Raw genomic sequence first — 57,671 nt, 5'->3', positions numbered from 1 at the left:
TTCAAATTTAGAGTTAAACAGTTCTGTTAAGAAAAACTTTGCCTTTCATTTTGACTACACACAAACGCCTATCAACCAGTATTTAAACCAAACTCCAAAAGAGAATAAACCAGTTCTTATTAATCACCCACAATTATTATCAACTGAGTTAAATTTGAACAAAAATGATTTATTTGCCTTAGTTTCTAATGCTGATGAAAACAAGGATACCATTTTATATAGCCCGCAAAATTTTTATGCGTGATTAAGATACTCCACTTATGTTTCACGTCGCAATTTAACTTCAGTGCGTCGTATTAAAATGATTGATGAAACAGGTCAAGAAATCAAATACGAGGTCATCATGGGTAAAGAAATTTTATCAAACACATTATGAATGATCAATGATGATCATCAACAGGTGATGATTGATAAAGACTTGGATCAATTTGTTAATTGAGATACGATTGCTAACGAAACACTTTTTAGCTTCAAGTTTCAACTTGATATGAAAAAGATGAAACTAGATGATATCTATAACGCCGATTTCAAGCAGTATAATAAAAGTTATTTAAGTGCCACATTTAGCTATGCTGATTTGGTCAAACTTGATGTGAATCAATCACTTGTACCTAGTTTAGATTTTGATGTTAAAACCGATAGTTTAACTCGCAATGAACAACGTTTACAAGCCATCTTAGAGGCATATAGTTTTAAGATACAAAAACTAGCTAACCATCGTGTTCGTCTAATTATCCAAGCTAAACATCCCGATGTTTATTTAACAGATAACCCAACGGTGCATTATTTTGCTAACCAGAAAACCGGTTTATTAAATGATGCACGGATTATTTTGCAATATCCCCACCGGATTAATCAAGATATTAACATTGAATTTCAATCACGTCCATTGAAAGATAATATTTTATCAATTAGTACAAAGGAAACGATTTTAGATTCGCAAAATAAGGAATTCCATCACCCGGACTTAACCAGTCTGTTTGAGTATCAAATGGCTGGTACAAAAAACTTACCACTACGTCGGGTATTTGCGGATGATGCTAGTGCGGGTGGCTTGGCCACAGTCCGCGAAAGAGCTTTTTCCTTAGATGCTGATTTAAGTTCATCTAATTCAATTTTAGGACGGGTAAACCCACAAAATGAACATGATTATCGTTTCTACTTTATTACGAACACACACGTCACTAACTTATTTCCCCAAACTGATAATGCGTCTTTAGACCATGATGTAACGAGAAAAATTAAAGTTAATTTCCGGATTCCAATCACCTATTTTAAACCAATCAACTATGAAGAAGCGGGAGCGATTGAACCGTTAACCAAAAATTTATACTGACCGAATGGTTTTGATGCTGAATTAGAGATTGTCTCTAATTATCGCGATAAAAACCAGTTCTGAAACTTTCATGGGTTTAGAGATAATTATAGCAATGTTTTAGAAGATACAAATAATAAACGCCGTATTGATATGACCATTTGTATTATTGATTTAAGCGACTTTTTTGCCCAATATGATCATCAAAGTCCAGCTTATCAAGCCTTAGATGCTAATTCTAAAAAAATTGCTGATTATGTTTTACATTGAAAAGAATTACCAATGATGCAAGTATCGCGGGAAGCTTATCACGTAAACGATTATGTGAATTTAAACTGATTCCAAGGTAGTTTCCCTGTTAATGGGGACGGACACACGAAAGACAATTACCATTTGCAAAGATATCGAGAATATATTTTTGCTCATTCAACCCCAATTATGCGAATTGCGCACGGACAAGGAAATGTAGCTAACAATGCCATTGGTTTCCCTACATCAATCATTGATGCCACTGGAGGAATGTCAGGTAGTGGAGTTTTTGATAGTCAAGGAAATATCGCTGGCTTATTCACAGCTGCTGCTGATAGTTTAGGATATGCCTATTTAATTAACGGTAACGAGTATGATTTTTATGGTGATGGTACGAAACCATTTAACCAAGCCAGCTTTTATGAAAAAGCTCGTCTATTAGGTTATTTATATCCACAACGATATGATGATCAGACCTTTAATGAAAAGGGTTTCTGATTTATTTAAAAACATGAGAAAACAAAAAAACAGGCCCACCTGTTTTTTATTTGTATGATTGTAAAAAAGTAAATAATGTTTGAGCTACTTTCTTGCTTAATATTTGTTCTAAACTTGATAAACTAGCTTGTTTTAAATGATCAATATCACGGTAGTATTGCATAATTTTAGCTTTGGTTTTCGGACCAATCCCCGGAATTTCGTCAAGAAAAGAATGCGTCATCTTTTTGGTTTGTTTTTTACGTAAAAAAGAAATAGCTCAGTTATGAACCTCATCCTGCATTTTCGCACAATATTTATAAAAGCTTGAACGACGATCAAAGTCATATTCTTGTTTATCTGTGAAAACGATTGCATGAGTTTGGTGATTATCATCTTTTTTAAAACCGATGATCGGTATTGACCGTTGGATTTCTTGTAAGGCTTTTTGCGCGGCATTAACTTGTGAAATACCTCCATCAACGATAATTAAATCAGGAGTGTTTTCTAAATGGGTGTAGCGACGTTTAATTACTTCATACATGAAATGATAATCAGATTGTAATTCTTTAGTTTGTAAGTTGTACTTACGTTTAAGTCGATGATTGATTTCACCGTTAACATAAACAATCATGCCAGAAATCGGTAGATCTAAAAAGATGTTGGAATTATCAAAAATTTCGACGGTTTGTAAATTGGGAATGTTAACAAGAGTACTTAATTGCGTTCAATTATTCTGAACATTGTTTTTGTTTTGAATTAACGAGTGCAAATGTGAATCATAATAGGCGCGTGCGTTGTATACTGCCATTTCTAAGATTGATTGTTCTTTTTTGTTTTGTGGAATTTCAAAAACTTGGTTTAATGAAGATTTTAGAAATTTTAATTGATCATCGGGTAAATAAATTAAACAACGTGATTGTTTATGTAAGCTGTAATATTGGATTAAATAACTGACCAGCATTTCGTTTAAGTCATCAACAATAATGCTGTCATAAAAAATGTGCTTACTTAATAAGTTCCCTTCTTGATAACGGAAAATATTAATTACTAAATAGCCATTTTCTAAATAATAGCCAATGACATCAAAGTTATTTTCGATATCTAATTGGACTAATGAAGCCACTTGTAAGTTCAATAAACTTTGTTGTTGATTAAAGTATTTTTTTGCGCTTTCAAAATCTCATTTACTAGCGGCGAATTGTTCTTTTTCTTTTAAAGTGGTAATTAAACCGGCTACATCGCCTTTAAACAAGGAGGCAATTTCTTTTTTGAACTGTTCATATTTAGCAAAAGTTTCGTTACTCACGTGATGGGCGATGCATTGCTGTAAATGATAGAACATGCACGGTTTATCTTCGGGTTGCTTGCATTTTTTAAATGGATAGAGATTATTTAAGAGTATTAATAAATCATATTTATGACTTGTTTTATCAGCAATCGGTCCATAAAAAGTACCAATTTTTGGATTATAAATTCGTTGGTAAATTAAACGCGGGTGTTTTTCATTAGTGACACAAATATAAGGGTAGAAATTCCCTTCTTTTAACAAAATATTAAAACGGGGTTTGTGTTTTTTAATTAAATTGTTTTCAAGAATTAAGGCTTCGTTGGCGTTGTGTACTACGATATAGTCAAAACCAGCAATTTGTTTGACTAATTGCTGGGTTTTAAAATTATTGTGTTCATAAAAATAGGAATGCATTCGATCAAAAAGATTTTTAGCTTTCCCTACATAAATGATCTCGTTATGGCTATTTTTTCACAAATAACAACCAGGCTGTTTGGGGATATTAGTTAGTTGCTGTAAGATAGAAACGGATTGCATATGTTTTTTATTGATGGAAAATTAATTCCATATAATCCATAATCACAGCATCATCGTAAACTACTTGGTATAAATAATCAAGTAGCGGGCATGCTGTATTCAAGTGGTGTTTTTGTAATAAATGATAGACCCCACATAAACTATCTAAACCTTCAGTAGTAGTTTTATTGTGTGCTAGTAAAACACTAGCCTTTTGCTTGCTTAGTTGTAAACCAAATTGAAAGTTGCGTGATTTTTGATCTGTACATGTCAGAATTAAGTCACCTAAACCATAATAATCAATGAAATCATCAGTTGGTGTTTGATAAACTTTATGAGCTAATAATAAGACTTCTTGCACCCCTTTAGTTAAATAAGCACACAAAGCATTTTTTGACTCGTAAAGCCCTTGCACTAATCCACATCCAATAGCGAGTACATTTTTCATACTAGCAAAAAAGTTAGCACTTTTAACATTTGTACTGAAAGCTAAACTAAATCAAGGAGTACTAAAATCCTTAATAATCGCTTGACCTAACTGTTCATTATTACCTAATAAATTAATTTTAGTAGGTTTTTGGACAAATACCTCAACAGCAAAACTAGGACCTGACAAACAAAAAACACCTGCACAATTAATTTCTTGTTCTAACACGTCATTTCATAATTGTAATTTAGTTAAATCCATACCCTTGGAAGCATTAATTAAAACACTTTGTTGACAATTGAATAACTTTAATTGGTCAATAACGCTTCTTAAGGCGTTTGATGGTACACACAAAATAATTCTTTCATAAACATTCATTGTTAAAGCTTGCGTTAAATCATTATAAACTTGATTAATTTGACCAAGAAATTTTTGCTGACCAAAATAAGCTTGGTTTGTTTGTTGATTCTTAATTTCATTTAGTTCATTAGTATTGATGGAATAAAAATCCACTTGGTGTTGATTAGCTAACAATGGTTGACTTAACGCTGAACCAAAGGCTCCAGATCCAATGATCAAATACTTACTCATTTTCTAATCCTCGGATTTTTTTGTTCTTATCTTGTCAGTATAAAGTGATTGGTACGCTATCAAAACCAAAACGTGCACGGATTTCATTTTCAATATATCGCGCATAACTAAAGTGTAAATATTTAGGGTTATTACATTTAATTACGAAAGTGGGAATTTGTGATTCAACTTGCACAGCATAGCTAATTTGAATCCGCCCCCCTTTGTGTAAAGCCGGATCAACAGCAACGTTAGCACGAATTAATGTGTCGGTTAGAACACTTGTAGAGATATGACGGTCTTTTTGTTCACGAATCATTTCAATCGTTTCAAAAATGGTATGGATACGTTTATTTTCTTTAGCACTAATGAAAACAATGGGAGCTCAAGATAAGTATTTAAAGTGTGAACGCACCTTCTTAATAAATTGTTGCATGGTCTTATCATCTTTTTGTACAGCATCTCATTTATTCACCACAATAATCGTAGGAATATTAGCTTGATAAGCTAGTCCTCCTACTACCTCGTCTTGTTCACTAATAGGTTGTGAACCATCAATCATAAAAAGGATTAATGAAGCACGTTGAATGGCTTTTTGAGTTCTTAAAACAGCATATTTTTCTACATCTTCGCTAATTTTACCTTTACGACGGACACCCGCTGTATCGATAATGGTATAGCCTTTTTTATTGTATTTAAACATGGCATCAATACTATCACGCGTTGATCCTGCTTGGTCGTGCACAATCGAACGGTCTTCATTAAGAATGGCGTTTAGCAATGAAGATTTTCCTACATTAGGTACTCCGATAACACAGAATTCAAAATTGTCATCATCTTTATCAATCGGATTGGGTGGTAAATCAATCACTAGCGCATCCAATAAATCACCAACCCCAACAGAGTGTTCTGCTGAAACGTAGATTGGTTTGCCAAAACCAAGTGCATATAGTTGATTCTCATTTTCTTTATTAATGTTATTTTCTGACTTATTAACAACTAACAAAATCTTTTTAATAGCTGCTGTTTTTTTTAACATTTTCGCAATCATCATATCATTAGCATCAATTCCATCTTTATGAGAGACTAAAAAAATGATGACATTTGCTTCATCAATAGCAAAGTTTACTTGACGAATTATATCTGGTTGATAAACATCGTCGGTTTTAGCTAATAGCCCACCGGTATCAATGAGCATAAATTCTCTTAATAATCAGTTACCAAGCCCATAAATACGGTCACGCGTAATTCCTGCCTGATCATTAACAATAGATTGTTTACGTCGAATAATTTTATTAAATAAGGAAGATTTACCTACATTTGGTTTTCCTACAATGGCGATTGTTTGCATATATTTTCTCCTTGTTGAATGAATTAATTAAAGTAAAAAAGAGCAAGTAGACGTTAAATGAAATATGCATAATATTTATTTAAACAAAACACATCAGTATCACTATTTTTTATACTGAGCAATTTTATTAATAAGTGTGATTAGTAGTGTGGCTACAAAAACATACTACGCTTTATTATTAAACGCGTTTGTGTTAGCTTTTTTTATTTATTATAGGTTTAATTATAAACTAATTATCCTTTATGTTTTGAGCGGAATCATAATTGGCTTGTACACACATTATTTAAGTAGTGCTTTTACATATCAAAGATTGTGCCATTTGATGAACGAATACAATTCGCAAAGTTTAAAAAACAAAATTATTGTATTAGTAAGTAGAAATATTACTGATCAGCAGACTCTAATTTTCTGCAAACTGCTGATTTTTAACGTTAAAACACCAGGACAGTTTCTAGAGTCTTTATATAATTTAAACATCGCCCACTTATTTATTGTTTCAGGTTTGCATTTATCATTAACGCGCAAATTGATTAAAAAAATTCGACACAAACAAATTTGTCGTCTTTTTGATACCTTATATTTTTGCTTAGTCCTTTTTTATGCTTATTTATTAGATTTTAATCCGGGTATATGACGGATTATTATTAATTATTTCATAAATTTTTTGAGCAAATTTTTGGATAAAGAAAAACAATTGACCCCATTAAACAAATTGGGTTTAAACGCTTGCATTAATATATTTTTATGCCATGCACATGCTTATAGCTACGCATTTTATTTTAGTTATGGGATTTTATTTATTTGACACACTTGCCAATTGTATTTAAATCCTCAGGAAAAAATTTTTAATTTTCTTTGTTTAAATTTTTGCATCTTTATTGGTTCATCATTGATCGCTGCGACAATGGTCTTACATATTAACCCCTTAGGTTTAATTTATGCTCAGCTTTTTGCTTGACCAATATTATGTTTACATCAAATATTATGCTGATTAATTTTTATTCCCCATGCCTGAATAATTTTTTATGAGGTTATTAAAGTGATTTATTCATCGATTGCCTACATTAATCAAATCGACGCATTGATTGTTTTTACTAACCACCTGCAAGTTTGCTTTAAAATTTTAACTATCACTTTTTTTAGTTTTTTCGTTATAATAACTAAAAAATATAAAAAAGTCGTCTTTTTTGCTTAATAAAGCATAAAATATAATTAGCCAAGTTCTATGTTTTTATAACGTATTTGATTAGTTAGATCAAGATTGTTAAAAAACTTAGATCAACTTACATTTTGTAAAGTTTAGCTTGGCCTTGGAGGATGATTTAATCACCTTAGGTTGTTTATGTCTTTCAAGAAACAATTAAATTAAAATATCATGGGATTATGGTCAATAATTGGCGAAGAAAAGAAGTGTTATGATTTACAATGATCATATTAGTGTCTTATTAAAACCTAGTATTGATGTTCTAAACATTAAACCAAATGGTGTTTATGTTGATTGCACTTTTGGCCGTGGAGGTCATTCACGACTGATTTATGAACAATTAAATCAGGATGGTTTATTAATCTGCATTGATCAAGATGAACAAGCAATCGCTTATGCTCAGAAGATTTTTGCTGACAAACCAAATGTTAAAATTTGTAAAACCAATTTTAAAAATTTAAAATCAACCTTAGAAAACTTAGGGATTCAGGCGGTTGATGGATTTATTTTCGATCTTGGTGTATCAAGCCCGCAATTGGATGATAAATCGCGTGGTTTCAGTTATACACATGATGCGTATTTAGATATGCGCATGGATCAAAAACAATTATTAACAGCATATGAAATTGTTAACACATCTAACCCAATCGTGTTAAATAAAATTTTTAAAACTTATGGCGAAATTGCACAACCCGAAAAAGTTGTTCAAGCAATCATAAAATACCGTACAACTAAACCAATTGAAACGACCTTAGAATTAGTAGCAATTATTAGGGATTCTGTTCCTAAAAAAATGCTTTATGCTAAAAAACACTTTGCTCGTTTGTATTTCCAAGCTTTGCGAATTGCTGTCAATGATGAATTTCAGGTTTTAGAAATCGCATTGCACGACGCGATTAGTTTGCTTGCGATACAAGGAACAATTAGTTGTATTAGTTTTCATTCGTTAGAAGATAAAATTGTTAAAAAGATATTTAAACAATATCTTGACCAAAAAGTACCTAATGAAATTCCGTTAAAGGAAACATTAGCCAAGTACAGTTTAAAAATTAATAAACAAAAACCAGATATAGAAGAAATAAACGAAAACTATCGCTCGCGTTCTTCAACGTTAAGAGCGTTAGTTAGAAATTTTTAATTGTAATAATAAAATCATGATCTTTTAAATATGACTGCAATTACTTTTTTGCTGAATTTTGATTTACTTATAAAAAAATATTTTGTTGCTTTTAAACACAAAATAAAAATATATATGTCGATCATGTGTATGCAAATTTGTGAAAAAAGGATTATTTATAAGTTATAAAGTTGCTAATAATAAATTTTAATGCCACTGTAAAAATTATTATTAGTAATGGGTGATTAAATACTACAATACTTATATAATTGGCTTTAATTATTAAGGATTGAACCGCGATATTATTAAAATCATTTTAATATGACTATCATTTATCAAACGAAACTTAAATATTGCAAAATTAATCCTATCAACATAGGATGATAAACTTGTTTCTGTTGTTTATTATCCTAAAATTAAACAGGCAATATTTGTCTGTTTTTTTATTTACCTAAAAGTTATAGAAAGTTAGAATCTTATGAACAATAACCAAGCTTTACAAAATAAATTATTTAATCTCTTATCTACAGATAGTCGAGATCAATGTATTAGAACGAAAATTGATAAAAGTCATGCTGATCTTTTAACATTTTTTCAACTAGAAGATATTAAGGCCTTCATTAACAATGAAATAAGCGAGTTAGAATATAAGATTTTTATTGATACTCAGGTGTTAAAAAAAGAGTTATCAGAAACTTTTAATGTAACAGAATTTAATAATGTTTTAAAAAAATACCAACTGCTATTAGCAGATGTGGCAACCAAGGCAAAGATTAATGCTTTATACGATGATTTCGATGAACAGCAAGCTAGTATGATCGAATACATAATTAAAAAAGTCGATGGCATAATTAGCAAGTTAGATGCAATTAACCATCAAGCTCAAATTATTTATAAGCAAACCGGCATATGACCATTATATATTGCTTATGACTATATTATTGGTAATACAATTAAACCGAACGCTATTAATGCCCCAATTAATTTGTTGCCCGTTAATTTAGTTAAACGCGCTAACAAACTTTTCTTAGAACATAAGAAAGATATGTACACTGTCAATCAAAAGCTATTGTTATTTTTAAAAAAAGATTACAACAACTCTTTTGTTGACTTTAAAGAACAAGCTAATATGCTGGATGATGTAAAGAAATTAACGAACCAAAATTACATCACCTCATATAATTCTCAAAATCGTTTCCTGAATTTATCAAGTACAGAAATTAAGGAAAAGTTTGAACAATATTTCATCTACAATGCTTATGTGATCGGGGTTTTTCAACCGCACGGAAACGCAATTAAAAAAGATTTGGAAAAATTAATCAATGACCAAGTAGATGTGTTCGCTGAAAACTATGACGATTGTCAGGAAGTAATTGCTGATGATTATCATTTAATTCGTGCCCAAGACCCTAAACCACTAGCTCAATTAAAAAAACCATTAAATCTGTACCAATCATATGCGATTTATTCAGCGTTAGTTAAAAATACATTAATTTATGGTCCACCTGGTACAGGGAAATCACAAGTTATTTCCAACATTATTGCGAATGTTGTTTTACAACAAAATAATGTTTTAGTTGTTTCTGAGAAAAAAGCGGCCCTGGATGTTTTAATTGATCGACTTTATAAGCTAAACAACTTTACTTTATATATTGATACTGATGAAAACAAATTATTCTTTTATCGTAAGATTAATGATTTATTATCTAGTTTTGGGCGTTTTTGATTGATTAATGACGCTAGTACAAATAAAAACAATACACCCCAAATTTATTCATCAATGGAAGCTCGTAAAATTATCAAAACAAATTTATTGATGCAAAATTTGAACCGCTTAGTAAAAAACTTATATACAAATGGTTTTGATAGATTTAAAACAAAATGATTGAATCTAAACACCATTGAGCAAGAATTAATCAAAAACGAACAGGTTTATGCTGTTTTAAAACAATATGTAGAAAGTAAAATAGCATTTGAAAGTTATTTTGATTCATACATTATTTTAAATGAATGAAAACAACGTCGTCAACTTGAGTCAGGTTGATGTAGTTTATCTGAATTGATTAATAAACAAAAACGTTGAATAACACTAACAAAACAACATCCAGAATGATTAAAACGAGCACAACAACAAGATGCAAGTTATCAATATGAACGCATGCAATCGTTCATTAATGATGAAACAAACCAAGCGTATTTTCAAAATATGACAAACTACACATTATTCGAAGAATATTTGCGCGTGTTTAAACAATTAATAGATTTATTGCAACCTGCCGACATCGCTGCACTATTAAAACAGTTAGCATTTTATCAAGAACACTTTGTGGCCCTTAAACCACATATAGAAAAACAAAAAAATAAACAAAATCAGCTAAAAATTTTAGATTATTTTTTAGTGAATAAATCGATAGGTCCAAAAAACTTTTTGTTCTATCGTACAACTAATCACCCTGATGTTTTACAAACTACATGAGAGACTTTTAATTTAATTAATGAAAATCAATGATTAATCACTCACGATGAAGCGATCTTAACTATTTTCTATGAATTATCACTAGCTGATAATATAACTAGTTATGATCTATGATTATGACAAGTGTATCTGGATATCCAAACACCGATTTTAGATGAATTAAATCATGTACCCCTAGAAAATTTACAAGAGCCTGTTTTTGACTTCTTAAAACAAATTAATTTTGATGCTCAAAAATGTACTCAGCTTTATGAACTACAGCAATTTTATTTCGAACAATTGAACGATTATGCAGGTTTATTAACATTGCGAATCAATGATTGATTTGGCCAATATAAAAAAGATTTAAATGAATTCTGTGCGCACTTAGACCAACAAATTCATGGAGCTTATTGAGATTATTTAAATAACTGAATTAAACAGCTGCCCAACGAAAGTAAAGAACAACTGAAAAATATGTTGAGTGTAGCTAAATTATCGCGACAACCAGATATCGCTACATTTATTAAAGAATATTATCCCTTTTTAATTAAATTGTTCCCTGTTTGAATCGCCAAGCCAAATGATGTTTGTGATATTTTCCCTTTACAAAAAGATTTGTTTGATTATGGTATCTTTGACGAAGCCAGTCAAATGTTTTTAGAAAATGCATATCCGGTATTACACCGAACAAAAATCAAAATTGTAGCAGGGGATGATAAACAATTAAAACCAACTAATTTCTTCTCTTCGCGGAATGAAGATAATGCGGACTATGCAATTGATGATGTCGATGTGGCCGAAAGTTTGTTAGATAGAACTAAAAGTGCTTTATGAACAACTTATTGGTTAAAAAACCACTACCGTTCACAATGTGCTGACTTAATTGCTTTTAGTGCTCATCACTTATATGAGGATGAATTAGTGTTTGCTTCATACAACCATGAATTGTATGCAGGGGTAGAAGTTATCAATACCTTAGATGGTGTTTATCGTGAAAATACAAACGTAATTGAAGCACAAAAAATTATTGAACTTTTAATTGCACATCACGAACAATACCTAAGTATTTTAGTTATTACTTTTAATTTAAAGCAAAGTGAACTAATTGAAAATTTGATTGCTACTAATTACTTTAGTCATGATATTTATCAAAAATTATTAGATGATGAAATTCAAGTGGTTAATTTAGAAAATGTTCAAGGGAACGAAGCTGATTTAGTGATTTTAGGCGTAACTTATGCCAAAGATGAAGGTGGTGCTCTTCGTAATCAGTTTGGACCAATTATTAAAGCTAATGGTATGAATCGATTAAATGTAGCTATTACAAGAGCTAGAGTGAAGATGTTAGTTGTTAAATCATTTATGGCTAGTGAATTAACTCTTAATAAAAGCAATGAAAACTTTATGGTCTTTTATCATTTCTTGCATTTCTGTGATGAACAAAATGAACGAGCGAATAGTTGAACTGAGATTCAAGTTCAACCAGAATATACTTTTGATAATCTCTTTGATCAACAGATGTTTACTTTCTTAAAAACTTTAATCAGTGAAGATCAGATTATTATGTACCAATATGAAATTTTAGGATCACATATAAGTTTTGCCATTTATAACCAAACAACAAGACAATTTGATTTAATGGTTGATTATGCTATGACTAATACGCTAATTGAAAAAGAGAATTTTGAAACTCTTTATGATAAATACCAATTCTTAGTGGATAGAAAATATAACATTCTAGCATTTAGTATTTTTGAATTAATAGCAGATTTAGAGGGTGTTTACGTACAAATTAAGCAAAAATACGACTCTCTAACAACTGATATTTAAGTTAATAAAAGATGGAAAAATACAAAAATAGTGTCTAAGAACACTATTTTTTTGTTCCAATTATTATGAAAAAAATAAAAAAACGGAACAATCAGGGGGATTTTTGTGCGGAGTAGGATTGAAAATACGAAAATAAAAAGATAATTAATCAAAGAAAAGCATAAAGGAAGATAATGAGTTTTATTTTTAAAAAACAAACCAAAAAAATAAGCAAAAAACAATATACGTTTCAATTAGCCTTATTAAGACATATAAATTTAATGAGTAAACGCAAGATTGCCGCTCTAATTATTTGCTATTTAGTTTTATCGTTAGCTGTTTTTTGAATTTTTATTTGAAATCTTACTTATGCCACAACAATTGACTTTGCCTCACACGGAACGCCAACGTCGATTAATATGAGTTTTCATGAAATTATGCACAAAGTGTTTAGTTTAGAATTCCTAGTTCGTGACAAATTTAATTCTAATGGGAATTTGCAAAATACGGTGTGGTCTTCTTTAGCGATTATTTTAGTTGGCTTTGGTTTATCTGTAGCTGGATCTATTACCCAATCATTAACTAAAAATCCCTTGGCTGACCCATCAACCTTAGGAATAGTACAGGCAACTGTTTTCATGGTGGTACTCGCCATTTCGTTTAATTTTCGTTTATATTCTTTCCGTTTTGGTTTCGCTTTTATCGGTGGAGCTATTGCTGCCATGATGCTGATAATTTTAACCTTTTTCTCTAAACAAAGAAAATCATATATCCAGATGACTTTAGCTGGTTTAGCAGTTGGAGTGTTCTTTAATACAATTACTTACTTTCTACGTTCGAGTGATGAAAGTGCGGCTAGTGCAAATATTTTCTATGTTTTAGGTGGACCCGAAAACATTTTAAAAGCCACAGGTTTTGCTGATTGAAAAACTTTATGAATATCAGCTATTCTCATCGGGATTGGATTAATTATGAGTATGTTAATTGCTCACAAATTAAGTCTGTTAGAACTAGGAGATGAAAAAGCTAAGAATTTAGGTTCGGCCATTATTTACATTAAGCTATTAGCTATTCTAGCTGCCATCTTATTAATTACTCCCTCGATTTTATTAGCAGGGAATGTGGCGTTTGTGGGTTTATTTACCCCACATATTATTCGTAAAGTTTTTGGTGTCCGCGATTTCCGAGTCCTAATCCCGTTATCGGCTGTTTTAGGTGCTACATTAACTTCTCTAGGGTTAATTCTAGCACGTGAAGTTCCATCAATTAATTCATCTATTTGAATGCAATTTATTGGTGCACCAACACTGGCTTGAGTTGGATGAATGCATAGAAAGAATTTATAGTTATGAAGAAAAAAATAATAAAAAAAGTCTTTGGAATAATTAGTTTATGTGCTTTAGGGGTTAGTTTAAGTGCTTGTGCTTTTGCTTGTAAACCCAAAGTTGGTACAGTCTATAGAATATTTCCCACATATGTATCCCAAGCAGATAATTTATTAGCCTTAGGTATTGTTCCAGATTACTATCCAACACAAGTTTTTTGAGATAAACACGAACCATATCCATATATTAACGCCTTAAAACCACACACCTTTCAATCATTCATTTATCAGGACGAGCCATTTAAAAATGGTTTAACAAATAAATTGGCTAGTTTAGAAAAACGAATTAAGGTTTTTGCCCCTTCTTGATTCTCATTAAGTGGTAATAATGATAATGAAAACCGGAACGAAGAATTTTGGTTTTTTAATAAAGGTAATTTTATTTTATATGATCAATATTTATTAGAAGATACGAATAATGTTATTGGTGGTGCTGTTTTAGATATTAAGGGTGGACCGATTAAAAATGATTCGTTTGTAACCGGTGTTGATTATAAAACATCACGAGATTTATTCTTAAGTTTACCCTTTGAGTTAATTGCTGCTTTACATGACGCTGATAAGGCTGCTGATCCTTTAATTAAAAAATTAAAACAAGGTTTAACCTACGAGGATCCAAGTATTAATAAACTATATCAATTACACAATTTTAGCCGGTATGCTAATGATATTAACCAATATTATTTCCATAATAAGCAAAATTTAACTATTACAAACAACAACCAACAAACACCATTTAATTTTTGAACATCGAACTTTGCCAAATTTGTTTTAGGTGTGGAATATGATACGCAAACACAAAAATTAATTAATCATCAAAACGAAATCCCCTTATTTTATCCCGAATATAATTGGCGTGAATCATCAAGTTTAAATTCTAAAATTTACCATTTTTTTAACGAGATTTTATTAACTGAAAAAGATAAAAAAGCGGGCATCAATAATATTAATTACCATCCACAGATGTGTGATTATGATAATTTCACTAAAGACTTGCCACTTTGTACTTTTGATGATCAACCTTCAAATACTTCTTCAGTATTACACCATCACCCGGTTTATGAGCAAAATTTAAAACTCAACGATAGTTCACAAATTTATTTAGGATCAATGCGCGAGAGTATGTTGTATTTATATAAAATTGCATACGCTGCAACAAGTTTTATACAGACAAAACAAGGTCAAGCTTTGTTTAAAGACAATCCTGAACAAAAAAGTGCGTTAGAAAACGCCTTAAGCAACGCTAATTTAATAGCGGGTAATTTGTACGAGCGATTACGTTCGATGCGTTTATTGTTTCAAAAATTAGGTTTAGTAGATCCTAATTATGATCCTCAAAAATATAATTTCGATAACCGCCGATCAAAGGTGTTAGGGCTGCTGACCACTTTTGAACGTAATGGGACAAATACTTTACAATCGATTTCTAAGTATGGTTTCTTATATTACGATTTAGGTTTTAGAGGTCCTAAACCCCGTTTAATTGGCTATGACTACCGCGCTTTATTAGATCCTGTGGACAATAAGGTACCCGAAGGTTGTCATAAGCATGATGATGGTACAACACACTGTGTGAATGAAGACAACGAAGAGTATGAACTAAAACGGATTAAACCTAAACTAACTAATTCAATATTAAATATGGATGCCCATGGATGATGATGGAATTTAGGGGATGGAGGTTTAACAGAAACCAACTTTGCTAAATTTAAAGGAAATTTTGATTACATTTTTAATTTAACAAAAAATAAAGCCCAAGTGTTTAGTAATCCCAGCGAAAATGTTCAAGTCAACCTACTTTTAAAATCACATATCCAGAAAAAAACGGTAATTGACCCAGAAGTTTTATCAAATCACGTATTTTTACAAGATTATACGCTTTGAACCGAAGGAATTCGTTCCCCGATTGGTTATAATCAAATTCTGGACGCTGTTCTAGATATGTTATGAAATACTGATGAAGTGCAAGGACAAATTAAAACCATGTCACAAGCACAACAAACTCAATTACACAACCAATATAAGCAAGCGATGCATTGAGGTAGTTATTGAGATCAATACATTATGCCAACAACCAATACTAGAAAGGGTTAAGATATGAAAATAAAAACTAAAAAATGATTAACATATAGCATGATCGGTTTATCACTTACTGCAGTTGGCATGGTTAGCATGCTAACTAGCTGTACTAAAAAGGCGCCCAAAAAACCAGGAAAAACTACAAATAAAACTGGTGGATTTGTAGAAGAAAAACCAAATGCTAAGCAAGCAGAAGATTTTGCTCACGGTATTATTTATGATGCCAAACAACCATTACCAGTCCCTAAGGAATTTGCTAATTCCAACCAAACACAAAAGATTGTGGGAAACCAACAATTAAATGGTAAAATATTGAAATTAGATGATGATAACGAATTAATGTTTTTCGGTTATTATCTAGCGGTAGGCGATGCGAATGGCAACGTACATGTTCATCCGCATATTATTCAACCAATCGAACTTGTATTATGAGAAAACCAATGGTATGACGAAGATTGAGATGAAAAAAATCCTTACATTCAAGTTCCTAATAACCCTGTTGTTAAGATTAGTGAAGGTGGCATTTTAAAAGGTGTTCGAATTTATTATGCTAATCACAATAATTTAGGAAATTTAATTTTTGATGATTTTATTGTTCGTGTCGATGGTATTGGATCATCATCAGCCTTCATCAAGAAACCTACAAATTTCGATGATGACTGACGCTATGTGCAAGTCGACATCCCTTTTGATGTGGACTATTTACAATCAAAACTAGCAGAAGCTAAACAAAATCAATTAGACTCTAGTGCCATTCGCATTACTGGCTTATCATTTGTTCACACCCATGGAAACAACATCATTGGTGCAGAATTAACAATTCAATTTAGAACCCCGATTTATATTAAGGTAGTAGATTAAAAAATATGCATAATGAAGATATTCAACAAAACAACAAAAACAAAAAACCGTTAAAACAGCGCTTTTTTGCTTTAGTGAAAAAAATTGATCACAAACAGACAGCTTTAATCAAAATGATTAGCTTAGCTGTTATTTTGGGGGTCATTATTTTTCTAGTTTTATTTTTGTATCACGACAATCACCAAACGAACTTCTTTATTAACGCACACCTTTATGAAATCCGTTCTAAAAAAGCTATTATGGCAGTTTTCTCGGGCGGAGCACTAGCAGTAGCGGGCTTGTTATTGCAAAAAGCCACCCGCAACAATTTAGCGGACATTTCCTTATTAGGAATTGGAAGTTTAAATATTATTATTATGTCCTTTTATTTGCTTTCAGTAAAATCGAAAATCCAATCTAATGGATGAGAAATGCAAATCCTCCCACTAATTGCTTTTTTAGCATCAATTGTAGGGAGTACGATTATTTATGTCTTATCTCGTTTTGGTGGGTTAAGTTCAGAAAAATTCATCATCGTGGGTATTGCTCTTTCCTTTTTATTCGAAGCTATTTCTGTCGTTCTTGCTAACCCGAATGCTAACGGTAGCAATGTCAATAGTTTATCAAACATGTTCAAAGAAGCTGGAACTTTAGATACAACAATTAAAGTTATTCAAAAATATACCTATGGAATTATTCCTAACTCCAATTATATTCAATGAAATATTATTATTCCATCAGCTGTAATGATTTTAATTACCCTAATTCCTATTTGATTCTTACGTCGAAAAATTGACTTATATGAAACAAGTGAAGACTTAGCGCGGACTGCTGGGGTGAATGTCGAACGTTTACGTTTAATCATTTATCTATTAGTAGCAATTTTAGCTGGGACGGAAGCGGTGATGGTCGGCTTTGTGGCTTTATTAGGAGTCTTAGGTTCTAACGTTGCTAAACAAATGTTTGGTAACAAAACAACATATACAATGTTTGGAGCCTTCTTAATTGGTTCGATTCTAGTGACTTCGGCGTTATTTATTTCTTCTAATTTAAATACCAATGTGCCGGTTGGTTTCTTATCAACAACCATTGTTGTTCCCTACTTTATTTATTTAATCATTCGAGGTAAATAGTTATGTTTAAGTCTAAAAAACATTTTGATCGCGACGCTATTGTTGCTTTAAATCCTGAAAACGTCATCGAAGTACGCGATTACTTTTTTAAATATTCACGGCGTGGTGAATTCATTTTAAAAGACATTAATATGAATATTAAAAACCACTGTTTTACAACTATTTTAGGTCCTAATGGTTCAGGTAAATCAACAATGGCTAAGGCGATGGTACGAATCAATAATTCCAAAATCGGTCAAATCCATTTATATAATAAGGAACATACAAAATACACCACAAAACAAGCTAGTCAATTAATTGCTTATATCCCTCAATCATTAGATATTCCTGTGGGAACAAGGGTGATTGATTACATTACTTTCGGACGTAATCCATATTTAAATATCACTGGAATTTTAAGTCAAAAAGATAAAGATATTATTCAATCGGTTATGCATGCTATGCAAATCGAACATTTAAAAGATAAGTTTATGCAAGACTTATCAGGTGGTCAACGTCAAAAAATTGTCTTGGCTTTAGCTTTAGTACAAGATACACCAATTATTTTATTGGATGAACCAACCACTTACTTAGATATTAAAAATCAATACGAATTATTAGAAACGCTGAAACAATTACAAATCAAACACAAGAAAACTATCATTGCCATTTTACATGATATTAACCAAGCTATGCAATTTTCAGATTACATCTATGTTTTAAAAGACGGAGAAGTTTTATTTGATGGTACACCAAGTGCAATTATTAATCAAGAATCCTTAAAAGCCGCTTATAATATTGACGCCTCAATTATGCAAACACCTAATAATGAACGAGTGGTTTGCAACATTAAAGTAAATAGTTATATTGAATAATGGTTTATGTTTTTCAAAAAGAAAAAAATTAGTTTAATCAATACAGCAAAACCCTTTGTTTTTGATTCGCGGACATTAAGGTATCAAAAACTAATCTCTCCCAAAAAAATTGCGATGATTATTTTTGCATACATTATTTTACTCTTTGTTTTATTTGGTGTTTTTATTTGAAATCTCTCTTATGCCTCAAAAATTGATTTATACACAAACGGTTCACCAGTTAGTGTGCAAATGCATTTGAGAGATATTTTAAAATTAGTTTTCAGCTTACGTTTCTTAGTTATCGATGATTTTAATACATATGCTAACTTGCAAAATACAGTTTGATCATCGATTGCCATTATGCTTGTGGGTGTAGCTTTAAGTACAGCTGGTTGTATTACGCAAACACTAACACGAAACCCCTTAGCGGACCCATCAACACTAGGCATAGTTAGTGCCACTGTCTTTATGGTTGTCTTAGCAATTTCTTTTGATTTCCGTATGTATCAGCAAAAGATTGGTTTTGCCTTCATTGGTGGGGGTGTAGCCGCATTAATGCTTTTAGGTATGGTCTTTATGTCAAAACAAAAGAAATCTTTCTTAAAGATGACTTTAGCTGGTTTAGCGACGGGTGTATTCTTTAATACGGTTTCTTACTTTATTCGTTCAAGTGAAGAGTCGGCTTCTTCAGCAAACATGCTATATATTTTAGGTGGGCCAGAAAATATTTTGAAAGCTAATGGTTTTGCTGATTTTAAATTATTATGAATCTGTGCTGTAACTATTGTTATTGGCTTTGTCGTTAGTATGTTAATCTCTCACAAATTAAGTTTGTTAGATTTAGGTGACGAGAAAGCAAAAAACCTAGGTTCATCAGTTGTTTATATTAAAATGATTGCCATTTTAGCGACAATTTTATTAATTGCACCATCTATTTTATTAGCGGGGAATGTGGCCTTTGTCGGTCTATTTACCCCACATATAGTCCGAAAAGTTTTCGGTGTCCGTGATTATCGGATTGTTATTCCATTATCCGCTTCCGTTGGTGCTTTAATTACTGCTCTAGGATTAATTTTAACCCGTGAAATTCCAAGTATTAACTCATCAATCTGAATGCACTTTATTGGTGCACCTACATTAGCATATGTGGGCTGAGTTAACTGAAAAAACGCTTAAAATCACGTCAGATAGGGCGTGTTTTTTTATTCGTGTGCTACTTAATTGATAAAAAATAATTTTTTTAATATAATAATGGAATTAAAAAGTATATAAGTTTTATAAACAAGAAAAAGGTAAAGTTTATGAAAAAGAAAAATCAATTGAAATGATGTCTTTTATCTTTAGGAACCGTAGTACTGGCTACTACAGCTATTAGTTTAACAGCTTGTGGTAATAAGTCAGCTATGGACCAAGAATTTGCTAATTTAGAGTCGAAATTAAATCAATGATATAAGAATACTACTGCGACACAAAAAATAACTTATGCAGATAATCTGCGCCAAGAATTTATTAGTATTCAAGTAGATTTTAAAAAAAGTAAAGATGAATCAGAAAAAGAAAAATACTTAGATAAAGCTAAAGCAATTATCACTCAAATTGAAGCTATTGCCAAAGATCCTGACCACTATACACCAAACCAACCAAAAGAAGGGGAAGAGGTTAACGAAGTTAATGACGGGCGTTTTAATAATTTAGAAACTAATCAACAATGAGAAGAACAAAAAACGCTTGAACCGAATCAACACCTCAAAGGTAAGAGTTTAAAAGAGAATGAAAAATACCAAGGTTTAATGATCTTTAACTGAATTGCACACAAAGATCATAATAGCGCTTTAGTACATACACACAACCACAAATATGTGCGTGAAGAGTTAAGACGCCAAACTAATTTACAAAAAGATGGCTACAAGATTATTGATGGGCACGATTTACACGTGAGTGCTGAAACCGGTCGATTAAATGGTGTTGATGTATATTACACTCTTTTAGAAAATATTAAAAACACAGGTTTTAATAATATCCAATTACGTTTTGATGGTATTGGGGCAAGTAGTGATAGTTTACCTGCTAGCTTATCTGGTAGTCAAGAAGGAAGTCACAACCCTCACTACACTTTAAACTTTCAATTGCCAGTAGAATACTTAGCAAATAAAAAGACGGTAGCCATTACTGGTATTTCATTCCAACACATGCATGGTGAATACATTGGTGACCAATGAACTGTACAATTTAAAACACCAATTATAATTCCTATTCGTTAATAAATAAGACAAAACACCAGATTGAATCTGGTGTTTTTTTAATTGCTTAGTGTTGCTAAGCTAAAATCCCTTCTATCTTATATAACAGACTTTGCCTGCATTCATCTACTAAAAGGTATTATTTAATGATTATGATTTTATTAATACCAATGTCTATTAGGGAGTTAAACAGGAAGATTAAGGGATGAAAAAAATAAGCTTTTTAAGCTTATTTTTGTTTTTCATAAATATTAGGCTTTTTTATTTGAAATAGGTTGATCAAATAATACTTGAAGAACGTATGGTTTGTTTTCTTTTGTTTTAAGTTCTTGACCGTTTATAAATAAAGTAACTTCCATTCCAATGATTTCGATAGTATCACTTGCTTTAGTGTTTTCAAGAGCGAATGTATAGCTTTGCAAGTGATCATTACTGAATTTTAATGGATCGGGTTTACTCATTGTTCCCCCTCGAATGATGGTAGATGAAGTTAATTGTTCTCCACCATTTTTTGTATAAATAAGTTTAATTGATTGTAAAGCTGTGATTTTAGTTGGTGTACTTGGTTTTAAAATAGTTTTTCTATCTTTAAGAATTTGTTGTTCAATGATTTTAGTGAAATTAGCATTTGTAGCATTATCCTTTTTCATGTAGAAAGCAAAGTTTTTAACTTCTAAGCTTTCTTTTTGACCAGCTTCAATTGTGATAGTATCTGCTGAACTAACACCTAAATGCTCTAATGAATATTTTGTTACAACTGGGGTTTCTTCTTCTTTTTTGAAGTTAGATTCCGCTGGGATATCCTTAGTTACTTGTTTTTCTTCATTTTCACTACTTAATTTATAAGTTACAGTAATTTTTGAATTATCAGCAGCTTTTTCAGCTTTAATAAATGTAGCTGTGATATCAGAAGGTGTGCCAGTAAATTCAAAATTATTTTTATCAGCTAGTTGCGCATCAGTCACATCTTTTAAAAACATTGAACTAGAATTTTTGAAAGTCACCTTAACCTTTTGATTAATTTCATTGAAGTTAATTGGATCAATAGGGACTGGGACTGGTTTAAAACTATCAGTTGAAATTTCGGCAGTAAATTCTTTAGATTGTTCTTTTTGGCTTAATTTATAATTTACAACAATCTTCGAATTATCAGCTGCTTTTTTAGCATTGACAAATGTAGCTGTAATATCAGCGGGTACATCTGAGAATACAAAATTATTCTTATCAGCTAGTTGTGCATCAGTCACATTTTTTAAAAGCATTGAACTAGAATCTTTGAATGCTACTTTAACTTTTTTATTGGCTTCATCTAAATTAATCGGGTTAGCAGGATTAACTTTTTGTTTAAATTTACTTGATAAAATGTTGTAAGTAAAATCTTTTGATTGTTCTTTTTTGCTTAATTTATAAGTGACAGTAATTTTCGAATTATCAGCAGCTTTTTCAGCTTTGATAAAAGCAAAGCTAACATCTGTTGGTAATGCAGTGCATTCGAAATTGTTTTTATTAGCTAATTGGTCTGCAGTTATATCTTCTAGGTAATATTCACTAGCATTTTTGAATGACACTTTAATCAGTTCATTAACTTTTTCTAATTCACCAGAATTTTCTGTTTTGAAATCTTTAGCTAAAATTTCTTTATTAAATGATTGTTTGTCCTTGTTTTTGACAACATCGTAGCTCACAATAATTTTGTCATCAGTTTTTACAGCCTTAACAAAAATAACTTGATATCCTGTAGTACTGATTTTTAAATCGAAATCAATAGCCTTTAAATCTGTTGGCACTGATTTAAATAAAATTTCACTTTGATTTTTAAAGTTGATAGACACTGTTTTATTAGCATCATCAAAACATTTTTTAATAATATCAGTTACGTCTTTTTCTAATTTCGTAGTAACGTTTTTGATTAATGTGCTGGCATTTTTGCTGTTTTCTTCTTTTAACTTAGCAACTTCTTTTTCAGCATTTTTAATAACGTCTGAAATTTCTTTACCAAAATCTGCCTGGTATTTTTGTTCTAAGGTTTTCTTAACGTTGTTGAATTGTACAACAGCATCAGCTACATCATTCTTATCTGTTTTAGAACATGCTGTTACTGCGGTTACTGCGGTTACCACCATCGCAGAAGTAGCTGCGAAAGCTAATGATGAGAATAATATTGTTTTAGTCTTTTTCTTCATAATAATTATCATTCTTCTTGATCGTGCAAGAAGAAGCTCCTTTTAAATAACATACATAAATAAATAATTATGTAATAAATGGATTATTTTAATTATATAAGAAAAAGCAAAAATGAGATGTAACCAGGTACCTGCCTAAAAAATAGATTTTTTTATTTTATTTTCTGCTAAAATGAAAATTTAGAGAAAAAAACCTCTCAGTTGAGAGGTTTTTTTGAATTTTAATGGGGTGATTAACGGGACTCGAACCCGCGAAGTACCTGAGTCACAGTCAGGCGTGTTAACCAGCTTCACCATAACCACCATGTAAATACACCATTAAATTATAATATTAAGTTTTAAAAAAAGCAAGTTTTTTTAATGGTGTATCTTAAATTATTAATTAAATTATTAAATAATTTTTACTTCATCATTTTGTGAATCATAAGTTAATTCATATTTTTGATTTTTAACAATGGCATTAGTCATAATTAAACGTGCAATTTGGTTTTCCATGTGATGAACTATTCAACGTTTAAATGGACGTGCACCATAGTTAGGGTTGTATGCTGAATCTAATATTGCATCGTAATTAATATTATTAAATGAAATTTGATAATCGTTATCGATTAAACGTTCTTGTAAATCGTTCAACATTTTATGAATAATATCAACCAGGATTTTGTGTTTTAATGGGTTAAAGACAATGATGTCATTAATTCGGTTTAAAATCTCAGGTTTTAATGTTTTTTGTAAACTTAATAATGCTTTATTAGGTTCGTTATTGATGATTTCTTGACTACCGATATTACTTGTCATAATAATGATTGTATTTTTGAAATTAATATCATTATTATGACCATCCTTAATACTACCTTCTTCAAGAATTTGTAATAAAGTATTAAGAACATCGGGGTGCGCTTTTTCAATTTCGTCAAATAAAACAACACTATAAGGGTGACGTTTCACGGTTTTTGTTAATAAACCAGCGTCTTCATAACCAACATATCCAGCAGGAGCACCAATTAATTTAGCGACTGTGTGTTTTTCCATATATTCTGACATATTGAATTGAATCAACGCCTTATCAGTATCAAATAAGTGTTTTGATAAAGCCTTAGCTAATTCAGTTTTCCCAACACCTGTTGGTCCTAAAAATAAGAAAGAACCTAATGGTTGTAATGGGTTTGCAATTCCAGCACGTGCTCGCATAACAGCATCAGCTACCGCTTGCACAGCCTCGTCTTGTCCCATCACTTCCTTTTTTAATTCATCGGCAAGATGTAAGATTTTTTGCTTGTCATCATTCAACAGATTTTGTACTGGAATCTTGGTAGCAATAGCAATGACATCGGCAATTTCCTTATCAGTTAAAGCATCAACAATTAATTTATTAGTTTCGTTATTATCGATTAATTGTTCTTGTTTTTCTAACTGCTTTTTCAGTGCTGGTAAATCATAATATAGTAATTTACTAGCTTTTTCGTATTTACCATCAAATTGCAAACGTTCTATTTCATGGTTGGTTTCATCAATTTTTTGTTTAAGATTTTTTAAATCATTAATTTGTCGTTTTTCTTGTTCGTATTGTTGAGCTAAATGGTCTCGTGCTTCTTGTTTTTCTTGTATTTCTTGGTTAATAGTTGCTAAACGAGCACTTGATTTGGCATCCTTTTCATTTTCTAAAGCAGCCTTTTCGGTTTGTAAATATTGTAATTCACGGGTTAATTGATCTAATTCAACAGGTGATGAATTAATTTGTGTTTTAATTTTGGCTGCAGCTTCATCGATTAAGTCAATTGCTTTATCAGGTAAAAATCGATCTGTGATATAGCGTTGTGATAAATTAACAGCAGCAACAAGTGCGCTATCGTGAATTTTGATTCCATGGAAGGCTTCTCAGCGCGCTTTTAAACCACGCATAATAGTTAAAGCTTCGATGGTTGTTGGTTCATTAATATTAATGGGTGTTAGCCGGCGTTCTAAAGCGGCATCTTTTTGAATGTATTGGCGATATTCATCATAGGTTGTAGCACCGATCACTTTAATTTCACCCCGAGCCATCATTGGTTTAAGGATGTTAGCTGCGTCCATAGCGCCTTGTGTTTTACCTAAGCCGACCAATTGGTGTATTTCATCGATAAATAAGATAATATTTCCATTAGCCTTTTTAACTTCATTAATGATAGCTTGTAAACGTTCTTCAAAGGCCCCTTGATAACTAGCTCCTGCGATTAGTGATGTTAAATTTAATTCTAAAATGGTCTTGTCATAAAGATTCGTAGGGACATCTTTATGAACAATTCTATATGCTAAACCCTCGACAACGGCTGTTTTACCAACACCCGGTTCACCGATTAAAACGGGGTTTGATTTGGTCTTTCGACTTAAAACTTCAATAGTTCGGCGAATTTCGTCATCTCGCCCAATAATGGGATCAATTTTATTGTTCTTAATTTCCTCATTTATATTTCGTGTGTATTGCGTGATATCATTTTTTTGTTTCATTTCCATAAAAAATAACCTCCAATAAGAATATATAAATTTTAGCACTTATTAAGGTAGAGTGCTAACTATTTATTTTTTTATTTTTTAATTTTAAAGAAAAAAAGCCAAGCAGAATTGGCTTTTTAGATATTTATTAATCGAAAAAAATACGAATTTTAGAAAAAATGATAAAAATTCAGACAACAACTTGGATGTATGCTCTATACAATATGTTGCTTAGATGTAACATAAAACCACGGTGTTGATTATCGGGATTAAGGGCACACGTCAATTTAACGTGGCCGATATTAACAATTAAGCCAAAAACAATTCCGATACAAAAAGCAATAGCTATCAATAAATCGATGATATGTGGTCCTTTGGTGCTTGCGTATTGCCGGAAGCCAATAAAATAAGCTATGAAGCTAATGCCTAATAAGACTAAACCTGCAATAATAGCGGCTGTAGAAATACGATATAGAAGGATTGAACCTTTTCTTGATATGATGAAACCAACCACCATCATGATAATATAAATTAATATACTTGAACCCAAAAGCACTAAAAACGTATAGTAATATAGATAACCAATCATTAAGGATAAAAGAAAGCCAAAACCCAAGGTTAAAAAAATTGAATAAAAGACATTATAAACAATGCTATATTGAAATTTACGTGTAAACATGTTAATTAAATACATGATAAATAAACTAATTAAATTAGCTCCAGCAATCGCAGAATATGTGATTACTAGAATATTATAATCAAAATTAAAAAGGCCATACTGGAACAAAAAAACCAGACCGGTTAGTAAACCAGTAAAGATCAATGTTTGGATTAATGAAATTCCTAAAACCCGCATAAGTAACTTTGATTCTTTTTGATTTAATGGCTCTTTTTGTACTTTTCAAAAATTCATAAAGACCTCCATTTTTAATGGATATGTATATTTTAACCGATAAATGTTATAAAATATAAAGATATAGATTTAGACTAGTGGTTATATGAACAAAAAAAATATTCGGAATTTTAGCATTATTGCACATATTGATCATGGTAAATCAACACTTTCTGATCGGATTATCGAAATTACGAACACGTTAGACAAACGTGAAATGAAAGACCAAATTCTGGATTCAATGAGTATTGAGAAAGAACGGGGCATTACAATTAAATTGAATGCTGTGCAAATCAAATATCAAGCCAAGGATCAACAAGAATACATTCTGCATTTAATCGATACACCAGGTCACGTTGACTTTACATATGAAGTATCTCGCTCTTTAGCTGCGTGCGAAGGAGCGATTTTAGTCGTGGACGCCTCGCAAGGAATTCAAGCACAAACATTAAGTAATGTATATTTAGCATTGGAAAATAATTTGGAAATCATTCCAACTATTAACAAAATCGACTTGCCATCAGCTGATGTTGATCGAGTTAAAAAAGAAATTGAAGATGTGATTGGTTTAGATACGACGGACATTCCTTTAATTTCAGCCAAAACCGGCTTGAATATCGATGATGTTTTAGAGGCTATTATTAAACATGTACCAGCACCTTTAGATAGTCGTGATGAAAACCCACTACAGGCGTTAATTTTTGACTCTTATTATGATGCTTATAAAGGGGTTGTTTGTTTAGTACGAATTAAGCAAGGTGTTTTAAAAGTACACGATAAAATTCGCATGATGGCAAATAATAAAGAATATGTCGTAACCGAAGTTGGTGTGCGAACACCTAAAATTGTTAATAAAGATCAATTAGTAGCTGGGGAAGTTGGCTGAGTTGCCGCTTCTATTAAAACAGTGAAGGATATCCATGTCGGGGATACGATTACAGCGGTTGATAAACCAGCTAGTGAACCTTTACAAGGTTATAAGAAAATTTCGCCGATGGTTTTCTGTGGTTTATACCCAGTGGACACGGCTCAGTATGATGATTTTAAAGAAGCAATGGAAAAAATCAGTTTGTCTGATGCGGCTTTAATTTATGAGTACGAAACATCAAAAGCCTTAGGTTTTGGAATTCGTTGTGGTTTCTTAGGTTTATTACACATGGATGTTATCCGTGAACGAATTGCTCAGGAATTTAACATTGAATTAATCCTTACAGCACCATCGGTGATTTATAAAATTACCTTAACAAATGACGAAGAAATTTACATTGATTCGCCGTCAAAAATGCCCGAAGTAACTAACATCAAGATGATCCAAGAACCATTTGTTCGCTTAAATATTATTAGTCCAAACGAATACGTTGGTTCGATTATGCAATTATGTCAAGCTAATAGAGGGATTTATTTAGATTTACAAGTAATTGACAATACGCGTCGAAAATGTGTTTATGAAATGCCTTTAGCTGAAATTATGTATTCATTCTTTGACCAATTAAAATCTGTAACGCGTGGATATGCGAGCATGGATTACGAATTAATTGGCTATACAACAAGCAAACTAGTTAAAGTTGATATCATGTTAAATGGCCTTAAAGTAGATGCCTTAAGTATTATTAGTCATAAAGATTTCGCATATGAAAAAGGGAAAGTAATTTGTGAACGTCTAAAAGACGTTATTCCTCGCCATCAATTTGAAATCCCTGTGCAAGCTTCAATTGGTTCAAAAATTATAGCGCGTGAAACAATTAAAGCGATGCGTAAAAATGTCTTAGCAAAATGTTATGGCGGGGACATTAGTCGTAAGAAAAAATTATTAGAACAACAAAAGGAAGGGAAGAAACGTCTAAAAGCAATTGGAAATGTTTCAGTACCTCAAGATGCTTTTGTGAAGATATTGAGTGAGAAGTAATGTTTTTTGGTGATCAGCAAAATATTATAAGTTTTAGTGTTAATATTAGTGTTTTAGTTGTCGTCTTAGTTGCCACGATTGTTTTTATTTGCCGGGTTAAACGCAAAATTAACAACAATTCGTTTATTATTGCCTTTATTTATTATCTTGTCTTATGAACACCAATTATGTTGGTACGAAGTCAAAATGCACGTTTGCAAGTCCATTTAGAAGAATATCATTTAATGTGGATTGTCATGTGTGCATATGGTTTTGTGGGTATTTTTATCCGCATCTTTGCTGATTATTTATATTATTTAGTTCGTTATCGTAAAGCCTTTTTAATGTTCGCTTTAATTGCTGTCATTGCAAGTTTTGTCCCGATTTTAATTAAAGTTGACACAATTGGTAATATTATCCAGAGTGTGGGTGTTGGGATCGCTGCAAGTTGTATTGGAACATACCAGCTATTATTTAAGGAACAATATGTTAAGGATCGAACATTTTTATCAGTTTCATTATTATCAATCCCCCCATTATTAGCTAGTTTTATTACAACACCTATTCGATCTTTGATTTCTGTTTGATCAAATGATCGGATTCACCATGTGATTAATTTTGATGCTGTACGTGTCTATTGAATTATTGCCACAATCTTTTTTGTGATTGCCTTTGTTTTATGATTCTTTATTAAAGAAGTGCGTGGTGTGGGTTTAATTCGTCAACACAATATGCGTTATAAGTCAAAGAAATTAAATTTCTTAGGCTTTATATTAATCGCCTTAAGCGGATTGTTGATTTTGATGATTAAATTCTCAAACAGTGGTTCAATTGCCACAATTCACATTATGATTTTAGACAAACACCGTCCTGAGAACGCCTTATTTTACAAATCATATTTATCTTTAATTCATAACTTTTTCCAACTAGTGGCCAGCATGTTTTTACTTCATTATTTAGTGAAAAAAATTGCTATTCATAAAATCATTTTTATGGGTCTATTCTTATTTGCTATTTACCATTCAGTGATCATCTTTATTACTTCGCCGATCGCTTTTATGAGTGTCCACTTTATTAATGGGTTAGCTTACGGGATTGTTTATAATGGTCTGATTTCCATTGTTTTAAAGATTCATTTAGATAATAAAAAAATAACGACAATGGGAATTTATCAATCGATTTTATCAATCGGAATTACTTTAGCAGGATTTATTTCTAACTATGTTAAATTTGGTTTTAACAATCACCAGAAGACTTATAATGATTTTTTCGATCATAATTTAAATTATAATTTAGTTATGATTGCATCTTTAGTCTTAAGCGGCATCTTTTTATTAGGGGGCTATTATTTAACTAAAAAGAACGCCTTTGAATTTAAACGTCCGCGTTTCCAATATGCATATACAAAGGGGTTATAAAGATGAACAAGACAAGAAAAAGTTGATTGAAAAAAATTACTGGTGTAGTTATTGGTTGTGCTGCAGGATTGGTGGGTGTAGGTTGTGTAGGTTTTTTAACAGCCTGCAGTCCGTATAAAAAATATCAATTTGATACCAAAAATGTTAGCATTCAAAAAATTAATGAACGTTATGTTTTAGTTGTTAACAACGCTTTATTAAATCCAGATAATAATAAATTAAGTGAAGCTATGATCATGAAAACCACTTGAAAAGTGGCTTTAGAAAAAGCTGGCGAACAAACTTATGAAGTGCGTAGTCAGCCAACTAATGTATCTGTTCAACAAGTTAACGGCCATTATTTTTTATCATGCCAAGTTGATTTAGGAGCTGCTGCTCAAATCAATCACCATCTACAATTATTAAAACAAGCTAGTCCTGATAAAGAACAATTTATGTTGATCGTGCCTGACCAACATTTTATCAGCATGCAAATCGCTTTTAATTATTATGAATAACTCTAAACAAAATGTTTTTTCGCGAAAAAACATTATTTTTTTTACTTGTAGTTTTTTATTTGCTTGCGTGATGGTTGGTGTGAGTATTAGTTTTGTTTTAAAAATTGATTTTAAAACATTACACCAAACTTTAGAGTTGTGGGCTAATCAACAGGATTATTTTGGTTGATACATTTGTTTGTTATTGATGTTTTGCTTTTTTCGAGCGATTATTTTTGTATTGGTCGTTCGTTGACATGCACAAAAAGTCAAGGTTAAATTACCGTTTTATCATTATTTGGGTTTAGGGTTTATTATTATTTTTTTATCAAATATTACCCCCTTTTCCATTGGTTCTGAACCATACGTGATTTATTTTATTAACAAATATATTTTCAAAAACTTAAAACAAGCTAGTGCTTTTTGATTAGTCAATAATACGTTTGTGCAAGTAGCTCAAGTACTGATCACATGACCGTCATTCTTCTACATTACTCACCAGTATTTACAAAATAAACATACAGATAGTAACTTTAATTTTCCCTATCATTATTGATTAAGTTTAGCGGGATTATTATTGGATGTAGTGGTCACAGGTTTATATTTTGTTTTAGCATTTAGTAAAAAAATCCATATTGCTTTTCACCGTATAGTTTTATTTATTAAACGCCTTTTAAAAATTCAAAAACAAAAGCCCTTGAACTTAAATACTAATTTTTATTGATATGTTCATTATTATTACAAAGAAGCCTGATTAATATTTATGGGTTTATTGGTAGGGTTTGTCTATAACTTTTGTCTTTATGCTTTGATTTTCATTGTCTTTTTATGCAGTTCAAAAACAGCCCCGAGCGCCTATCATTTTTTCAATTGGTATAACATTACTAATGTTGCGGTCACAGCTACTAATTTCGTCCCCATTCCCGGTTCAGAAGGGGGAATTCAATTTATTTTAAAGACATTATTACAGGCATATGAAAACCGGAGTAATTTAGAACAAAAAAACATAGATATTATTGTGTTTTTATGACGTTTCTTTAGTGCTTACACTGGTACTTTAATTGGATTAGGAGTCTTTTTGATTTACTTTCCATTGCATATGGTGCAATATTACCGCCAAGCTAAACGTCATCAACGAAAACTTTTCCGTTTTAATTTTTAGTAAAAATCTTTTTTATCTCGTTTAGTATGATGAGGTGAAAAGAATGAATTATATAATATTGAAAATTACCCAATCATATAGTAGTTTTTTATTAGGAGAAAACGGATTCGTTGGGTATTTAATTAAAACGCCCAAGGATTATAATTTAGAAATCAATAAGTATGCACGTATTTACATTTATCAGCATTTAATTCAAGTCAATAATAAAAATATTTGACGGCAAGAGTTATATGGTTTTAAAAATCTATATGAACGTAATTTGTTTGTTGATTTATTAAATGTAAATGGCATTGGGGTGAAAAGTGCTCTAATGATTTTACGGCAAGATTGCGAAATGGTGATGAATGCTTTGGCTACCCGTGATTTAGACACACTTATTTCGATTAAAGGATTTAATCAAAAAGTAGCTAGCTTGGCTATCAATTTGTTAGCTGAAAAATATTTAGCACGACTAGATTCACAAACATCGGCGAATAAAAAAACATCGGTGGCTAAAGAGTTAATCAGTGGACTTAAGAGTCTGGGATATGATAAGCAAGCCATAGATTATGCTTTAAGCAAACTTGATATCCAAAAAGCTAACACAGAAGAATTAATGACTCAGGCCATTCGCGAAATTAGTTTACTAAATGAACACTAAAATTGATTTAAGACCACAGAAGTTAGCTGATTTTATTGGGAAAGATGTTTTGATGAATGATTTAAAAACAGCTATTTATGCTGCCATACAGCAAAACAAACCTCTAGATCATATTTTGTTTTATGGTTATCCTGGGGTTGGTAAAACCAGCTTAGCACATGCTATTGCTAACGAGTTGGGAGTGCAAATTCACCTTACACAAGGGAATTTATTAACTAAAACAACTGATATACTTAATTTATTATCGTTAATTAACGAAAAAGACATTGTTTTCATAGATGAAATACATTCATGTCCAAGCATCGTTTTAGAAACGCTATATTCTATTATGGAAGACTTTGCTATTGATGTCCATTTAGGCAAGGATTTAAATATGAAAACAACTCGTTTAAAAGTTCCGACTTTTACTTTAATTGCTGCGACCACAGCCTTTGGAAAAATTCCACAACCACTAGAAGAACGGTTTGGCCATCTCTATTATTTAAGTGAATATAATAAAGATGAAATGAGTGCGATTCTTTATCGAAATGCTCAGAAATTAAAAACATCATTAACAGTTGAAGATTGCTGATTAATGGCTAATTATGTAAAGGGTGTGCCGCGATTGGCTAATCGGTTATTAAAAAGAGTTATTGATTATCAAATAGTATATCCCAAAACACCAGTCGAAGAAATATTAAAACACATGCAAATGTTTGATGATGGTTTGAGTTTAGAGGATGTACATTATTTACAGGTTTTATTTGCCCATGAAGAAGAAATGGGTCTTAAAACACTGAGTCAAATGTTAATGACCGATCCACAAACTATCGAAACCAAAATTGAACCCTTTTTGTTAAAAAACCAGTATATTATTAAAAATTTAAAAGGACGTAAAATTAGTGCGAAGGGTTGCGCCTTTATCATTAATAATCAATTGCAAAAATAAAACACGCAGGTATATCAGCGTGTTTTTTGTTATTTATTTTTCATCATTTGGGTTTAATTCTAATTCGAAAACAGTTGGTGAGTGGTCAGAGACCATACTACGAATTAATTCATAATTTTCAAATGACCCTCAGCTAATGTATGGATATGTTTGATAAGCTAAGTTCACTCAATCTTGTTGTAGGATTTGATCGTTAAAAATATTTCAAATTGGATAAATGTATGGGTTGGTAGTCTTTAAATTTGTTTTAACAAAAATCTTATCGTACGGGTTGGCGTAAGTCATGTTTTTGTTTGACAATGTAGATTTATGTAATTCATCATCAGCAAATAAATTATTGAAACCAGAATCAATGAAATCCTTAAATGCTCATCATTCTTGATTAAATTTAATATTCGTATCACCCATAAAAATGAAATCATCGTCTAAGTTATTATCAATAGTTTGAACTTCTTTAATGACATCAAGCATGTCACGCGCATTGTCTGCTTCACGTGATCCTGTACCTCAACGATCAGGAATAAATTTAGTTGTATCATACCCCTTAGCTTCTAATAATTCCTTAGTAACTACGACTTCGTTTTGGCTTTGTTTAGCACCCGGTGAATCAAAGTGAGCAACTACTAACGTAAAGTCATTGACAATTTCGCCGATAGTACTAAATTTAACGCTATAAGGAGGTCGTGAAAAGTCAATAGATTGGTTTTCACTAAAGAAACCAGGATGCATTGGGTTTGAATAAATATGACCGATTTGGTTATTTGCAAAGGCTTTAGGTTGTACTTTATTTGTTTTATAAATTACAGCAATACGTTCTGTTGAAGTATGTTGTTTAGTAGCTAAAGCAGCGTTTTGTGAACCTTCTAGATTATTTGAAAGCACATAAGCATATTGCACGTTTGGATCAAAGCTATTTAGGTGTTTAATAATGCTGTCTACTGGGAGGTTGTTTTCCTCTTCATCAGCTTTTATTGGCATAATTTCTGTTAATGCAACAACATCGTAATCCATTTGCCGAATCATTTGGGCAATAGCAATATTTTTGGGTGTTTTTAGTCCATCTTGGTGTAAGATGTTTCAATGACCGACTCTTAGTTTAGGAGTATTATTGTCGCTAGTTTGTTGTTGTTTAATTTGTTTAATTGTTCATAGACAATCGATTAGTTTATTTTTTAATTCTACATCTGATAATGACGTATTCGGTTCGATTGATTGTAATTCATTAAATACTGCTTGTATTTGTGTTTTTTGATCAGGAGTAGAACACGTTTGTATATTAGCACTTTCAGTGTCTAAGAGTGCTTTAACTTTTTGTAAATAAAACTCTTTATCATTAAAATTGTTTGAAACAGCACGAGTTTGTAGTGTGTTAAAAATAGCGTGATCATATAATCGGCTAATTGGTTTAGCGTTTTTTAATAAACGAATAATAATTTCACGGATAGGTGCTTTATCATCATCATTTTTAGAATACTTAACACTAGCTTTCATAAAAGCTAAACTATCTCTTTTTTCTGTTGGGAAAATAAAACCTGTGTATAAAATATCAGGCACTAAAATAGTTAACACATCATCAGGATTTTTAGGAACGTATTCCCCGTTTTCATTTCGAACAAGTAGATTAATAGCTTGGTGTTGATCATCAAAAACTACACGAATTTTGTTTGATCATGAAAAAGCGTCATTTTCAGCTTGGTACAAGTTAATTTTTTCTAATAAGTTGGCTACACTGATTTCTAAACTAACTAAATGGTTACTAAAATAAACCATTTGATAAATATCGCCCTTTGTTAAAGTTTTTTGTTGCAGAATATTTTTGTAAATCGTTCCGCTATTTAAGAAAACACCATCATATGATTTAGGTGTGAATTCGAATTGATGAGGACCTTTAAAATTAAATTCATGACTTACATAATTGTCTTGAATCAAGTCGGCAAGAAAACTATTTAATCCAGCGACATCTTTTTGATTTTTCACTAAATCAATTACATCAGCATTTTCAAAAACAACTTCGTTTTCAATGGCTTTTAATTCTGTTCGTAAGAATTTCTTCATTGTGATAGCAAAATCAGTTAGTGAGTAATGGTAATCAGCATTTTTTTCGGGATTTAATAAATCATCTTCATAAACAAAGTCTTCACGCATTTTTTTAGTTTTATTGTAATGGCCAGCAGTAGAAACGTCTGTGAAAGCTTTTGGATCGATATTAACACGCGGTTTTTCGTTTGGTGCTAAATTTGTGAAATCTAAATCAATGACTAACATTTCATCATTATATTTAGTGTAGACGTAAGGGATATTTTCTTGGTTTTTTGTTTTAATAAAATCAGCATTTCGTGAGTGTTCTAAACCATAAACCAAATCAATTGGCTCTGTAATCTTAGCTGCAATTTTATCAATTTCGCTTAACTTACCTTTAGAACGTTTATTTTCACTAGATGTCATTCAAATGATATATTCGGCACCATTAGCTTTTAATTGAGCAATTTCTTTGTCAATGGCCTGTGCTATTTCTCAATAGCTTTCACTCTTTAAATCTTGGATAGCATCATAACTATTTGTTCGATTTAGATTGATTGATGAAGAACCAACAATTCCGATTTTGTGATTTTTAAAGGTAATGATTTTACTACCATCGGTTAAATGTTGGTTATTTTTGTCAACTAAATTAGCACTTAAAAAGTTAGCTTCTTGTGGATTAGCAAACATAGCCTTCGTGTACTCCTTAAAATTACTAATTTCATTATTATTAGAAACTAAATCATAAGATCATAATAAGTCACGATCATTAATAGTACTGGCTTGTGGTTTTAAAAATGATAAAGCTAATGCAGCATATTTACCTTGTGTTAAATCACTTAAATTATCTCCTGCTAAGTGAGTTTCACCTGTCAAATTAATACCATTTAAAAGTACGGCTGTATTCGTATAACCTTTGGATGCTTTAACTTTATTGACTTCATTTAATAAACGTAGGAATCCAGGTTTCTTTAAATAGATTTTTTGATCGCTTCAATCGTCATATGTTTCTTCATTAATTTGTCCATTAATGTTACCTAGCAAGATTAATGAGAAGACATCTGAAGACTCAATAGTCTCATTATGAGCTTTAATTTCACTGAAAGTTTGTTTGATTAACTCTTTAGTGTTTTTAAAAACTGGTTCCAAATTACTGATTGTTGTTTCTATCTCAACAAAAACTGCTGACTCTTGTTTAACATCTGCTAGACTTAACAGTTTTTTATAAGTTTCTAAATACGCTGATTGAGCATGAGCAAGCTTATCAAAATTTTCTTTTATTGTTTGGGCTTGTGCTAAATCATAGTTTGCCCCACTCATTAAGGCGTTTTGTTCATGAATAAAAGCATTTAGCTCATCATTTAAACTTAATAAAACACGATCATAAGTACGAGCACTATATGAATTGATTAATTCAACTTCGTTTTTTTGTTCAAGAATAACTTGCTGAATAGCATTCATTTGAACTTGATGTTCTGAATTATCTGGGGTGTTAGGCTCTGATGGGTTTGTTTGGTCATCAGTGTTTTCATTATCTGTAGTGCCTGCTGTTGGGTCTTGATCATCTTTATGATTAACTAAATCATTTTGATTGGTATCAACAGTTTCAGAACCTTGCGTTTTTTGCTTTAACAGTTGATATTCAGCTTGTGTTTCCTTAATTAATTCCTTTAATTGGGAATTAAAAAGATGAACATTAGTTTGGTTTTTGTATAGTTGGTCATACGCTGTTTGAGCTTTTTGATACAACATACTTGCTAGTTCATCTTTTTTAATTTCATTTAATAAATTATTGAATTGATTAATTAATTTAATATCTCTTGTTTCGTTCGCACACGCAAAACCAATTGATGCTACAGCTGAAACTAGCATCAATGAAGAAATTGCGCCGATAATAATTTTTCTACGCTTCATTTATTTCCTATCCTATAAAATCTCTAAAAGTATAATATAGCATAAGCAAACATACTCCTCCAACTTTTTTATAAATATTTTTTTCATCCACATATCGACTAGAATAAAGGAGAGAAAGGCTATATAAATAAAAAAATTGTTTTGTAAAAGAAACGTGAATATTTTTTGTTCCAGTCTTTTTTTCGCCTTTTTGTAATTAACCCAAAATGTGTTATTTTTTTTCGTTTTTTTAACCTTTTTTTATTTTTAAGGGTCCCAAAGCACTATACAAGCCAACATAAACGTTTAAGATACTATGGAATTGCAAAAATATTTTATAGGAGGGTTATATACCTTGAAAACAAACCATGCAGGAGTTTCTGAAGCATTTAAAAAAAGTTACTCCTATTCGTCATTTTTAGGACATTTAATTTTTAAGAAGGTTAGTACATGATGTTTTGTATTAATACTTTTTTTAATTATGATTCCATTTACTTTAATTGCGCGCTTTGTCGCTACAGATTTAAACCAGTTTTTGATTATTTCATACGTTTATATTTTCATTAACTTATTACTAACAGTGATTTTTAGTGTCATTAAAGCATTAAACCTTTTTAAAGATTTATCAAGAAACGGGATTGACATCTTAGTTTTTTCTAAATCTATTTCAAGAAAGAACATTATTTTAACAAAAATTGGTTTCCTAGTATTCTTAGGAACAATTTGAAGTGTGGCAACATTCATTTGCTTTATCGTGTTCTATCTAAGTAATTTTACATATCAAAAAGAAGTTAACTACTGATATGTTTCTGGCTTCTTTAGCGTTTTCTTTAGTTTTTTAATTTTCGGATTCATGACTAGTGTAATCGCTTTAAAAGCTTCTTCAAAAGTGGCTATTATTGCCCCAATTATTACTTTTATTCCCCTTGCAGTGATTGGTTCAATTGCTTCAATTGTTTCAACACCAACAAATAACAAAATGGCCGAATATTTAAATTTACAAAAGGCCAACTACCATAGTGGAACATTAGGGAATGTCGAAACTTTTTATTTAAACAATAACAAGGACGAAGTCTTTATTATTCCTAAATTAGAAAATGAAAAAGACACAGAATTCTCTGAACGTCAAAAAGGTTTTTTGAACAGTGTTAATGATGCTGCACAAAAAGCACCAAAACCATGACAAGCAATCTCATGATTATCTGTACCATACCAATTCATGGATGTGTTCAGCATTCAAGATCATGATCCCATCGGTTTAAACGTTAGTTTACAACCAAATAATCTTAAAAAATATTTATATTCTAATCCTTTGGCATCACAAGAGTATCAATACAAAATTATGCCAACCAAAAATCATTTACAAACATATAAGGTAAGTGATGACTCAATGATTGCTAAAAACATTCATGAAAACTATTTAGTACCTGGTTTATTAAGACACTATTCAGTGGTTTCAGAAAATAACAGTGGTTCTTTAAAAGATCGTGAAATTATTTATGCAAGAATGAATGCTGACAATATTAATGTGGAATTTAAAGAAGATAATAATATTTTTGCTGATCCAGCAAATTTAGTCGGAAAAATCTCATGAAGTGTTGTTAAAAATACATTAGATTCTAAAGTGTTTAATGCCAAAGCCGAAGCATTCTATAACCAATATTTAAAAGATCTTCCAACACAAAAAAAAGCGACAGCTAACGCGTTAGAAATCAAACAAGAAATCATGACTTTAATTAGTTATATTACACGTTATGATAATGATAAAGACCAAACGTTTAACGCTTTAGGAACTTATTTAGATAAGGCCAATAAAGCAGCTAAAGTAACTATTTTTGATCAAATTAAAAAAGCAAATCAATACCTTGACCAATACCAAGAAAATATTCAAGAATACAGCAAAAATCCTGAAATAGTTGCTGCACAAAAAACATTAGAAACAGCTAAAAATAATGCTGAATCAAACACTAATAAAGATCCAAACAAATTAAGTAATTTAATTCAAGCTAACAAAAACTTCGCAAAAGCTATTAAAGATACTTCTGAGTTAGATGCTGTGAAAGAAAATGTAGAATTCATTTTAGAAAATGAAATTTATAACTTAGTACGTGTTAATGAATTGCAAAAATTAATGAGCAAAATTAAGATTAATGAAACAACTGAAAAAGAAATCTACATTCAACAAATGCGTATTTTATTAGCGTTGTTACACAATAAATACAGTTTCGCTAATCCAGCATTAAATGATACTTTAATTTACTTAGCAGAATGCTTAAATAACCAAGTAACAATCGATGAATTAACTGACCATATCAACCAAATTGTTAATACTTTACCAGCAAACGAATCTACAACAAACTTAAAAGATGAATTAGCTAAATTAAATAAAGATAATAGAAACACTTATATCAATAATGTAGTTGAATTATTCAACTTATGAATTGATAAAAACCATGAAGAACACGAAAGTGTATCATTCTTAAACTTACAAGACGATGAATCAATTTCCCCTTTATTGAATAATGATTATTTAGCCGATTTAGAAAACCAAATGCAAAAGAAGGTTTACTTAATCACTTCATTAATTTACTGAATTTACTTTAATAAATCAGATTCTGATGTTTTAGATTACATTTTAAAAAATGATACACCAAGCCTTGAATATACACCGTCTCAAATCCAAGTTAATATTGATGGATATATCTACTATATCGGTGGTTATGAGTCTTATTTATTAACTCAACACAGTAAAGAATTACCTTCTGGATTGAGAACAATTGTTCACCGTTATGAACTTTCAAAATCAAATAACTTTTTATTCCAAAACGTTGATGAAGTTTATTCTATTCAACGAATAAGTAAGGTAGTTGTGAAACCGGCTTATAGTGTTATTTGAATTTCGCTAGCAACATTATTGATCTTGGGAACATACTTTGGATATGTAAGAAGGGATTATAAATAATTCATGATTTTAAAATTTAAAAACTTACCTAATACAAAACAAGGAGCATGCTAAAAATGAACGATAATTTATCTACTTTAAACAATCCGAATGATTCGCCAGCAACATGTTTAGCTAAAGATTCTGCTTGTTCAAGTGAAATGACTGATAAGTCAATTCAAAAGACAACACCACATGATCCTAATGATATTTTAGTAGTTAAAAATTTAACTAAAATATATAAAAATTCTGACCGTGGTGTTTCTAATTTAAACTTCGTAGTTAAAAAAGGTGAAATGCACGCTTTTATTGGGGAAAATGGTTCTGGAAAAACGACAACTATCAAAACCATTATCAATGCGTATACACATTATTCAGGTGAAATCTTAATTGATGGTTTTGACCACCGTTTACCAATTTCTCGTGCTAAATTGGGTTATGTTCCCGAAATCGCTTTATTTCCTGAAGAAGTGACAACTTTTGAATACCTATATTCACTAGCGATTTTATCAGGAGTAAAGAAAAAAGATGCTAAGGAAAAAATTCGTTACTACTTAAATAAATTCGAAATTAGTCATTTAGAAAACAAAAAACCTGTTTCTTTCTCATCCGGTCAAAAGAAAAAAGTGTTGTTAATTCAAGCCTTAATTCACGATCCGGAATTAATCATTCTGGATGAACCAACAGCCAACTTAGACCCTTCATCACGTCATGAAGTCTTCATGATTTTAAAAGAATTAAATGACAATCACAAAACTGTCTTCTTATGTTCACACATTCTAAGAGAAATGGAATCATTCGCTAATTCATTAACTTTAATTCACCGTGGTAAATTAATTTATACTGGTCCTAAATATGACGAGTTAGAAAAAATCTACTATGAATCAGTGATTAAAGTTGAAAAAGAAAAAAAGGGAAGTGATCATTGTGAAAATCAAGAATAAAAAACTAATTATTCCTTTAGTTTTAGGTTCTATCGCTGCTGTTTCTAGTATTGTATCCCTAGCTGTTTGCTTAGGAGTTAAACAAAAATCGGAAGAGCAATATCAAACAAAACTACAAAAAGCTCATTCCTTGCTATCACCTGAATATGAAAATTTAATTGATTCATTTTTTAATCAAGATACAAGTCAGGCTGCTCAATATGCCTTTTCACAAAAGCAAATTAGTACAGCCCACATTCAGGATTTAAAGTTAGCCCTTTCTTTCTTTAATCCGCACCGAACAAAAGGTTATGATGATGCGCAAAAAGGTGATTTAAACTTTAATAAACGTTACAAACGAACGCGTATTCGTTCTCGTGATCAATTGTTTAGTAGTATGACTACCGATTGATTATGAACCCTTCTAAATATTAATAAGTTTGAATTCTTATTCAACCCTTATGGACACGATGGTTATCGTTGATTCAAAGGTGAAGAAGAGTTGTTTGTACAAAATAAAACACAAATAAAAACAACAATTCAGCAAATTGATAACCGCCAAATCGCTTTATTTGATACAAACCAATTACCTAAAGGGCACTTTTACAATTTTATTGGAGTTGATCAAACAATCGATAAAATCGATATGGTAAAACGTGTTTATAATTTGAATAATGACCAACGGTTAATTAACAAAGTTTATATGTATGAAAATGACCATTTAAATCTTTATGTTGACATTGCCAATGAAAAAATTAATCAACCGATTTATATTGATTTCAAAGATCAACAAAACCATATTATTACGCAAGCTATGCATCAAGAGCAAAATTTCCTATCTTTAGATCTAACAAACACCCAACTTGATAAAAACAAACGTTATGAAGTAGTTAGTTTATACACGATAGATGCTAAAAATCAAAAAAAATATTTAAACAAATACTTGTCTGCGATGCATTTTCAAGCTTTCACAATTAACGATTTAATTTTCCAAATCAAAAATACTAAACATGAAGAATTTTTGAAATTCGATTTAACACATGATACTAATTTAGGGGATTCTGAATTGTTCCAAAATTACCATGTTGGTGATGAAGTAACAGGTATTTTTGAAATTTGAAACGAAAATAACAATGTTATTAGTATTAATGACACAACGTATAACGAAATTTATGAATATAAATGAGAACATACACCAGATGATTTTTATCAAGAAAAATCAGTTTATTACATGGTATATGATCATAATAAAATTATGCGTTTAACAAAATTAAAAGATGACCAAGAATTATTCTATGGTCGTTTAGATTGGGATTTATTTGTTTTTGATCACGAAATTCAACACGACGAACTAGTTAATTTTGCAAACACTTTTGAACAAAAAACAAAAGCTTTATATGATCAAGAGTTCAATGATGAATTACAAGGGATTTATGATGAAATTGATGAATATGGATACACAACAGATCCTGATCAAATTGCTAAAATTAAAAAGAATGAACGTGACAATTTACGTAAAGAATTTGAACAATCTAACTATCATTTCAATCTAAAACCGCGGATGCTAACTTATAACTACCAAGTAGCACAAGAATTACAGCAAACAACACCATTTAAAATTTATACTTTACGATCAGTTAAAGCAGATATTTTCTTAGATACTATTGAACCAAAAGATAAACAAGTAATTACTAAAAAAGAAACAAAAATTCCCGAATTTTTGAGTAAATACAACAACCATGATTTAGATGTTGTATCTAAGAATGAATCAGTTGAACAAAGAATTTCAAAAGAAATCATCAAGAGTTTGTTAAACGAAATATACGATTATGATTCAGTCTTAATTAACGACTACGTCAAAGAACAAAACGACCCAGAATACCAAGCTAATTTAATTGCAGAATTAAAAGCTTATGCAAAAGAATATCACAAGAAATTTGATCAACCAGCTAACCCTGAAGATAAAACCATCTTTGATTCGCGTGCCGATGCTTATTCTAAATTGTTATCTAAAAACTGATATTTTGTCTTTACGCACTTAGAACACTTTGAGTTCTTATTTGTAGATTGATTTAAATTACCGACTAATTTAGATACAGGTGCTCACCATAGTGAAGAGTATTTAACTAACCTATCGTTATCAGCACCATATAAACCATTTAGATTTGGGGACCATATTTATGAAGAATTAAAAGAAACTGACGTGTCTAAAGCACATAACTCAGATGCGTTAAGTCGTGAATTAATGTTAAAGAAAAACAATTCATTATTCTGATTTAATATTTATACAAAAAATAAAATCAACAATAATATGGGAATTAAATTATACCCCTACACCTTAACATTTAAATCATCAAAATTAAGTATCTCTATTTCTACATTAACAAACAATTTCCACTTATCATACATTCATGGTGACCAACGTCACTACGACATTTTTGAAAAGAAGCTTGTTAAGCAATACGGATTACCAGCTAAGATGGTAATGGTTTGAAAGGATTAAGCAGACTATGGCAATGAAAAAAAACCAAAGTTTATTAAAAAATAAAAAATGATTAGCTTGATCGCTAGCAAGCATTGCTGGAATCAGTGCTCTAGGAGCATGTGCAACTGTTATTAGTAGTTGTAAAAATGATAAAGGCACAAGTGTTAGTTCAAATTTAAATTTAAAGAAATTTGAAATTCAAAATGAAACCCAATCCTATGAATGATCATTATTTTTAAAAAATACACCAATTAGTCTAATGCTAAAAGATATTTTCCCAAACCCAGATGATCGTCAAAAATTTATTAGTCAACAAAAAGCGATTGATAATGGTTATTTAACTGAGTTACGTGATGCTTATGCTTATGCTAACCCATTAAATAATGAAAATGATTCTAAGGGGTTTAACCCTTTTAATGAATTCACGCCATACATGGCTAAACGTCAGAGATATTTAGCGACTTATGGACCTTTTACAAATAACTGATTGTGATTCTTATTTAACATCTCAAACTTTGTTTATGTACTAAACCCTGAAAAAAGTGATGACCCCACAATTTTAATTAAGCAAAGTTTATCAGATTTAATTAGCGATAATACACTAAATGAAAAGTTCTATCGTGCTAAAAATAACCAGTTTGTTGAATTAGTTAAAGTTGTTAACACTAATGATTTAGCTTCAACAAAAGAAACGATTATTGATCCAGACACGAAAGAAAAAATTGATGTGCGTGTCACTGAAGTTGAATATTATCTTTTAAATAAAGATGGTTATTGAATGCGAATTTCAACAACACAAGCTTTAGATGATAAAGATCAACAACACGGTTTGCGTTCAATCACCCTTTATGAAAGATTAACGACCTTGCCTAAACTAAAAAGTTTCAAAAAAGATTTATTAAAGAAATTTAGTTTAGCCAAATATATGGATGCAAAACGAGGTAGTGAATCGGGTACAAAGCTAATTGCTAAGTATTCAGAACTACATATTAACAATATTAATGATTTTTATGGCGGAGAACCTATCGATTATTTAGTAGTAGAAATCCTTGATTCGAAGGTTAATAAGAAATAACATTAATACTTAAATGAACTATTTAAGTTCCATGAACTACTTTAAATAAAATGGAATATATTGATTTCTAAAATTTATATAGAAAATCAAAAAAACGGAGTAAATATGAAAAAAATAAATAAACGCTTTTTATTAGCTAGCGTTGGATCACTAGCTATGATTACCGCTGTAACAGCTGTTGCAGCTAGTTGTAAAAAAGAAAATTCAGATGATACAAAAATTGACTGAAAAGTTTTAAACCGAAACACAATAATTAGTTATAAAAATAATCACGAAACCAAGTTTGAAGACGTGCCAACAACTCTAACTAAGGATTTGTTTATTTGTAAAAATACTTTAGTTGGTGTAACAGTAGAATTTATTAGTGCTAAGAAAACAACTGATAGAATTACAATTGATTATAAATTAACTAAAAATAATGAATCATCAGAAATTTTTACAAAAGAATTAGACATTGAACACTTTTTACACGACCACGCTGCTCATGAGAATCATCACGATCACGACCATGGCCACGATGATCATGATCATGACCATGACGAACATGGTACAGTAGATTTTGAAGCCTTAAAAAAGACAGTAACAATTAATTATGTTGATGCAAGTAAAGTTTCGTTTGCTGATGCTAAAACAACGAACGAAGTTTATACATTAACTTCAACTGATAAAGGAGCAACAGTTATCTTCGTTTCAGCTAGCAAAGAAGCAGATAAGTTGGTTGTTTCTTATAAACTAACTAAAAATAATCAAACATCTACAGTCTTTACTTTTGACATTCCTTCTACGGTTTTTGCAAATGGGAATGGAAATGAGAATCCAAATCCTAACCCTCAAGCATCATCTGCTGAATTAAAATTAACTTCATTTAAAGGTGATGCTAATGCAAAATTAGAAAACAAATTCTTAGCTCAAACAACGATTAGTTATACAGATGCTAAACATGGATTAGTTTACCTAGGAAAAAACTATAGTGAAGAAGATGAATATGGTTTACATTTAAGCATTACACGTCGAAGCGGTGCTATGGCTAGGGTTTTCATTCAAGAAGTTAATGAAGCAAATGAATTAGTGGGCGAATTAATAGGTAGTGAAGCCAAAGAAATTGAACGTTCAACGCTGATGGCTAAATTTAAAACGCCTATTGATAAGTCAAAGAAATATAGTTTAGTAAAAGTAGAATTATATAATGAAGTTGGTTCAAATCCTTTTGAAACAATTCTAACAAACGGCATGAAACCATTTAGTCTTTCAATTAATTCAACTGATTCAAATAACACTGACACAAATGTTTATTTAGATGAACAAAATAGCCATGTTTTATCTTTAGGAGACAATCAATACGAATTAAAATTACGTGTAGATAATCCGATGATATTAAAAAACAAATCTTTTAAAGTAGTAGCTACACCAAACGCTAATTTAATTGGATCACCTCGTGAAAATGAAGATGATGTTTATGCAGAACGTGCTAGTTATGATGATGGTTTCTTAAAAGTTGTTTTTACAACACGAAATGGAGGTTTAGCATTCAACTCAGCACCTGAACGATACTACATTAAAATGATTCAAGTAGAATCTGGTTGAGGGGATGAATCATCAAGTAAACCTACATTAGCTAAAATCGATACAATTAATGGAACACCATTTTATTCACCAGTATCACTAAAAGATAAACAAGCAAAAACACAATATGAATTAGAGTATACTAAATCAGATTATCAATGATTTGATTATGAACGTCTACCAGCCTTACCATTAAACAAAATGGGTGATATTTTTACTAACAATTTAGATGGTCACTACGGTACTAAATATACTATTTTAACGATATTACCACTTTATAGTGGAAATACATCTAATGAAGATTTACAACAAACAGGTAAAACCCATAGTTTTAATATCTGATTACACTTTTTAGATTCTAATGGTAAAAAATTAACTAAAGTTAAACCAGGCACATTTGTTGTTTTTGAAGTCGAAGAATATGATTTAAGTGGTCACAAAACCGACAAAGCATTAATTAAATCAGAACCTAACGAAGTCGATTTTGCTGGTCGTTTATATCTAGAATTCAGAGGTAAACGATCATATGATGCTGTTGATACAAAATATATTACAGCCAATATGTTTTACAAATTAAAAGCTGTTAGATTCTATAGTGATCCGCAAATGCAACATGAAATTGAAGGTGTACAATTCAAAGCACCAATCGGTACAATCTTTACAACATTAAATACTTCTAAAGATGTTCAAGAATATGATGGTATTGATTTTGGTGAAGGAACTGGTGGTTCTAGTGGAACATCTAACCCAGAAAAACCAGTTAACCCAATTTCAGGGGATGTTACACCGGAAACATTGCTTGGTAGTTCATATAAACAAGCCACTTATAAATTTAACGAAGATAAAACAAGCGTTACAATTACATTTACTAATCCAAACATTAGTAAAGAAATGATTTTAAAAGCTTTTGCTAATGATGATTATGAATTAGATGACATTACTTTCCCAATCAAATTTGTTTTTTCAGGTAAATATTTAAATGCTGATGGTAATTTCGCGAAAACATTTGATTCTGAAGGTGCGATTATCAACAGTGCTACAGACAGTTTCTCTGTGACTTTCAACGTTGAAAATCCAAACGAAAACTTTGAATTCTTACTTGAAGGTATTTTAATCCAAAGTAGTATGGATGAAGACTTAGCAGAATGAACAAATATTGATATCAATTCAAAACTACGTTTAACTCCTGCAGCATAATTAAAAAATATTCAAAAAGAACCAGTGCTGGTTCTTTTTTTTGTCCACTTTTTGCTGATTTTTCAATGAAAAGAAGTAAAGTCTTGTTTTTTAAAAAAATAAGCAATTATTTTGGAGTAAAATAATAGAGACAACTTGTTATGTTGTTATGTTATATAATGAAAGGTTTTTTGTTATGAGTGTTCATCAATATCAAACGCCATTACAGAATCTAGCATTTGATAGCTCAACCAAAAGTGTTATTAAACGATTTTTACACGGTTCGGCCCGCTTCATTGCTTCTTCTGTTTTAATCTCCTTAGCATTAATCCTTGTTGTCGTGAGTATGGCAACAGGTTTAAAAGATGGTGCTTTTGGAGTTCAAAGTATTAGCTATATTACGGTCTTCCAATTAGCTTTTGCACAATTAGGGGGGATCGTCGGCGTTTTAATTGCTTTGTATTCGAACAATTTCCATGCTAGAGATAAACATCAATTTAGCTTAAATAAGTCTTCTCAACAAGCAGGGAGTATTTATGCTTTATTATTTGGGATCTTTTTATTAATTATTTATTTCCCAACAGCGCACGTATATAATCAATACGCGAATATTCACGTTAATACGTTATATACTCAAGAACAAGGGATGCTTTATATTTATGCTTCTTGCGGATTAATCTTATTCTCTTGTTTAAAACAATATTGATTATCAATTTTATACAAATCTCGTTTCTTAAAGAATCGAATTATGTATTATGTTTTTGAAATTAGTTTATATGTTTGCGGTTTAGGATTAGCATGTTTAATTGGGTTATTATCTAATTTAACATATCCAGGATTCGGAATCGGTTTAAGTATTGCTAGTTTTGTAGTTAGTATGAGTATTTTTGCTTATATTAACGCAACCCACTTATATTTACGTGATAAACTAGTTCTATTACGCACACAATTTATGGCGATTTTAAAAGCCACATGAGACTATACATTAGTTTCTGTCTTCACATCTGTTATCAAGATGTTTACAATGATTGCTTTATTCCATGTGATTAATGATAAGATGGTTGGTTCAACACCATTATACATGCAATCAGCGCGGATTATTTGATATCAAGCAATGATGTTTATGCAAATGTTCTTGTTTGGTATTTCGGATTATTTAGTTTATTTATTTGATAAACAAATGATTCGTCAACAACGTTTCCACAAACCAGAATTATTCTGAACAATCGTGATTTATGGATCATGTACTACAATTATTTTAGGAATTATTTTTGCTTTTAGTATTCAAGGTTTTAGTAACTTGTATGCACGCAACCAAGATTTAATTATTCCTGTCGAAGAAAATGCTCCACCAGCTTATTTATATGAATTGTTTAGAAAAAAACTATTAGAAGATGAAAATAATGTTCATAAGATCATCGATGGTTTTGCTCAAACACCAGAAGGACGAGCTTTATTTGAACAAGCAATTCATGTAAAACTATTAACGCGTTTAAATAACGACCAACCTCTAGACCAAAACATTTTAACAATGTTAGAAAAAGAAGGTTTTGATGCTACTTTAAATGCAATGATTAAGAAAATTGCAGCAGATAAATTAGCTAATGATCCGAGTGTTCTTAATTTAGCAACACAAAGTGTACAAATTGAATTCTTAAAACGTTTAACAAAACAAACAACTCTTGATCCTCAATTAGTTCAAATGGTCCAAGCTAATCAATTTAACCAAGCAGTCAATGTAATTATTGAACAAATTAAAGCAACAAAACCAACTGAATTTAATGAGTTGATCTTAAGTTATCAAGTTGATGTAATTAAAAATTTAATGAAGACACCAACTTTAGACCCTCTTGTATTCCAAATGATGCTAACTAATCAAACAACCGAATTAGTGAATACTTTAGTTACACAAAAAGCACAATCAATTCATCAAGCAAATCCGCAATTATCTTTGGAACAAGCAACAGTTGCTGTTCAAAAAGAAATCTTACAAGGTTTATATCAATCAGCTTATAACGATAGTTTACTAACTAATTTCAATGAGGCTGTAGATAATTACTTTAGAAATTTAGCTGATAAAAATTTAACTATTTTAGTGCAAGCAGAAATTACTAAAAAGATTTTGAACAAGGATGTACTTAACACTGAATTCTATGCACTAGTTAATCAATATATTACTAACCAAGTTGAAGCGTTGAATTTAAGTGATCCCGAACATAAAGCTGCTGCTTTAATTTTAGTACAATCTGAATTGATTAAGAAACTGACAAACCAAACAACACTTGATCCTCAAGTTATGCAAGCAATCCAAAATAATCAATTCAACACAGTCTTAGATAATGTCATAATGCAAGGTATTCAACGTTCAGAATTAATGAAACATAAAGTTGAACATGAAGTTGCTTTGGGAATTATTCAAAAAATTATCGCACCCAACCAAATTGATGGACAAATTACTCAAGGTTTACAAAATCATGGTCTTGTAGCAGTGATTAACCAAATTGTTCAAAAAAAGGCTCAAGCACTTAGTGTTCAACATCCTGAACTACCTTTTAATCAATTATTATTAGGTGTGCAAAAAGAAATTTTGCAAGGATTGTACCAAACTAAATTCCATGACAATTTATTAGCTAACTTTGAACAATCAGTCAATAACGCTTACAAAGGTTTAGTTGAAACTCAATTAAATTCACCAGCAGTATTATCGCAAGCTAAATACTTAGCACAAACTAAAATTTTAACGATTTTAGATAGCCAATTAGTTAATAACGCTTTCGTTAATTTAATAACAAAGACTGTACAAGACCAAGTACACAACAACCCATTAGTTTTAAAGAAAATAATTATGGGCGTACAAACAAAAATTCTTGATAAGTTAAATCTTGAACAAGGTTTATATGCTCAAGGTTTAAGTATGATTCAAAATAATCGATTCAACGATTTTGTCAATAATGCATTAATGAATCAAGTCTTCATTCCACAAGCTATTGATCTAAAAACGCAAGAAACTATTAATAACTTGAAATCACCAGATGCCCAAGTGGCTTTAGACCAAACTAAATACTTAGTAGATCGTCTATGAGTTAAAACGGATGAATTCTTTGTCCAAAAGATTAATAAAGTCAATCCATTTACACGCTTATTTAAACATATTGATGCTAACGACATAGCTAATGAGTTTAGTCACAAAAATGCATTCATTCATATCTTCTTACTAAGTTGATTCTATCCATTAGCATTAATCATTATTCGTTATGCTGATTTAATTAGATGTAAAACACCGTTACCTGTGTTCACATTAATTATTCAAATTGCTGCCATTGCTTTTGTTGTAGGTTTTGGGGTTAATTATCAAACATCAGATACTTATAAAGGTTTATATGCATGATGCATGCCACTATCAATTATTGGAGCCACAATTCTATGTGCAGCCTTCATAATCGTTGGTGTTAACTATTTGAAATATCAAAAAGCTCTCACAAGCAACAAACCACTACTAATTAACTAGAAAACATAAAAACAGATAAGTCAACCGACATATCTGTTTTTTATCTATATAAATACACAAGAGATATTTATACAAATAAAACAAAAGAAAAAAACAACGTGTCACGTTGTTTTTTTATTCCTAATGAATTTTATTATTTATCAAATAACAGCTCTTTTTTCTGGCGCTAAATACATTTTGTCATCTTCTTGGGCATCAAATACTTGGTAGAATTCATCAAAATTACTAATTTGGACATTAGCTCGTAATTTCGCTAATGAGTGTACATCAGATTTTATTAATAATTGTGCATATTGGCTTCGGTGTTTGCAAGCTCAAACGCTAGCTCAACCATAAAAGAAATCTTTAGCATCAAAGTCGTTTTCTTTTTTAGCTGCTTCATAAGCACACATGAAACCACCTAAGTCAGCAATGTTTTCAGAAACAGTTAATAATCCATTACTCATTCCATAAGGAGTCTTAATTTGATCAAACATGTCAATTACTTTTTTAGCACGTAAATCAAATTCAATTCGATCTTGATCAGTTCATCAGTTGTTTAGATTACCTTTTTCATCAAATTGTGATCCATTATTATCAAAGGCATGAGAAATCTCGTGTGCAATCACGGCTCCAATTCCACCATAGTTACGTGAACTAGAATATTTTAATGAAAAGAATGGTTCATCTAAAATAGCTGCAGGGAAGACAATGACATTTTTAAATGGATGGAAATAAGCGTTGACAGTAGCTGGACTCATTTCTCAATAGTCTTTAATTGGTTGCATGTATTGTGCATAATGGTAAGCTGTAATAACTTTTGAATAGGCTTGTATATTATCAAAAATGTTATCTGCTGTTGTTTTTAATTGATCATAGTACGGTTCATAATTATTGGGAAAAGCAATTTTAGGTTCTAAAGCGTTTAATTTACAAATTGCTTTTTCGATAGTTGCTTTAGATAATCATGTATTTTTTTGTAAACGTTCTTTATAAACGTTAATCATTGTTTCAACCATATTTTCAACTTTAGCCTTAGCTTTATGACCAAAGAATTTTTGGGCATAATAGATACCATAAGGCATTTTGAAATATGATGTAGCTAATTGATATGCAAACTTAGTTTTGCTAATCATTTTTTTAGCACCATTAATTAGTGATGAGTAAGCAAATAAAAGGCTACGAGCTTCTTCTGTTGTATATTGGGCATTACTCATTAAGAAATGAGCGAACATACGCGCTTTGAATAGTTTAAATGTTGTTGGATTATAAATCGTATTTAAAGCTTCAATAAAACGCGGATTATCAACGATAATCGTAGTAATATCTGGGTCTTTAACTAATTCTTTAGCAATTTCAGCAATATCAAAAATTGTTGTTTTTACATTAATATCAGCTAATTTATACACGTTATATGATTTAACATAATCGGCATGTTCAGTTGCTGATTTAGCCATTTCAATATTTAAAGCATCGAAAGCGACAGCATCCTTAGCAATGGTTTCTAAAACATCTTTTTCAAAACCAGCTAAAAGACCTAGTTGCACAACAGTTTCTTTGAATTTGTTTAGTAATAAGTCACGTTTTTCATGATCTTCATAATATGATTTTTCAGGCAAGATTAGATGAGGGTGATCCACAGCTAAAACTTGTTTAGTATTGTCCACAAAATCTTGTGTAATACCGAAAGCGAAAGGTAACATAAATCCTTCGTATTCGTAAGTTATATAGTTTTTTTGAATATCATCATAATTTTGAATATTCAAAATCTTTTCCAATGAAGGAACTAATTTAGTTAAACCAAGTGTTTCTTTATAGTTATGATTTTTACATACTTTATAGAAACTAATGAAATTTTCTAAAGTTTCATTAGGAATTAATGCCGGTTTTTTGCATCATTCATTAGCTAATTTTTTTAAGTTTTTTTCAATCTTTTTATCTAAAAGACTAAAACCACCCACAGCTGATTTATCTTGGGGGATTCGTGTTTTTTTAAGTCATTCTTTATTGACTTCGGCATAAAAATCTTGTTTTAATGCTTCTATGTTATATTTTGACTTCATATCCTTTTCCTTTATATCATAAATATATTTAATTATATAAAATTAGGATATTAATACCACACATACTAATAATTATTTATAATATAGATAAGATTAGGATGGATTATATGCACATTTTAGAACAACAGACACATACTTATTTAGATAGTTTAAAAACAAATCAAATGCTAAAAAAGTTTTTTGAACAAACAAAAGTTGAAAAACGATTGCAAAAAAATGCAAAGATTGGTTTATATTCAGTCTTAGGTATTTTTGTTATTGCCGTTGGTTTATTAATCGCGGGTGCTTTTATTAAAAACGGTCAAACATGAGCTAACAACCCATGAGCGATTGCAGTAATGACCTTAGGTCTATTTTTTTTATTATGTTTAATGATTCCTTTTTTTATAGTTATTGTTCTAAACAGAAAAATTGTTAAAAATTTTATCAAAACATATTTAGATCATACAACGATTAATGTTTTTTACAAGAAAATCGGTGCTTATTTAAAAGATTTTAGTTTCCAAAAGATTACTTGAAATGATACGGAAGTCATTTATGATTTTCTTTATCAAAAACAAACATACCAATTAGTAATTAATAAAGACACAGCTTTTTTAAAAATCGCTGACCAATTAATTAATCAAAAGCCATATGATCAATTAAATTATCACGATGACCATTGATTTATTTTCAATAGAATCGATGCAGCTTTTTTTAAAACTTATCCAACTAAGTGTACAGATTATTTAGCGAGTCAAATCAATCACAAGGTGCTTTTAATGATTCAATTATTTGTGCAGTTAAACAAACCTCGTAAGGAGTAAAATATCCATGGCTAACTACAAGAAAAATAAAAACCAACCAACCAACCGGCAAGAAAAAGTCTTGCAAGCTGTGGTGGATGAATATACTAAAACAGCAACACCAGTTTCTAGTATGCTGATTCAAGAAGTATATTTTCCCCAAGTTTCACCGGCTACTATTCGGAATGACATGAAGAGTTTAGAAACGATGTTATTGTTAGAAAAAAAACACCGTTCCGGAGGCCGTGTACCCACTACTAAAGGTTATGATTTTATCAATCATCAATTTAGTGACTTGGATGCAATCATTGACCCCGCTATTAAAAAACGTTTGCATAAAATATTTATGCAACGGTTTGTTTCTATTGATAAAATCATTGAAGACTCAATTGAAATAATTAATCAATTTACCCTGTTACCAGCAATTATGCGTGATCATAAGGAAAATGAATTACTGAAACGAATTCAATTAATTGAAACGGGCCCTAATAATGCTGTTTTAATTGTAGTCACTTCATCAGGGAATGTCCAAAACCACCCTATCGTTTTAAACCAATTAACAAAATATACTGATCTAAGTATTTGTATTGATATTTTGGACGAGTATTTATTAAATACGCCAATGAATGAGTTAAGTAATAAAATCATTGGAGCAGCAGATTTATTATCGAAAAAAGTGCACGCTTATGAACATTACATGAATAATATTGTTTTAAAAATTTTTAAACATTATTCTATGGATAACCAAGATAAAAATACATCTTTTGGGGTGCGTTATTTAACTAGTCACCAAGAGTTTGACAATATTGATAAAATGAACGAAATTTTAAATTTAATCGAAGATACAAGTATTTGAGAACAAATTTCTATTAATAAAAAAATTGATAAAGTAACAACCCAAATCACCTATGGTAACCAAATTGGGCATAATGGAATCGCTATTGCCTCAACTTGCATTGACTTATATAATAAAAATAAAGAGATTGCGGTTATTGGTCCAACACGTATGGATTACAAAAAAATTATTGCTTTATTAGAATATATTAAAAAAGAATTGGAGATGATTGTTTATGAACAAAAAAACTGTGACGAAAACCACTAAGCAAGAAGTGTGCTTTGATGAACAATTATTAACGAATCATTTAGATGATTATCAAGACTTATCACAATTATCATTACACCAAGAAATTATGGTGCATGCTTATAAATTAAATGGTTGATTATATCGTTCTTGAAATAATCCAATGGTGATTGATATCCAAGAAGATTATTTAGTTTTATGTTCAACTAATTCGTTAGTGATTACTTCCGAAGAGTATTCAACACGAAATTTTCCTTCATATACAACAAAAACATCTTACTGGTTTTTCTTTAAAAAAGAATGATTTAATATTATTGCCACAATTGAAAAAACAGGAATGAAATTGTATATTAACATTGCCTCACCCTTCATTTTCGAAGAACAGGCAATTAAATATTATGATTTTGATTTAGATTTCAAAATCAATGCAGAAAAACAATGACGCGAAGTGGATTTTGACGAATTTTTAGAAAACTCAAAGAAATACCGTTATCCAAAGCAATTAGTACAAAAAATTATGCAAGTCGAAAGTCAAATTGAACAGTTGATTCAAGACCGTTATTTTGATCGTCTAATTAGTAAAAATAAAATTATTGAACTAAATAATTTAGTTCCAACTAAGAAAACTGTTCGTTATAAACGTAATGAAACGCCTGCTCGTTTCAAGAAAGTAAATTATGGCCCAAAAGAAAATTAGTGACAGCGAACAAACTTTAATTAATGATTATTTTGCTAAGCAAAAATCTGCTTTAGAGGAATTAATCGCTACACAAAAATATGATGAAGCAATTGAAAAACTGAATACCTTTTTAGAAATGGACTTACTTCCTCTAGAATATGCTGATCATTTTAGTGCTAAACTGAAAGAATTAGAAGCGATTCAAGCGGATTTATTAAGTCAAGAAACAGCGAATTGAAAACGTGAAGATTATTTTGAACATATTGTTGTGCATAATCAAATACACACTCATTATGTTTGTGAATATTTAGATAAATTTATTGCTGATTGATCTATCAATGATGAAATCTACTTCAACAACTTATTTCTAAGTACAGAGATTAATGTATTAGAGAAAGTTAATTTACTCGCTGTTTTAAGTGAATATCAAATCAGTGTCAGTTTAAATTTTTATAATCAATATTTAAATCTGCATGCAAAGGTTATTCCTGCAGATTATTTTCATTTATCAACGCAATCTGTCGAATTGTTTGATCCTAAAATACCAGCTTTTTTTGCTGAATATTTTGAGGAAGCGTTCAAACAAGACCCATTTAAATACGATTATGCGATGAAAATGGTAGATATTTACTGCCGTTTTTACTTTTTAAACCTCGAAAGTTTAAATTTAAAAAGAATTGCTTTTTGCATTGTTCAATACATGAATTTAGTATATGAAGACATCGCTTTAGACTTAAGTGATGACGATTTAAGTGTGCTTAGAGAAATTACATATCTCTTTCACATCCACAACAATTAAAAACAGAAAAAAATTAGAGGCCGTTTTTTACATGTCTATAACTTTTTAAAGGTCAAAAATAGCCCTTAAATAAATGGTTTAGGGACATTTGATGAGATGCTAATAACCCTTATCTCCCTCTTTTTATGACCCAAATAAACTGTTTTTTCTTTGTTTTTTTATACCCTTTTACTTACAATTATTGTAGTCAGTTCAACGACTTATACATTTATTTTAATTCAAAGACACAAGATGGAGGAAATACCTTTATGATTTTTTGCACGCTAAAAAACGATAATTTATCAATTAATAATTACGTTTTGTATGATTTATATACACCAATTATTGGTTTGCAAGCAACAAGTTTTTATGTGTATTTAGTCACACGGACTGTACATCAAGCAAATATTAGTGTCAGTGAGTTTTGTGAAAACTTGCAATTAAAGTCGAATGAACTATTTGATTGCATTCGCGCATTAATTAAAATGGAGCTATTAAGTATTTACAAAGACAAAGAACAATATTTCTTAGTTGTCAAAAAACAAAAACAACCTGAAGAATTATTAAACAACGAAGAATATATTGAATTATTGCAATCTCATACATCAATCAATTATTATGCTGCTAGACGTTTTGAATACGCTCCTATGCATGAAGCAATGAATTTAGTAAATGTTAATAACATTTTCATTAATGATGAAATTGACTTACCTAGCGAAGATAGTAATGGATGTGTTCAAATTAATGCTTTGAATAAAAAACAAACAAATACACCTCCGATGATTAACTTAGAAGGCTTACGCACGCGAGATATTTTCTTTAGCGCCTACGAACTATCAAACTTCAGCTTATTGATTGATAAATATTTAAACACCGATCCCGTCAGCTTTTTAACACACATCTTTATGCACCAAACTGATGCCCAAGAAATAGCTATGGTTAATAACTTATGTCAGGAATACCCAAATAATCCATGAGCAATTAATTTAGTTATTGATTTTTGTTTACATAAAAACATTACAGGAAAATTAAATTATAATTATTTAAGTAAGTTATTACGTTCTTTTGCCGCTAAAAACATTGTTGATGTTTATGCAGGAATTAACCATTTACGTGCTGCTTTAAATGATGATGCTAATAGCTATTTAGAAGTAAATAAAAAAGTTAAAAAGAGCAAAATCAATCAGGAAAGTGAATGAGTTGACGAACGACGCTCATCAAAAGGTCCCAAAAATAATTTACCCGTGTTTTTAGAAAAGGAATTAATTTAGGATAAATTATTATGTCTACTAAAAAAATCAACTATCAAACATGTTTATCAGATCCACGATTTAAAGACTTGGAAATTACGCCCGACGAATTTCATAACTA

The 57,671-nt window shown here is 30.6% G+C and carries 37 protein-coding genes and 1 tRNA gene (2 of these 38 cut by a window edge); 29 read left to right on the top strand and 9 right to left on the bottom strand.

What is annotated here, in order from left to right; genetic code table 4:
* Positions 1–2,071, top strand: the 3' portion of a protein-coding gene (locus OF376_RS00405; protein WP_263821581.1) for a midas domain-containing protein. It extends 2,006 nt beyond the left edge of the window; only the last 2,071 of its 4,077 coding nucleotides appear in the window; its start codon lies beyond the left edge, outside the window; the stop codon is at positions 2,069–2,071.
* 37 nt (positions 2,072–2,108) lie between these two features.
* Here the strand turns inward: OF376_RS00405 and uvrC are convergent, their stop codons facing one another.
* From uvrC to der, 3 genes are read right to left on the bottom strand one after another with little or no spacing between them, the layout of a single operon-like run.
* A complete protein-coding gene (gene uvrC / locus OF376_RS00400) occupies positions 2,109–3,869 on the bottom strand; it encodes an excinuclease ABC subunit UvrC (protein WP_263821580.1) in 1,761 nt (586 codons plus the stop codon).
* 7 nt (positions 3,870–3,876) lie between these two features.
* Positions 3,877–4,866 carry an NAD(P)H-dependent glycerol-3-phosphate dehydrogenase gene (locus OF376_RS00395; RefSeq protein ID WP_263821579.1) on the bottom strand — a complete coding sequence of 330 codons (990 nt, stop codon included), beginning with the start codon at positions 4,864–4,866 and terminating at the stop codon, positions 3,877–3,879.
* Entirely contained in the window at positions 4,859–6,196 is a 1,338-nt protein-coding gene (gene der / locus OF376_RS00390; RefSeq protein ID WP_263821578.1) for a ribosome biogenesis GTPase Der, read from the bottom strand. The genes OF376_RS00395 and der overlap by 8 nt, the downstream gene beginning before the upstream one ends.
* Before the next feature lie 322 nt (positions 6,197–6,518).
* Between der and OF376_RS00385 the strand changes: the two genes are divergently transcribed.
* The 10 genes from OF376_RS00385 to OF376_RS00340 all read left to right on the top strand — a co-directional run bounded on the left by OF376_RS00385 (position 6,519) and on the right by OF376_RS00340 (position 21,317).
* Positions 6,519–7,391, top strand: coding sequence for a ComEC/Rec2 family competence protein (locus tag OF376_RS00385; RefSeq protein WP_263821577.1), 873 nt, complete (start codon positions 6,519–6,521; stop codon positions 7,389–7,391).
* Between the two features lie 220 nt (positions 7,392–7,611).
* Positions 7,612–8,538, top strand: coding sequence for a 16S rRNA (cytosine(1402)-N(4))-methyltransferase RsmH (rsmH, locus tag OF376_RS00380; protein ID WP_263821576.1), 927 nt, complete (start codon positions 7,612–7,614; stop codon positions 8,536–8,538).
* A 457-nt stretch (positions 8,539–8,995) separates the two neighbouring features.
* Complete coding sequence (locus OF376_RS00375; RefSeq protein WP_263821575.1) at positions 8,996–12,805, top strand: AAA domain-containing protein; 3,810 nt, start codon at positions 8,996–8,998, stop codon at positions 12,803–12,805.
* Between the two features lie 173 nt (positions 12,806–12,978).
* Positions 12,979–14,130 (top strand): FecCD family ABC transporter permease, encoded by a 1,152-nt coding sequence (locus OF376_RS00370; RefSeq protein ID WP_263821574.1) that lies wholly within the window; start codon positions 12,979–12,981, stop codon positions 14,128–14,130.
* Between the two features lie 2 nt (positions 14,131–14,132).
* Positions 14,133–16,262, top strand: a complete 2,130-nt coding sequence (locus OF376_RS00365) for an iron ABC transporter substrate-binding protein (protein ID WP_263821573.1) — start codon at positions 14,133–14,135, stop codon at positions 16,260–16,262.
* Positions 16,263–16,265: 3 nt separating this feature from the next.
* Positions 16,266–17,108: a hypothetical protein gene (locus OF376_RS00360; RefSeq protein ID WP_263821572.1), complete on the top strand. Its 843-nt coding sequence runs from the start codon at positions 16,266–16,268 to the stop codon at positions 17,106–17,108.
* Positions 17,109–17,113: 5 nt separating this feature from the next.
* Positions 17,114–18,220, top strand: coding sequence for an iron ABC transporter permease (locus OF376_RS00355; protein WP_263821571.1), 1,107 nt, complete (start codon positions 17,114–17,116; stop codon positions 18,218–18,220).
* A 2-nt stretch (positions 18,221–18,222) separates the two neighbouring features.
* Positions 18,223–19,074: an ABC transporter ATP-binding protein gene (locus OF376_RS00350; protein WP_263821570.1), complete on the top strand. Its 852-nt coding sequence runs from the start codon at positions 18,223–18,225 to the stop codon at positions 19,072–19,074.
* A 6-nt stretch (positions 19,075–19,080) separates the two neighbouring features.
* The gene (locus OF376_RS00345; RefSeq protein ID WP_263821569.1) at positions 19,081–20,232 is read left to right on the top strand and encodes a FecCD family ABC transporter permease; all 1,152 of its coding nucleotides are present in this window, start codon (positions 19,081–19,083) and stop codon (positions 20,230–20,232) included.
* Positions 20,233–20,357: 125 nt separating this feature from the next.
* A complete protein-coding gene (locus OF376_RS00340; protein WP_263821568.1) occupies positions 20,358–21,317 on the top strand; it encodes a hypothetical protein in 960 nt (319 codons plus the stop codon).
* Positions 21,318–21,547: 230 nt separating this feature from the next.
* Here the strand turns inward: OF376_RS00340 and OF376_RS00335 are convergent, their stop codons facing one another.
* The 4 genes from OF376_RS00335 to OF376_RS00320 form a co-directional block, all read right to left on the bottom strand.
* Entirely contained in the window at positions 21,548–23,479 is a 1,932-nt protein-coding gene (locus OF376_RS00335; protein WP_263821567.1) for a hypothetical protein, read from the bottom strand.
* A gap of 225 nt (positions 23,480–23,704) precedes the next feature.
* Positions 23,705–23,782, bottom strand: a tRNA-His gene (locus tag OF376_RS00330).
* An 87-nt stretch (positions 23,783–23,869) separates the two neighbouring features.
* Positions 23,870–25,972, bottom strand: a complete 2,103-nt coding sequence (locus OF376_RS00325; RefSeq protein WP_263821566.1) for an ATP-dependent Clp protease ATP-binding subunit — start codon at positions 25,970–25,972, stop codon at positions 23,870–23,872.
* Positions 25,973–26,099: 127 nt separating this feature from the next.
* Complete coding sequence (locus OF376_RS00320; protein WP_263821565.1) at positions 26,100–26,864, bottom strand: hypothetical protein; 765 nt, start codon at positions 26,862–26,864, stop codon at positions 26,100–26,102.
* 85 nt (positions 26,865–26,949) lie between these two features.
* On the opposite strand from OF376_RS00320, the gene lepA reads away from it, so the two are divergent.
* From lepA to ruvB, 6 genes are all read left to right on the top strand, one after another.
* Positions 26,950–28,749 (top strand): translation elongation factor 4, encoded by a 1,800-nt coding sequence (gene lepA, locus OF376_RS00315; protein WP_263821564.1) that lies wholly within the window; start codon positions 26,950–26,952, stop codon positions 28,747–28,749.
* Positions 28,749–30,146 carry an MFS transporter gene (locus OF376_RS00310; RefSeq protein ID WP_263821563.1) on the top strand — a complete coding sequence of 466 codons (1,398 nt, stop codon included), beginning with the start codon at positions 28,749–28,751 and terminating at the stop codon, positions 30,144–30,146. The genes lepA and OF376_RS00310 overlap by 1 nt, the downstream gene beginning before the upstream one ends.
* A 2-nt stretch (positions 30,147–30,148) precedes the next feature.
* The gene (locus OF376_RS00305; protein WP_263821562.1) at positions 30,149–30,643 is read left to right on the top strand and encodes a hypothetical protein; all 495 of its coding nucleotides are present in this window, start codon (positions 30,149–30,151) and stop codon (positions 30,641–30,643) included.
* A gap of 79 nt (positions 30,644–30,722) precedes the next feature.
* Positions 30,723–31,784 (top strand): lysylphosphatidylglycerol synthase transmembrane domain-containing protein, encoded by a 1,062-nt coding sequence (locus OF376_RS00300; RefSeq protein WP_263821561.1) that lies wholly within the window; start codon positions 30,723–30,725, stop codon positions 31,782–31,784.
* A gap of 43 nt (positions 31,785–31,827) precedes the next feature.
* Positions 31,828–32,424, top strand: a complete 597-nt coding sequence (gene ruvA, locus OF376_RS00295) for a Holliday junction branch migration protein RuvA (protein ID WP_263821560.1) — start codon at positions 31,828–31,830, stop codon at positions 32,422–32,424.
* Positions 32,414–33,352: a Holliday junction branch migration DNA helicase RuvB gene (gene ruvB / locus OF376_RS00290; protein WP_263821559.1), complete on the top strand. Its 939-nt coding sequence runs from the start codon at positions 32,414–32,416 to the stop codon at positions 33,350–33,352. The genes ruvA and ruvB overlap by 11 nt, the downstream gene beginning before the upstream one ends.
* A 33-nt stretch (positions 33,353–33,385) precedes the next feature.
* Here the strand turns inward: ruvB and OF376_RS00285 are convergent, their stop codons facing one another.
* The gene (locus OF376_RS00285) at positions 33,386–37,285 is read right to left on the bottom strand and encodes an MnuA family membrane nuclease (protein ID WP_263821558.1); all 3,900 of its coding nucleotides are present in this window, start codon (positions 37,283–37,285) and stop codon (positions 33,386–33,388) included.
* Positions 37,286–37,619: 334 nt separating this feature from the next.
* On the opposite strand from OF376_RS00285, the gene OF376_RS00280 reads away from it, so the two are divergent.
* From OF376_RS00280 to OF376_RS00255, 6 genes are all read left to right on the top strand, one after another.
* Positions 37,620–40,226 carry an ABC transporter permease gene (locus tag OF376_RS00280; RefSeq protein WP_263821557.1) on the top strand — a complete coding sequence of 869 codons (2,607 nt, stop codon included), beginning with the start codon at positions 37,620–37,622 and terminating at the stop codon, positions 40,224–40,226.
* Between the two features lie 140 nt (positions 40,227–40,366).
* Positions 40,367–41,149 carry an ABC transporter ATP-binding protein gene (locus tag OF376_RS00275; RefSeq protein ID WP_263821828.1) on the top strand — a complete coding sequence of 261 codons (783 nt, stop codon included), beginning with the start codon at positions 40,367–40,369 and terminating at the stop codon, positions 41,147–41,149.
* On the top strand, positions 41,133–43,631 hold the full coding sequence (locus OF376_RS00270) for an aromatic motif membrane protein (RefSeq protein WP_263821556.1): 2,499 nt from the start codon (positions 41,133–41,135) through the stop codon (positions 43,629–43,631). The genes OF376_RS00275 and OF376_RS00270 overlap by 17 nt, the downstream gene beginning before the upstream one ends.
* Positions 43,632–43,638: 7 nt before the next feature.
* Positions 43,639–44,688, top strand: a complete 1,050-nt coding sequence (locus tag OF376_RS00265; protein ID WP_263821555.1) for an aromatic motif membrane protein — start codon at positions 43,639–43,641, stop codon at positions 44,686–44,688.
* A gap of 105 nt (positions 44,689–44,793) precedes the next feature.
* Complete coding sequence (locus OF376_RS00260) at positions 44,794–47,448, top strand: Vmc-like lipoprotein signal peptide domain-containing protein (RefSeq protein ID WP_263821554.1); 2,655 nt, start codon at positions 44,794–44,796, stop codon at positions 47,446–47,448.
* A gap of 175 nt (positions 47,449–47,623) precedes the next feature.
* Entirely contained in the window at positions 47,624–50,935 is a 3,312-nt protein-coding gene (locus OF376_RS00255; protein WP_263821553.1) for a hypothetical protein, read from the top strand.
* A 137-nt stretch (positions 50,936–51,072) separates the two neighbouring features.
* Here the strand turns inward: OF376_RS00255 and OF376_RS00250 are convergent, their stop codons facing one another.
* Complete coding sequence (locus OF376_RS00250; protein ID WP_263821552.1) at positions 51,073–52,977, bottom strand: M13-type metalloendopeptidase; 1,905 nt, start codon at positions 52,975–52,977, stop codon at positions 51,073–51,075.
* Positions 52,978–53,084: 107 nt separating this feature from the next.
* Here OF376_RS00250 and OF376_RS00245 point away from each other — a divergent pair, with 107 nt between their 5' ends.
* The 6 genes from OF376_RS00245 to OF376_RS00220 form a co-directional block, all read left to right on the top strand.
* Positions 53,085–53,783: a hypothetical protein gene (locus OF376_RS00245; RefSeq protein ID WP_263821551.1), complete on the top strand. Its 699-nt coding sequence runs from the start codon at positions 53,085–53,087 to the stop codon at positions 53,781–53,783.
* A 7-nt stretch (positions 53,784–53,790) separates the two neighbouring features.
* Complete coding sequence (gene hrcA, locus OF376_RS00240) at positions 53,791–54,864, top strand: heat-inducible transcriptional repressor HrcA (RefSeq protein WP_263821550.1); 1,074 nt, start codon at positions 53,791–53,793, stop codon at positions 54,862–54,864.
* A complete protein-coding gene (locus OF376_RS00235; RefSeq protein ID WP_263821549.1) occupies positions 54,833–55,540 on the top strand; it encodes a DUF402 domain-containing protein in 708 nt (235 codons plus the stop codon). Before hrcA ends, OF376_RS00235 begins: the two co-directional genes overlap by 32 nt.
* Entirely contained in the window at positions 55,521–56,321 is an 801-nt protein-coding gene (locus tag OF376_RS00230; RefSeq protein ID WP_263821548.1) for a DUF3196 family protein, read from the top strand. Before OF376_RS00235 ends, OF376_RS00230 begins: the two co-directional genes overlap by 20 nt.
* A gap of 248 nt (positions 56,322–56,569) precedes the next feature.
* Complete coding sequence (locus tag OF376_RS00225) at positions 56,570–57,571, top strand: DnaD domain protein (protein WP_263821547.1); 1,002 nt, start codon at positions 56,570–56,572, stop codon at positions 57,569–57,571.
* Between the two features lie 11 nt (positions 57,572–57,582).
* Positions 57,583–57,671, top strand: the beginning of a protein-coding gene (locus tag OF376_RS00220; protein ID WP_263821546.1) for a hypothetical protein. 808 nt of this gene lie beyond the right edge of the window; 89 of the gene's 897 nt are visible here — the first part of the coding sequence; the start codon lies at positions 57,583–57,585; its stop codon lies beyond the right edge, outside the window.

Origin of the sequence: Ureaplasma miroungigenitalium (genome assembly GCF_025780085.1) — a bacterium.
GTDB classification, from domain to species: Bacteria; Bacillota_I; Bacilli_A; order Mycoplasmatales; family Mycoplasmoidaceae; genus Ureaplasma; species Ureaplasma miroungigenitalium.
Note: the sequence above shows the minus strand (reverse complement) of the source record. Positions and strands in the feature narration are given on the sequence as shown.